This window comes from Heyndrickxia sp. FW510-T9, assembly GCF_058781025.1.
The window spans coordinates 57,672-107,554 of record NZ_JBYSWK010000012.1 but is presented as its reverse complement, the minus strand read 5'-3'; the positions used below and the strand labels follow the sequence as shown (position 1 = coordinate 107,554).

Below are 49,883 nucleotides of genomic sequence, written 5' to 3'. Positions count from 1 at the left end.
CAACTTCAGCGATGGATCGGTGGCCTTCCCAACTATATCAAGGTGTATTTGTCGATTCCAATCTGCGAAGTTTGAGTTAGTCATTACCTTTTCTTCATTCTTTTCCAGCTTGCGGCTCCAACCCGTCAATAAGACGGCTAATAGCACCATTATTGCTCCAATCCATGTTGTATGAATCAAACCTAGAGAATTTGTAATAATACCGCCTAAATAGGATCCTATTGCAATTCCGGCATTAAAGGCAGCAATATTTAAGGCAGATGCGACATCTACTGAACTAGGTACAAATCGTTCCGCAAGCATCACAACATACACCTGCAGACCAGGTACATTCATGAAGGCCATTAATCCCATAAAGAAAATGGTCATTAAACCAACAATTTTAAAGGGTGCTGTGAACATTAGGATAAATAAAACAATTGCTTGGATAATAAACATATAAAATAAAGACTGTATTGGTTTTCGGTTTGATAGTTTTCCGCCAATAAAATTACCAATTGCAATGGCAACACCGTATACAAGCAGAATAATAGCGACGGTATTCGTTTTAAATCCCGTAATGTCATGCAGTAGCGGAGATAAATAAGTGAAAACAACAAATGTACCTCCATACCCAAGAGCTGTGATAATAAATACCATCAGTATCCGGCCATTTCTAATAAGATTTAGCTGACTGCGAAAAGTTGTACGTGCAGGTTTTTTTAAATCAGAAGGAACCAGGAAACTGTTCGCAATGAAGGCGATTATGCCAACAATCACAATCAATATAAATGCGAATCTCCACCCAAATTGCTGACCAATAAAGGTACCAAATGGTACACCTGTTACGGTTGCCACTGTAAGTCCGGAAAACATGATGGATATCGCACTGGCTCTTCGATTTTCGGGTACGATATCAGCTGCAATGGTAGAGCCAATGGACATAAAAACCCCATGTGAGAATGCTGAGATCACACGAGCTGCTAGTAGTATCCCAATACTAGTAGCACTGGCAGCTATACTGTTACCTAGGATAAAAATAATCATTATCCAAAGCAAAAGGGACTTTCGTGACATTGCTGATGTCAAAGATGTTAATATCGGCGCCCCAAAAGTTACTCCTAAAGCATATAAGGAAACCGTTAATCCCGCTGTCGTAACAGAGATTTTCATATCTTGCGCAATCAACGGCAATAAACCAACACTAATAAATTCGGTTGTTCCGATTGCAAATGCACTTACAGCTAATGCTAATAAGGCAAAAGTACTTCGTTTTTTATTTGCTGTCATTTGTCTCCTCCTTAAAAAATGTATATATAGTATGGTGTAATTGAAAAAATAAAATGAGTGAACTTTCCCGTCAACAAATGCTATTATGTGATATATAAATTGTATTGAAAAGTACGTACTTTAAAGTGCTATAGGTACCTAAGAGTTCTATAGGCACTTTCTAGTTCCTATAGAATTGGAGGAACAATCATGCCAAAGAAGAAGTACAACATCGGAGTGGAAGCAACACTGGAAGTAATCGGAGGAAAATGGAAGTGTGTTATTTTATGTCATTTAACGCATGGGAAAAAACGGACTAGTGAATTAAAAAGGCTTATGCCGCAAATTACCCAAAAGATGCTTACACAGCAATTAAGAGAATTGGAAGCAGATGGAGTCATTAAACGAATTATCTATAATCAAGTTCCGCCAAAAGTAGAATATGAATTGAGTGAGTATGGATGGAGTTTAAAAAATATTTTAGATTCTTTATGTGCATGGGGGGAATTTCATCTAGATAAAGTATACGGAGACAAATTTGAGGTATTAGAAGAGAGTATTTTAAATGAAAAATAAGGGTACTTTTGAATACCCTTATTTTTAGTATTTTTTAAACATCCCAACAGATCTTGGCTGAGTATAATCAAACCCAAACTTTTTATATAGTTGATCTGCAGGCAAATCTGCAATCAAACTTACATATGAATTTGCAGGTGCATTTTCATCCAAGTAATTTGTCAGTTTAGACATAATAGTTTTTCCAAGTCCTTTTCCTTGATAGGCGGGGTCAACTGCAATGTCTACAATATGATAGAAGCAGCCTCCATCTCCAATGATTCTTCCCATCCCGATTAGTTTTTCACCGAATCGAAGGGTAACAGCAAAAACTGAATTTTTCAGACCTGTTTTAGAAGCGTTGAGATCTTTAGAGCTTAATCCTGCTTTGACCCTCAGTTCATTATATTCTTCAGGTGCAGGTGCTTCATAAAATATTCTATAATCAAACATGCTCAGTTCCCCTTTCTTTATTTGTATATTAACGCATAAAAAAATTTCCGGCTATTTTAGCCGGAACAAGGATTAGGGTATTTAAATAAGGGGGTTACTTGATAATGGAGGGGACCATAATCAAGTAGGAAAATTACTAGCTTGTCCTATTAACAATTACATCATAATCTTTCAAACCTAAAAATTGATGAAAAATAAATGAGAATTAGATGAGAAACAAAATTGTCACAATTACATTAAAGAAAGCACCAAAATGGTGCGATAGTTAGAATATTCCAGGTCCAGAAGGCGGTGGCGGAGGATTATTCCGATGGTCAAAAGGATTTTTTTCAATATCTTTATTTGTCTGTTTTGTTGTATTGGAAGAAACACGAAAGAAAATGATTGGAAGGATAATGACGATTGCCAGGACAATATAAATCCACATATTAGTCACCACCTTTAAAGAGTGTATATTATCATTAGATGCAATTATTAAATAAAGATGACAAAAAAAGGATAGTATGATATTAGTTTTCGAAAGAATCTGGTAGTAATTTTTAACCCTTCCGAAATCGGGGTGCGCATCTAACAACGGTAACGATCATTGGTTGAATGTGCCCAAAGAGAGAAAAAGAACGGGAAAACGGTAACGATCAGCGAGTAAATGTGCCAAAAAACAAGGATGAAACTGAAAAATGGTAACAATAGTTGAAGAATCGTGTCCGAAAACCAGATTAAAGTGGAGAAATGGTAACAATAGTCGAAGAATCGTGCCTGAAAACCAGGTTAAAGTGGAGAAACGGTAACAATAGTCGAAGAATCGTGCCCGAAAACCAGGCAAAAGTGGAAAAGCGGTAACGAAACACACAAATCTATCCCCGTTACCCCTTCTCAAATCAAAGTAAGTTATCAAATCCTTCTACATAACTCTTTTAGTATAAGTAACAGTATTGATTCCACTCGCACCATTTTTCTTAAATTGGTCAACATGTGTCATCCAATAAATTCCGGTGAGTAAACCACCTAGTATAAATACAATGCAAATAAGAAAAAATATGATTTGCTTTTTTTTATTCCGCATAATGGTCTCCTTTTCGAACAAATGCAATCTGTTAATAATATATGACATAATAGTGGATGGAAGCAACAACAACGATTTAGGAACAAAAGGAGATAGGTGCAATGTATTCTATTCAACAACGAATCGAAGATAGTTTAAAAATATACGAATTAAGGGATGGAGATTCGTATATAAAAGTAGTTCCTGAACGTGGTGGAATAATCACAGAGTTCGGGGTCAGTGGCACTGAGATTCTTTATTTAAACAGGGAAACTCTCGTAGATAGAGAAGCAAACATTAGGGGAGGGATACCGATCTTATTCCCGATAAGTGGACAATTGCAAAATGGCGAGTATGAATTACATGGCAGGCTTTATGAAATGAAAAATCACGGATTTGCTAGAAATTTGCCGTGGAAAATTGTGAAAACCAACACTGAAGGAGAATTATCCATTACTTTAAGCTTAAAAAGTAATGAGGAAACGAGAAAATCTTATCCATTTGATTTTGAGGTCATTTATAAATATATCTTAGAAGAGAATATACTTATCATAGAACAAGAGTATAAAAATCTTTCCAGTGTAGACATGCCATTTTATGCAGGCTTTCATCCATATTTCAAAACGTCTCAAAAAACGTTAACATTAAGCTCTGATGCAAAAAAATATTTGGACTACAACGATAATCAAGAAAAAGCTTTCACAGGAACAATTGATTTATCGGATAAAAAAGAATCCTTGATGCTTTTGGACGCTACGAAAAATGAAATAGAATTTAAACTTAAGGAAGCAAATAAGAGGATTTCATTAGAATATGGTGATGAATTTAAATATGTAGTTTGTTGGACTGAACAAGGAAAGGAATTTGTCTGTATCGAGCCTTGGATGGCAAAAACTTCTGAGTTTAATCAAAAAGAAGAATTAGTTTATATTAAACCGCAAGAGTCCCTATCTACCTTTATTAAAATTATAGTTGAGTAAAAAGACAAGGTTCGCACCTTGTCTTTTTATCATTTCAATGGAAAAAAATATACGGGATAATGGTCTAGCTTTTCGAAGCCTAATTTTTCCGCAATGGCAATTGAATCCTTCCGAAAAACTTCCGTTGTCCAGTGAGGGTTACCTCCTAAAGCTAAGCATTCTTCGATGAACGATGTTGCCATTAATGTTGCAAGTCCCTTGCCACGATGCTCCGTACTATACGTATTAATGCCAATCTCATATTCATTCCCACCGACAAATACTGAAATACATGTTCCTATCACTTCTTCGTCTTTTAGAACACAATAGCCAATTCCGTTTTCCAAAAATGAATCCAACGTTTTCCAAAACTTAAGAATCTCGTTTTGGATAATGTGAGACAAATCTTTTTGTAAAATAGTCTCATCTATTTTTGCAATTTCATATCCAAAAGGTGCTACTTTCTTCATTTGAAGCAACTCAAAACGATCCTTATGAAACTTAAAAGGAACACGCTCTCCTTGCTGCACTGTAATTTTGCGAAAAATATTTCGTAAAGCTGCTTCCCAGCTGAAATGTGGAATTAGCTCCAAATTGAAATACTCTTCACCAATCTGCAGCGCTTTTGGGGTAATTTCATCAATAATATATTTTTCCAAGGAATCAAGAAAGGAAGAATTTTGACTGTCGCCCGCTAAGTAAAACATCTCATTAATAGCCCACACTAATACAGTGGTTGGTTTTTCGAGATTATTCACAAAAATTCTCCCACGGTTTGTTCCACTAATTACACCGTTAATGACTGGGTGGAGTTCAAGTTTTTTAAATAAGCTATTCATCTTATTAAAATCTTGAAACGGTAATTCATAAATCATCTATTATCCCTCTCATTTCTGTATTTTTATCTCACTTGCAACAAAATACAGAAATGCAGTTAAATGATGTAGCAATGAATCAGCTCCTTAAAAATGATAAATAATAAAAATTATAACAAATAATATAATATATAAATAGTTTTGAAAGTTTACTTTAATTATCGAACTCTATCATTTATTGTTAAAAATTGTTGATATGAGTAATAAAATAGTGATATTGTAATGAATATAAAGAAACTAATATTGGCAAACCTTTCGAAAGATTGGGACGCAAAGCTACGGGTCTTAGGTTCATAAGAATGATGATCGCCGGGTTGCACAACTTTAATAACCTACTATTCAATATTGGTTATATTATTATAAGGAATAGCCTTTCTATAGTAAGTAAGCAGCTATTTGGCTCCCTTCACCGAAAAGTCATCACCCGTTCCCCTAGCTTCTCGTCACACCTTTCCTAATCATTAAGCTGAAGCTCTAATGACAAAAATTACCATTTTAAACTTCAAAGTTCATATGACTTTGGTGCCTACAATTATTTTTTTCTTGCCATGGAAAATTGTATATAGAAAGAAGGATTTATAAGAAAATGTTAATCGAAGTAAATCATAAGTCAGATAGATATAGCTATAATCAAATAAAACAACAATTAAATTCGTATATTTTTCCAGCAAATTCCTTGACGTTTTTGGCGAATCAAAAAAAGGAGATTGAATTACCAGGAGATCAAATCGTTGATTATATTCTTTGCAATATTCCAAGAAGACAAATTCTTGAACTTTTAGAGATGCTGCAAATTATTAAAAGCCGTAATTCAGATACCACTAATTACCTTCAATATATATTACATGGGATTAACGAAAATAAAGAGTGGATTAGACGTAAATAGAAAAAACCCCGCGAATGCAGGGGTATTTTCTTTATTCATATCCATTTGAAACAACATCTATCCTTCCTGTCTCTGGATCGATAACTAGTCCATGAACAGGAACTCCTTCAGCCAATAAAGGATGATTCTTTATCATATTCACACTATGTAGGACACTATCTTGTACATTTTCAAAGCCCTGAAGCCATTGATGTAAATCAATTCCTGAATATTCAAGTGTTTTAAATGTGTCCTCTGATATTCCTCTTTGTTTCATACTACCAATCACATGCTCACCATCTAAGCCACTCATTCCGCAGCCATAATGACCAATAACCATAATCTCATCCGCCTGCAGCTCATATACTGCGATAAGCAGACTACGCATAATACTTCCAAACGGATGGGTAAGAATCGCTCCTGCGTTTTTTACCACTTTCACATCTCCGTTTTTCGTATTTGTTGCCTTGTGTAACAGCTCCACTAATCTTGCATCCATACATGTTAGGATGACTAATCTTTTGTCAGGGAACTTTGTGGTTGTATATCCTTCATACATTTTGTTTTCAACAAATTCCTTATTGTACGATAGAATTTCATTTAATATTGTCATTAATACCACCTCATCATTAATGTAATATATATAAGAAAAAAAGAAAAGGAATCGGTCTCATATTCTCCAAGTATCTTGCCAATTATTCTTAATTGCTCTTTAGTTAAAATCATGCTAAAGTTAATTCTGAGTTAATTTATAGGAAATGAGGGAATTGAATTGGGTAGAGAATTCAATGAGCTTTTTAATGAATGGTCCCATTCTTATGACCAAACTGTTACTGGCAATGATCCCGAGTATGAAGAAGTTTTTATAGATTACGATAAAATCCTTTCCACAGTAGCCGAAAATTCTTTTGGAAATGTATTGGAGTTTGGAGTAGGTACTGGGAATTTAACTGCTATTTTAAATAATAAAGGACTGAATGTATTTGGAATTGAGCCATCTGAAGGGATGCGAGCTATTGCAAAACAAAAAATGAAAAACATCACTATTTTAGATGGAGATTTTCTTGAATTTCCGCAAATAGAAGCAGCTATAGATACCATAGTGAGCACATATGCTTTTCATCACTTAACAGATGAGGAAAAGGATTTAGCTATCCAAAAATATAGCAAAATATTAAAAGAGAACGGAAAGGTTGTTTTTGCGGATACGATTTTTCCAACAGAAGAAGCAAAACAAGAAAAAATAAACGACTCTTTGAAGAGGAATTTTCATAGACTTGCAGAAGATTTACAACGGGAATACTATACAACCATTCCTGTTTTACAGCATATATTTGATAAATACGGATTTGAGGTCTCTTTTACAAAATTAAATCCATTTGTTTGGTTAATCGATGCAAAAAAGAAGGGAGAAATAACTCATGACAACTGAAAAGAAAATGAATGTAGAAAGCTTTAATTTAGATCATACAAAGGTAAAAGCACCATTTGTACGTCTGGCTGGAGTGAAAGAAGGGGTGAACGGAGATGTTATTCACAAATATGACATCCGTTTTTGCCAGCCAAATAAAGAGCATATGGAAATGCCTGCATTGCATTCTTTAGAGCATATGATGGCAGAATTTAGCCGTAATCATACCGATAAAATTGTGGATATCAGCCCAATGGGTTGCCAAACTGGATTCTATTTATCGGTCATCAATCATGATGATTACGAAGCAGTTCTAGAAATACTTGAAAAAACATTGAATGATGTCCTTACAGCAACCGAAGTTCCTGCATGTAATGAAGTACAATGCGGATGGGCTACTAGCCATAGCTTAGAAGGTGCACAAGAGATTGCTAGAAAAATGTTATCTAAAAGAAATGAATGGACAGAAATCTTTGCATAGGGCTGTTTTCGTACCAGTTATTGGTTTTCGTCATTTGTTTTTTATCCCAAATTAGATTTAATTTCGGGGCATCTTTTCTTAAAAGAATTTCTGTTCTTAAGCCGAATGAAATGGTTAATAGGATTTTCATTTACAAAAGTAACATAATTTAAGAAAAGAGCCTTCCATAAAATGAGGTTTTTAAAATGAAATTCGCGCGAAATGTGCATGAATTAATAGGTAATACACCAATAGTAGAGATTACAAGTTTTTCTTTGCCCGAAGGAGTACGTTTATTTGCAAAACTTGAGTATTTTAATCCTGGTGGAAGTGTGAAGGACCGTTTAGGACAATATATGCTTAAAAGGGCGTTTGCTGAAGGAAAGCTGAAAAAAGGTGGAACAATCATAGAACCGACTGCTGGAAATACAGGAATAGGACTTGCGCTTGCTGCCATTCAATTTGGTGTTCAGGCAGTGTTTGTTGTTCCAGAGAAATTCAGCTTCGAAAAGCAAACATTAATGAGAGCACTCGGGGCAAAAGTGGTAAATACTCCTACTGAACTTGGCATGGGGGGCGCGATTGCTAAAGCGAAGGAATTATTAGAAACGATTCCTGATGCTTTTTATCCAGGACAGTTCCAAAACTTTGCTAATCCAGATACGTATTATGAAAGTCTCGGACCTGAAATTTATGAAGCATTTGAAGGGAACATCCATGTTTTTGTTGCTGGAGCAGGCTCTGGTGGAACTTTTATGGGAACCTCTCGATATTTAAAAGAAAAGCTTCCTAATGTGAAGACGGTCATTGTGGAGCCAGAAGGATCGATATTGAATGGTGGAGAGGCAGGTTCTCATCGAACAGAAGGCATTGGAATGGAATTTTTGCCTCCTTTTATGGATAAAAAATACTTTGATGCAATTCATACCATTCCGGACGATGTAGCATTTACGCGTTTGGCTGAATTAGCAAAACTAGAAGGGCTATTAGTTGGAAGTTCTTCAGGTGCAGCATTGGAAGCCGCCATACGTGAAGCAGAGAAGGCGAAGGCGGGAACAAATATAGTGACGATTTTTCCAGATAGTAGTGAGCGTTATATTAGCAGTAAAATCTATGAAGGTTGATTTCTTATAGATTGTATAAAATCCAAAAGCCGATTTTAACCTGTTGTTTTTCGTAAATGTTATAAAGCCTAATGTAGACTTATCTTCGGGGCATCTTTAAAAAGATTATTCATTCTTAACCCAAATAAGGATATTTATAAGATCTTCGTTTACAAAACAACAGAGTGTAAGAAAAGACCTATATGAAAGTGGGAATTAACATGAAGAAAAAAACGAAATTTATTCATGGTGGAATTAGTCGTGATCCTTATACAGGCGCTGTTTCCACACCTATATATCAAGTAAGTACCTATAAGCAAGACGGAGTAGGTAATTTTAAATATGAATATTCAAGAACTGGTAACCCAACTCGTGAATCATTAGAGAAATTAATTGCCGATATCGAAGGTGGGAGCAGAGGATTTGCCTTTGGTTCAGGGATGGCAGCTATTACCGCAGTGATGCAATTGTTTTCTGCAGGGGATCATATTATCGCTACGGATGATGTGTACGGTGGAACTTTTCGTGTTATGACTAAGGTTTTAAATCGATTTAATTTGGAAGTAACTTTTGTTGATACTAGCGATGTAGACGTTGTGAAAAATGCAGTAAAACCAAATACAAAAGCAATTTATGTAGAAACACCAACAAATCCTCTTTTAAAAATTACTGATATCAAAGCGATAAGTGAAATTGCCAAAGAAAATAATCTTAAGCTGATTGTGGACAATACCTTTAGCACTCCGTATTGGCAAAATCCACTTGAACTTGGAGCAGATATTGTTCTTCACAGTGCAACGAAGTATATTGGTGGTCATAGCGATGTTGTAGCGGGCCTTGTAGTTGTGAATGATGACAAGTTAGGGGAAGATGTTCATTTTATTCAAAACTCCACTGGAGGTATTCTCGGACCTCAAGATAGCTGGTTGTTGATTCGTGGAATCAAAACATTAGGCGTTCGTATGGAAGAGATTGAAGAAAATACGAAGAAGGTAGTAAACTTTTTGTTGGAACATAAAAATGTGCAAAAAGTTTATTATCCTGGCCTAGCGGACCATCCGGGCTACGACATCCACAGCAAACAAGCGGAAGGGTTTGGCGGTATGATCTCCTTCACAGTTGCCTCAGAAGCTAAAGCGTTGGATGTGCTGAAAAAGGTAAAATACTTTACACTTGCAGAAAGCTTAGGGGCAGTGGAAAGCTTAATTTCTATTCCAGCTTTAATGACACATGCGTCCATACCGAAAGAGCGCCGTCATGAATTAGGAATAGAAGATGGACTTATCCGTATTTCTGTTGGGATAGAAGATATAGAGGATCTTCTTGAAGATTTAGAAAACGCTCTAGCGTGATTTACCAGTTGACGAATTATAAAGAATTTAATATTCTATTAATGTTCAATTAAATACCCGTACATGACGGGAGAGGTTCATAGCACAAAACCCTCTATAAAAAACTATGGATACATGACAATTACAGCCATGTCCATAATGGGCATGGCTTTTCTTTTATCCACTTTTATATGATTGCTATGAGTCTATCCTCTCTAAAATGTCACGGCACATCTTGAGGAGGCTTTTTTTATGTCAGGAAGAACAAATGAAGAAGGGTTAAAGGATTTAACCTTATTAGGGAATCAAGGTACCAAATACACATTTGAGTACGCACCCGAAATATTAGAATCTGTCGATAATTTACATTCGAATCGGGATTATTTTGTGAAGTTTAACTGTCCGGAGTTTACTAGCCTGTGTCAATAGGGGCACACTTCAGTGGCGACACTGTCGATTAAACCTCGTGAATTCAGGGAAGGAATTTGAATGATTATGTAGAATTATATAATATATAAGAACGAACGTTCTATATCTGGGAGGTATATTATGTATTCTTCATATCCTTGGAGAGATAAAAACTGGTTTACTGAACAATTTATCTATAATGGAAAAAGTATAAATGAAATGGCGAAAGAGTTTAAAGTAGATTGGACAAGTCTAGAAAGATGGAGATCAATTCATGGGCTACCCAAACATTCACAAAAGGGATTGATTATTGAACATTTTGGAAAAGAGTGTTCGGAGAAAATTGATCAAAGAAAACGAAATCGGTATTCCATTGCAAATAAGGCAAAAGCAGATAAACTTTTTACAAATAAGAATCTTGAAGAAATACACGGTGAAGAAAAAGCAAGGCTCATTAAGGTAAAACGATCGAAGTCACTAAAGAATATTCGGAGGTCAGAAGAATTTAAAGAAAACCTATCCCACCAACGGAAAGGAACTGGAAATTCGAATTGGAAAGGTGGCTTTCAAAGCCAAACTGTTTATAAAGAGATTAACAGACAAATAGTTGCAAGATATGTACTTAATATGTGGAATCGGTTCATTATAAATGAACGAGGTTATACTTGTGAAAAATGTGGTCTAGTGACCTTAAAATGCAATGGACATCACCTACTTTCATTCTCAAGAATATTCGGTACGATATGCCAGCATTTAGATGAGAAACGAAGATTAAATACAATGGAAGTAATTATGGAACTTCATCGATTTCATAAACTTCACTTTGATAAACTTTACCAATGTCTTTGCCCTACCTGCCATACAGATATACATCGCCAAGAAAACTTTGAAGAAAGAATCAATCAAGAGAAGAAATTAATGCATCTACTCCAAGAATATAATTCTAATCCTGAGCCAAGCCTCAATATTGAGGAAGGTGCAGAGACTATCGAAACCACACAAATACGAAGCGAGTAAAAGTAGTATTTGTGGAAGGTAGTAGAGTACATCATTTTTTTGATGGAAGCGCGAGGATTCTTAATTTAATATCGTAGTTAATTAAGAATATGATATAGTCCATCTGCTCATATGAGTAGTGCCAATAACCGGCCAGCCAGACTTTGCAACTATGTACATCAGCTACATCCCAGACAAAAAGATTGTCGAGAGTAAATCACTGAAGCTTTACCTATTCAGCTTTAGAAATCATGGAGATTTCCATGAGGATTGTGTGAACATCATAATGAACGATCTGATTAAGCTTTTAGATCCACGCTATATTGAAGTGTGGGGGAAATTTACGCCTCGTGGCGGTATTTCCATTGATCCATATTGTAATTATGGAAGAACGGGAACGAAGTATGAGGAAATGGCCACTTTTCGCTTAATGAATCATGATTTATACCCAGAGAAAGTGGATAATCGTTAATATGTTGTAATATTTAAATGGATTATCTGTTGGTTTATTAATTCTTGCAAATATTGTAGCGGTGAAGCTGTTCAGTAATTGCTTCTAGACAGTTTTACCTGCAGCAGCAGTTGTCTCTTTTTTACGTATCCGATTGTCGATGAGCTTTTTAAGAAATAATTGCAGGGGACTGGGATCTATGTCCCTTGTAAGTATGGATTATTAAAGTCTCTTTTTTTTACAATCTTCCTTTAACTCCTCCGTAGTCTCCACTATTTATAAATAGCTCTGAAGAAATATAGGATAATGTTACTAATGAAAGTAAAATAATTGTAGAAAATTGTCTTTTTTTTGTTGATTTATAAATTATTCATGGTAATATTTACTCGTTGACAAAATTGATTTCGAGTATATAAAAGGGTAAAACCGTTGAAAAATGGTGACACAAAGCTAAAGGGGCTAAAATGTTCTCCATACATCATGCCAGCCAGTTGCCGTCTAACTTTATGCATGTCTGTATTTAGTTTGTCTAGGCAATGGCTGTTCCTAAGAGGGAACGCTTTTTTATTTTCGCAAAAAAGGTATTTTACTATTTGTATAAAGGAGATTGAGTATGACTACAAAAAGAAAACTAAATGTTTCAATGAGTACAAAATTTTCCCTCCTTTTAGTTACAATTCTTTGTATTTTAGGATTGCTAACGGTTGGGCTTGCTTATTACATCATAAAACAAAGTAATTTAAAGGATATGAGTAATTCACTTCATGATTCATCCCTTATTTTAGCCCAGTCGATGGATAAAAATATGGTGAAATCTATTCTTCAACAACCTAATGAAAATAACCCTGATGTTGTACTTGCTACAAAAGAAATGGATAAGATTAACGACCAATCGTCTATTATTACGAATGTAAATTTAATATCTAAGGTTGGGGATAAATATTATGCCCCAGGTCTTTCTACCAGTCTACTTAAGGCAGGTGTTAAATATAATCAAGAGCTTCAATCACTGGGATTATCACCTCAATATTTAGCAGCTATTGATAAAGCTTTTAGTACAAAAAATGTTACAGCCACAGATATATATGGAGATAAATACGGACTTTACAAAACAGGTTTAGCCCCAATTATTGATAATAACGGGACAGTCCTTGCACTAGTAGCCATTGATTATGACGTATCAAAGGTAACTGGAAAAGCATGGTCTGAGGTATTAATTGTTTTGTACGTAACCATCGCCATTCTTCTTATTTCCGGTATTGGAATGTATTTTATTGTAAAGAGGAAGTTTGCACCTATTCAACAGCTTTCAAGTTTATCGAAGAAAGTAGCAAAAGGCGAATTACAAGTCGAACCTATGCCTGTAAAGTCTAAAGATGAAATGGGCGAACTAATTCAAAATTATAACTTGATGATAGAAAATCTAAAGAACATTATTTTGAGTGTAAAGAAGGTTTCAGGTCAAGTAGTGAATTCCTCACAAGTGCTTTCCTCTAATATGGAGGAACTTTCAAATTCAAATAATCAAATTGTTAGTTCAATCCAGGAGATTGCTAGTGGAAGCGATACTCAAGCAGATCGTGCCACTCAAAGTACAAAAATTATTGAAGAAATGAGTATCGCTATCCAGCGTGTAGCAGAGTCTGCATCAGTAATTTCTGAAACTTCTTTAAAAACAACACAAGAGGCGGAAAAAGGCAACAGCGTAACAAGGGAAACAGTGAGTCAAATGGAATTAATTAGTCAAACCGTTAATAAATCGGCTAAGTTAGTCAAGCTACTAGGTGACCGTTCAGATGAAATTGGGAAAATTGTTGAGATTATTACCGGAATATCTGCACAAACGAATTTATTAGCGTTAAATGCAGCCATTGAAGCGGCTAGAGCTGGAGAACATGGTAAAGGGTTCTCTGTGGTGGCTGACGAAGTTAGAAAGCTTGCTGAGCAATCAGAGGAGTCTGCTCGTCAAATAGCTGGAATTATTACCCAAATACAAGGAGAAACTCTTGAGTCTGTCAATATTATGGATAAAGCCGTTAAGGAAGTCGAAAATGGACTAGGAAATGTAAATCAAATGGATAAGGCATTTGGAGAAATCGTGGAATCTATTCATCAGGTAACGGATCAAATTCAAGAGGTTTCCGCAACATTTGAGGAGGTTTCTGCCGGTACAGAGGAAGTCACGCAATCCGTGCAACAAATGGAAGATATCTCTAGTAGGTCAAGAGATAATACAAAAGCTGTTGCAGAGGAATCGATTTCTCAATTGGAAACAATTGAAGAAATTTCGAAAGAAGCACAAGCGTTGAAAGAACTATCAGATGAATTGCAGTCTACTGTTGGAAACTTTCATCTAAATGATAATCACAATTCATAAACCATCGTACAACATAGATAGAAATGGAGATGAAGGTATATGAAAAACGGAAATGAAATAAGAAATAAAACTTCTTTAGATGAGAAATATTGGTTGATGCGACTTGCTGAATATACATCAGCTCTAGACTTGCCAATTGATTTTTCAAGAACATCCTCCTATCAGTTTAATGGAGATGTAACGGAAGCAAGAGTAAATGAAGAGCTTGCAGGTAAAGTAAAGGAATTTTCGCAGATACAAGGTATAAGCATCCCTTCTATTTATCTGTCCGCTTATATGATTTGGCTGTACTTAAACTCAAATGAAGAAGATATTTTGATTGGGAATGCCGTTACTATTGAAAAAGACCAGCTTCCTATATTATTACCGTTTCGACTATCGTTTGCATCACTGAATTCTGTAATGGAGCTGTTAAAGGCTGTAGATAAGCAATTGGCAATGGATATTGAACAACACTCAGTATTGCCTGATGTAACAGAGATTTTAAAAGAAAGAGATATTAGTAGACCAAAAGTTTATCCAGCAATTTTTCAGATGAATGCCGAATTTAGAAGTAATTCAGCTGCTGGTGAAAGGTTTACGTACGAAACAGATTTAAAATGGAACGTTTTTCAGAAGGATCAAGAATTTATGCTGAAAATTGAGTACAATACTCATGTATTCTATGCTTCTTCAATTCAACGCTTTATCGAACAATATATGAATATATTAAACTTTTTCGTTCAGCAAGATTTATCAGGGGAATTCCGTTCCATGAACATTTTGTCGGAAGTCGAAAAAGATATTTATAACCGTTTAAATAACACGAGCTCACCATATGAAAAAAATATGGCGATACCGCAAATGTTCTATCATTCTGTTGAAAAATATCCTAATCTTATTGCGGTATCTTCATCAGAGGGGTATTTAACATATGCAGAGCTTAATGAGAAATCGAATCAAGTGGCGCATATGCTAATTGCAAATGGACTCAAAAAAGGAGCGTTTGCAGCCATTTTGATGGAAAGAAGCATGGAGACCGTCATAAGTATATTAGGAATCTTAAAAGCGGGCGGAGTTTATGTTCCCATTGACCCAACTTATCCGAAAGAGCGCTGCAAATATTTGCTTGCAGATGCGGAAGCGTCCTTTATACTAACAAAGCGGAACTATTCAGAGCTTCTTAATGAACTAATAGCGGATGATGAAATAGATCGAAACGTCTTTTTTGTTGATCACTCAATGGATCGGTATTCTAAGGAAAACATATACTTGGATATTAAACCAAATGATTTGGCATATGTGATTTATACTTCGGGGTCAACCGGAAAACCAAAAGGAACACTGCTTGCACATGAAGGGGTTATTAATTTAGTTGCCTCTTTACGAGAAGTATATGAATGTACTGAGGATGATGTAATAACTCAATTTTTCTCCTATAGCTTTGATCCTTCTGTGGGAGAGACATTTATGTCCTTGTTCTCAGGTGCCAGGCTCCATTTGCTTTCTGAAATGGAACGTATATCTATCGAGGAATTTGCAAATGCGGTAGAAAGAATAAAGGCTACAAATATTATTGTGCCAACTGCTTTCTTTAATCAGCTTGCTTTGCATTTAACCGAAGAAAACATTCACCAATGGAAGACAGTGAAACGAATTTCGATGGGTGGAGAGGCTTTAACAGGTTCTATGGTCAGGAAATGGCAAGAAAAGTTTGGAACAGATATAGAAGTAATCAACTTATATGGACCTACCGAATGTACCGTCATTGCAACTATAAATAAGCTTATTGAAAACGTACCTGAAGAACAAAAAAATATACCAATTGGGAAACCATTAAATAATTATGAAGCTTATGTGTTAAATCGGGGAGGACAGCTTTCTCCTTTAAATGTACCAGGGGAACTTTGTATTGGTGGAGTTGGACTTGCAAAAGGGTATTGGAAAAGAGCGGATAAAACAATGGAAGCTTTTGTTCCGCATCCTTTTTCTAGTAAGAAGGAAGACCGTTTATATAGAACTGGGGACATTGTTCGATTACTGCCTAATGGTTTCATAGAGTTTGTCGGACGAAAAGACACACAAGTGAAGGTAAGAGGATTTCGTATTGAAATCGGGGAAATAGAGGATGTATTTGCTCGAAAATCAAATATCCAAGAGGTGGCTGTTATTCCGAAAAGTTTAGCGGATGGCAACAAATCCCTCATTGCTTATTATTCTGGAAAGAATGGCATGAAGGTTGACCAAAAGGATATTCGAGTTTTTCTTGAGGAGCGTATTCCAACTTATATGATTCCGGATCATTTCATTCAATTGGACGAAATGCCCCTTTCTCCTACAGGAAAAATTGATCGAAAACAATTGGAATCTTTGGAAGAAAACTTTGTCAATGACGAATATGTTGAACCGAAAACGGAGAATCAGCGAATTCTTGCAGCCGCTTGGGAAAAAGTGCTTGAACGCAATCAAGTAGGGATACATGATGACTTTTTTCACATTGGCGGCCACTCACTTAAAATTCTTCAAATTATCGTACATATAAAGAAGCATTTTCCTTTTATAAAAATACAAGATTTTTATCAATACCGTACGATAGCGGAAATGGATGCTTATATTTCAAAAACCAAAGTGCCGCTGAGAAATAAGGGAGATAAAGCTGGAGTTTGGAAAGTAAAAGACCTAGTAGAACCATCCGATATGCCGATCTTGGCTTCCAATATTAGCTCATCTCCACCAAGAGGTGTCCTGCTAACAGGTTCAACGGGATATTTAGGTAGCCATCTATTATATGAACTTTTACACCGGACAGATGCCCATATTTATTGTCTTATTCGACAAAATTCGGATACAGCATTAATGGATAGATTAAAAGATACCATGCATTTCTATTTCGGCAGTGACATTCTTGAAAAGATGGACGAACGTATAACCCCACTGTCAGGAGATTTATCGAAAAAGAACTTGGATCTTTCGCAAGAAGATGTTCATTTAATTTTACAAGAATGTGATTCCTTTATTCATTGCGGTGCTGACGTTAGACATTTTGGGGATTCCACTCATTTTGATCAGGTGAATGTTAGTGGTACTCGTACGCTTCTTGAGCTGGCAAAACTAAAAGAAGGAGTCCATTTTCACCATATCTCAACAATGGGAATACCGGAGGAATTGGCGTTTACCGGGAAATGGAATGAAAATGCGGCTAAAGGCGATTTTGATTATGATGTAGAGTTGGAGAATGTATATACTCAAAGCAAGCTGCTAGCAGAAAATCTTGTTAAGAAAGTTATCAAAGAGGGACTTTCTGCAACAATTTATCGTGCTGGTAACTTATCTTGTCATTCTAAATCCGGGATGTTTCAGCAAAATATGGATTCAAATGCCTTTTACAGAATGATAAAAGCAATGCTTTATCTTGGTAAGGCTCCAAAGGCAAATTGGTACGTCGATATTACACCAATTGATTATGCTAGTCAGGCTATCGTTGGAATGGCATGTTATTCGAATGTTAATGGGAAGACACTTCACATTTGTAATCCTACTCAAATAACGTATTCATCCCTTATTCAGTCCTTTCAAAATATCGGATATGATATTGAAGTTATGGAGTTAGAAGAATATGAAGATTGGTTAGTTAATGGAAAACATTCGGAAGAAATTCAAGAATATTTAACTTTGGCAATTGCACAGCTTGAAGGTGAAGGAGCTAAGGACTCCGATTTTAGATTCAATTGCCAAAAGACAACTAAGCTGCTTGAAGATACAAATATTAGATGTGCAGATCCGGATAAAGAACTTTTAAAAGCATTAATTCATTACGGGATAAAAATGAATTATTTCCCAGAACCACAAACATTTGTGACAAGCTCTAAATAAACTGTGAAAAAAATCTTTCCTTAATTGGAGAGATTTTTTCATTGAAAGGAATAATATGCAAGCAAAAAATCAAACAGGTTCAACTAACATAATGAATCCAGAAATTAAAATCTATGCCATAAGACTTGGAAGTACGCCAACTGAATTAAAAATGAATCTATATTTACAACAAATACCGATGGAAGAACAACAGCGGATTGGCATGATGCGCAGTTTGAGGGACCGCTACCGTGCAATAATAAGTGTAAAATTATTAAGTTGGGGAGTTCGTACCTATATTTTAGGAGACAAGCCTCTGAAAGTGTACCGTAATAAAATGGGAAGGCCATTTTTGGATTACTCCTTCAAATGGGATGGAGATTTTAACCTTTCCCATTCAGGGGATTGGGTCGTACTTGCAATAGTGAATACAGGGAAGGTAGGAGTCGATGTAGAGCAAATACGTAAAGTAGATAAATCTATTCTCCTTGAATGTTTAACGGAAACAGAAAGAAGAATTTTGTATCAAAAACCTGAAGAAGATTGGGAAAAGATGTTCTATGAGATATGGACAATGAAAGAGGCGCTATTTAAAACTGGGATTGATCCCATTCTTTCATTAGAAACGGTAGATATCAGCAAATACATGACTGCCGATGAAAATGGCTGGCTAAAGTTTAAAATGTATTATTTAGACCAAAATCATCCAGTATCGGTATGCTGGGAATATGATAGTTTCCCATCTAAAATTAGTATTATTGACAAAGGTAAAATTATGAATACATTGTAGCATTTATTAAAGTACACAAATGATAATGCTTTTGACAAAATAAAAGAAAGTGGAATAAACTCCTCCTTTTAGGAATACCCATTTAATGATGTATTCTATTGAATTGCTGGGAGGTACCTCATATGTAATACTATCAAGGCTACCCATACTATCCTTATCCTCCTGCAATGAGACAGCAGCAACCTGTAGGTGGTGAGGATCTTAAATATAAACAAACAGGAATCTATCCACAAAGGCAAATTCTATCAATTAGGAAAATCATATCGAAAAAATACACCTTTTTTTATATAGACTGCCGGTTATTAGGCAGTATTTTTTTGCGAAGTAAACGGATGTCCATTTCAAGTAAGCACAATGGGAAAAATTTTTAAATTAAAGTGAAACCAAAGTTCCAGATGCTCCGTAAATGTAGGTAGGAAATATAGAAAGGAGAAAGACGACATATAAAGATTATTTAAAAGTTCAATCTGAAGGAATGATGAGAATGACGATATTCGGAACACAAATTGAAACCATTTACTTAATCTTATTAATTGTATCTGGTGTCTTGACCATTCTTTATATTTTTTTCGGTGACGTGCTGCATGGAGTTGGGGAAGGGTTAAGCTTTTTTCATCCAACCTTAGTACTATCATTCATCACGTTTTTCTCAGCAAGCGGATATATTTTCGAGCTTGCAACAAACATGTCGAGTGGCCTTATTATAGCCATTTCGGCTATTATCGCTCTCGCTTTAGATTCACTATTAAATATGTTTGTACTCATTCCACTTTCTTCAGCAGAGGAATCGCTTGCTTACACTGAGGAATCATTAAAAGGGAGAATTGGAAAAACGATCATTTCCATTCCAGAGGATGGATTTGGCGAAGTAGTGATTGAAAGCAACAGTGGTACAATTGCCAAACCTGCTGCTAGTGTTAATAATGATCCAATAGAAGAAGGTAAGCAGGTACTGGTGATTGAAGTAAAGAATAGTGTACTATATGTAGTTTCATATGAAAATAATCAATTACATTATGAAGAATAAGAGACAGGGGGAGAAGGTATGTTTGAATCTGGTATGATCGGAATTTGGATCGTTGTTGCCATTGTAGTATTTTTATTAATCGCTTTAATTGGAGTATTTATTTCTAAGTATCGCACTGCAAGTCCAGATGAGGCTCTAATCGTTACAGGAAGCTATCTTGGCGGAAGAAATGTCCATGTGGATGAAGGTGGAAATAAAGTCAAAATTATTCGCGGAGGCGGTACATTCGTATTACCAGTTTTCCAACAATCCAAGCCATTAAGCTTATTGTCCAGTAAGTTAGATGTTACCACACCTGAAGTGTATACAGAGCAAGGTGTGCCGGTTATGGCTGATGGAACAGCAATTATTAAAATTGGCGGATCCATTGGAGAAATTGCCACTGCAGCAGAACAATTTTTAGGAAAAACAAAACAGGACCGTGAAAACGAAGCGAAGGAAGTACTGGAGGGGCATCTTCGATCTATTCTTGGCTCGATGACAGTAGAAGAAATCTATAAAAACAGGGATAAATTTTCTCAAGAGGTTCAGCGAGTAGCTTCCCAGGATTTAGCTAAGATGGGGTTAGTAATTGTATCCTTTACAATTAAAGAAGTAAGAGATAAAAACGGATACTTAGATTCTCTTGGAAAGCCGAGAATTGCCCAAGTGAAGAGGGATGCGGATATTGCAACTGCTGAGGCAGAAAAAGAAACGAGAATTAAGCGTGCAGAAGCCTCTAAGGATGCACAGAGAGCGGAATTAGAAAGATCAACAGAAATTGCGGAAGCAGAAAAAGAAAATCAAATGAAAATTGCAGATTTTCGCCGTGAACAAGATATCGCCAAAGCGCGTGCTGACCAAGCGTATGATTTGGAAACAGCACGTTCCAAACAGGAAGTTACAGAACAAGAAATGCAAATTAAAATCATTGAGCGTCAAAAGCAGATCGAACTAGAAGAGAAAGAAATCCTGCGCCGTGAGCGTCAATATGACTCAGAAGTAAAGAAAAAGGCAGATGCAGACCGTTATGCTGTAGAACAGGCAGCCGTAGCCGATAAGGCAAAACAAATGGCAGAAGCGGATGCGAATAAATATCGCATTGAATCAATGGCAAAAGCAGAAGCGGAGAAAGTGCGGATTGACGGTTTGGCACATGCGGAAGCACAAAGAGCACAAGGGGAATCTGAAGCAGATATTATCCGTTTAAAAGGTCTTGCCGAAGCAGAAGCGAAGAGAAAAATTGCGGAAGCTTTCGAACAATTTGGCCAGGCAGCTGTTATGGATATGATTTTAAAAATGCTTCCTGAATATGCAAAACAAGTTGCAAGCCCGCTTAGTAATATTGACAAGATTACTGTTGTGGATACTGGCGGTGGCACCGGTGAAGGCGGAGCCAATAAAGTAACAGGTTATGCAACTAGCTTAATGGCCAGCCTCCAAGAGTCGCTTAAAGCATCATCAGGCATCGATGTAAAAGGGCTTTTAGAAAACCTATCAGGAAAATACAATGTTCGCGGCAGTATTGAGAATCTAACAGATACAATCTCGGATGCGAATAAAGCAAAAACGGAAGAATAATAAGTAAAAAGGGAGCGCTAATTAAATGTCGCTCCCTTTTATTATGCTTTTGCGCAAATATTTCTTCTTAAATCTAAAAAACAAGTGGTCATAGCCTTGGATAATGTAAAGGAAGGCATATGGTATTGGAACTTAGCAGATAATAAGTATTATTCCTTAGGAATCTACTATTATTAGCATTGTGGAATAACCGAATTGAATCCTCAACATCTAAACAGCCCGAAAGCGGTTGTTAATAGCCCGAAATAATAATGAAACGGACCGAAATTCGGGATGAATGGCCCGAAAATGCCATGGAACAGCCCGAAACAGGACTAAATACCTAGGGTGAGGATTCGAATAAACTAAAAAAGAGCATCATTGCTCTTTTTCTAGTAATCCATTATTTCGCCATAGGTTGCAAGCGATTTATGAATTTTAATGATTTTCCAGTTCCAATTACAACAGATTCTAATGGATTTGGTGCTAAGTGAACTGGGACAATAATGCTTTTCGCTAACCAGTCTTGCATGCCGTTAAGGAGCGCTCCACCACCAGTTAAAATTACACCGCGATCTACAATATCTCCACTCAATTCAGCTGGGCAATTTTCTAGTGTTGCACGAATGGATTCTAATATTTTTAAGAGAGACTCTTGCATTGCATTTTGAATTTCTGTTGATTGTAATGTAACTGTTTTGGGTAATCCAGATACTAAATCACGACCACGAACTTCCATGGAGATTTCATCGTGATCTACTAGAGCATAGCCAATTTCTATTTTTACTTGTTCGGCAGTACGTTCTCCGATTAAGAGATTATAAGATTTTCTGACATGCCCGATGATATCCTCATCCATTCTGTCGCCGCCTACTCTTATTGTGTTACTTGTTACTACTCCGCCATACGAAATGATAGCAACCTCCGTAGTTCCACCACCAATATCTACAATAACATTTGCTACAGGTTCGTCCACAGGTAAGTCTGCTCCGATAGCTGCTGCAACAGGCTCTTCAATTAAATGAACGTTTTTAGCACCGCTATTTTTCACTGCATCCTGGATCGCTCTTCTTTCCACAGATGTAGCACCAGAAGGAGTACACACAATCACATTTGGTTTTCTCACAGCTATTCCAAGTTGTTTACTAATTTTTTTCATAATAAACTTTAGCATCTCAGTCGTAATGTCGAAATCAGCAATTACGCCATCTTTTAACGGACGGATAGCTACAATTTTTTCTGGTGTCTTTCCGATCATATTTTTCGCCTCTTGGCCAACCGCCATTATTTTATTTGTTTCAGTATTAAGGGCAACGACGGATGGCTCATTCAAAATGACCCCTTTATTTTTACTAAAAACAAGTGTGTTAGCAGTCCCTAAATCAATTCCAATATCAGCATTTGCAAACATGAATTTTCACCTTTCCCTTTTATTATAAATAGTACTTTCCAAATAAAGTCATTGTAGAACAGTGACGAAAGTCTTTGATTTTTTTGTCATTACATATGGCTCTTTTCTTAAACTATGTTGTTTTTGTAAATGGTAATTTTATACCTTCCTTATTCGACTTAAGTATAGTTAGCCTTTTTAAGAAAAGATGCCCCGTTCAAATATTAAATTAGGATTAATACAACTTACGAAAAGTAACAAGCTATACGAAAACAGCCTTACATATAAATCTTCCATTAAGTATAGATGATTTATGAGGGTAATAAGGAATACAATTTATACCATAAGGTGATTGTTACAAATGTAAAGAAAAGAAGATAGTGGGGCTAATGCTACTGCTGAAAAGAATTAAACGAAATACCAGTATACTGGTCAAGCCTTTTCTTGTCATCAAATCTTAAATGTTTTGTAAAAATGTAATAGGGTATACATGATAGCTGTATACCCTATAGTAATATATATTAAGTTCTACTATATTTTAATCCATTTTTTTAAGACTAGTTTCAGCACTGAAAAATTCCACGCCTAATTAGTTCTTTTAATAATTCCGATAAACATACTGATCTTTTGGTACTGGGATCTGGTTTACTTTATCCACTTTTAAAACAGGTATTGTTTTCTTAAACGGTTGGAAGTACTCTGAAGTTAACGTTCCCGTTACTTGCAACCAATCGTCATTATGGTAATGAACATTTTTTGGAAACTCAACAAGCATACCGAATACACCAGAGTCAGCAACACAGTGAATAATACCGAACCGGAAAATAAACACTTGGTTTGCCGCAAGATTTTTTTCATTATAGGCAAAACCCCGGAATTGTACTGTTTTTCCCATGAAATCCCCAGGGAATCGGTAAATCGTCTCCATACCTTGTAGCCAATCTTCATCACTTAAGGTAATTTGATTACCTAGTTTACTAAACTTTTTCTTTGAATTTCCCATTAATTCATCATAGCCGTCTTGCCCATAATAAACACTTGAATCAGGCTGTAGAAATTCATGAATGGCAGAAGTATCTTTGTCATTGTACACATTAAAGTTATATCCCTTGGCTTTAACTATACTTGAATCAAGCGTAGCCACCGGTAAACATAGTACGGAGAAAATCGGGAATATGAGAATAGGCAGCATCACATAATCTTTCCATGTTTTTTGGTGGTGATGATGATCACATCCATGTTCACAAGTCACTTCGGTTTCTTTATCCCCTTTTATATAAAAATACAGCTGAACAATTGTTAGGAAAAAGAGCACAAAGATAGTGATGAAAGAGATATATGAATATTTCATATTAATGTATTTACTAATAGACCCGGTCGCATGCAAATGTAAAAAGAGAAACGAGAAACCAAGTAAAATAAAAAATCGTATCATGTCTCATATTTTCCTTTCTATAAAGTACTCAATATGAAAATTTTGCAATTATCATCGACCCTAAGAATACGAATAAACCTACATAGATAAACAAATAGAAAATAAATTTCGTCTTAAATGCCTGAAACATCATTAGTGTGTTTTTTATATCAAACATTGCTCCAAAGACAAGAAAGGCAACAATGGAGCTTATAGAAAACGTACTCTGGAATGATGAAGCTACAAAGGCGTCTGCCTCTGAACAAATTGATAATACATAACTAAGTCCCATCATGACAAGATGTGAGGAAAATGGTCCGTGTCCGATGGATGTTAAAGTGGACGTTTTCACATAAGTTTGCATAGCAGCTGCGATAAGAGCACCGATGATTAGAAATTTCCCAACAGAGAAGAATTCATCAATCGTATGTTGAATGGTTCCCTTAATCTTCCCTTTAAAACCATTTCCATGATGATGATGGTGATGAACCTTCGATTCTCTCAGTTGTGATGTCTTAAATTGATAGGAAATAATAAATCCTACGATCAATGAAACAACAAAGGAAAGACCACCACGATAAAGTACCATTCTCCAGCTATTTCCAAAAGCGATATAAGTAGAGAACAACACAATAGGATTAATAATCGGTCCCGTTAACATGAAGCTAATGGCTGCATGAAGTGGCACCCCTTTGGACATTAACCTCCTTGATATTGGAACAATTCCACATTCACAGGCTGGAAATAGAGCACCCATTACCGTTGCAACCAGTACCGCCAAAAACCGATTCTTTGGCAAGATTTTTGATATCATTTCTTCTGTCACAAACATTTGAATGATCCCTGAAACAAGGACTCCTAATAACACAAATGGTAAAGATTCTATAAGAATACTAATAAATATTGTATTCATTTGTAAAAAGGATTGACTCGTCATTAATTCGTCTCCTTTTCTAGTAAATTGCTAACCTGTATTATAACTCACTGGCTTATCCTTTGCCAAACGAAATACCTAAAATATGGAGATGGAAGTTATTTGTAAAGACTAAATAAAATACTCCACAATAAATGGATGTGGAGTATTTAGGAACTATTTTAAAAAGATAAAGTATATGTTTTTTACAATATATCTTATTTGACAAGGAAGGTTAGATTCTGTCTAGCTGCAGCGCCTATCGGCTAGCGGATTTCTACGTCTTCTCCCTACGATAAGTCAACATCGACTCGTCCCTCGCCGTGTTTCCTTTATCTCAGTCGAAGACTACGAAATCCGTACGCCGATGAGCAAGCCGCTTACGCTTTTCTTTTTAATTCCCTTTTTGAAAAAAACGAGCTAAATCTTCGCTTTCCTTCTTTCTTTCTTTACGATGTTCTGCTCTTTTGATGGCCGTTTCATTCAACCATATTTCTTCTTCTGTTTCTGGAATAACAGTTGGGATTTGCGTTGGTTTTCCATTTTCATCTAAAGCAACAAAAGTTAAAAATGACAGTGCTGCAATAGACTTTTCTCTTGTCAAAAGATTTTCAGCTGTGATTTTTAGAAAAATTTCCATGGAACTTCTTCCTGTCCGAGAAACCATAGCTTCGATCGTGACGGCATCTCCTATACGAATAGGCTTGATAAAATCCACTGAATCCGTAGAGGCAGTAACAACTGGTCCCCTTGCTAATTTTGTAGCCGAAATGGCTGCTGTTTCATCAATGTATGCCATTAATTTTCCGCCAAATAATGTCCCATGATGATTCGTATCCGGTGGAAATACCTGTCTTGTCTGAACGGTTAAGGTTTCACGCATAAAGATTGTTTGGTTTTCGTTCATAATTGTCACTCCATTAGTTTATTTCATTATAGTATGTTACAAAGGTAGATAATTATAATATGAGTACTCTTTCTTATACTAACACATTAATAAAATAACTTGTTAAAATATGGAACATTTTTAATTGACAAAATACTCAGCTTACACGTATTCTTTTAAATAGGAAATATATTTTTCAAAAAAGGTGAGTACCTATGAGAATAAACTTCAATATAAAAATCGGAGTAATGAAAGGCTTGATCACAAACTGATAATTTGTGACCAGGCCTTTTTCTTTAGTGTGCTACTGTACCAAAAGATGCTCTTTTCTTAAACTTTGTTGTTTTTGTAACTGAGAATTTTAAACCTTTTTATTCTACTTAAGTATGGAAAGACGTTTAAAGAAAAGATGCTCCAAAATTAAGCTAATTTAAGATTTAGAAACATTTACGGAAAGCAACGATCTATGGGAAACAGCCCAAAACAAAAGGAGATGGAAATATGGAGCTTACAGGTAATTCGTTAACGCTTAAATCGGTTTATGAGGTTTTATATAAAAAAGAATTTGTACTTGCCTCTCCAGAAAGTATGGAAAGAGTACAAAAGAGTCACGAGGCTGTAAAAAAAATAGTCGAAGAAAAAAGGGTGGTATACGGGATCACGACTGGTTTCGGGAAATTCAGTGATGTATATATTGATTCCGAGAATGTGGAGGAATTGCAATTAAATTTAATTCATTCCCATGCATGTGGTGTTGGCGATCCATTTCCTGAGGTAGTCTCCCGTGCAATGCTGTTACTACGTGCAAATGCATTAATAAAAGGCTTTTCCGGAGTACGCCCAGTCGTTATTCATCGGCTTTTAGATTTATTAAATGCTCACATTCATCCAGTTATTCCTCAGCAAGGCTCATTAGGAGCAAGTGGAGATTTAGCACCGCTTTCTCATTTAGCCCTTGCTTTAATGGGGGAAGGAGAAGTCTATTACAAGGGACAACGGACAGACACATGGGTTGCTTTAGAAAAAGAAGGCATTCTTCCAATTACCTTACAAGCGAAAGAAGGCTTAGCTTTAATTAATGGTACGCAAGCGATGACGGCAATGGGTGTCGTGGCGTTTTTAGAGGCAGAAAAATTAGCAAGACAAAGCGAACTCATTGCATCCATGACAATGGAAGCACTACAAGGTATTATTGATGCTTTCGATGAGGATGTTCATCTTGTTCGCGGCTATTATCAACAAGTGGAAGTGGCAAGGAGAATTCGCGAATATTTATCAGACAGCAAGCTTACAACAAGACAAGGTGAGCTTAGAGTTCAAGATGCCTATTCCTTACGCTGTATTCCGCAAGTACATGGTGCCTCTTGGCAAGCATTAGATTATGTAAGGGAAAAGCTAGAAATAGAAATGAATGCAGCAACAGATAATCCGCTTATTTTTAATGATGGAGAAAAAATTATTTCAGGTGGAAACTTTCATGGTCAACCGATTGCCCTAGCAATGGATTTCATGAAGATCGCAGTTGCAGAATTGGCTAATATATCGGAAAGACGAATTGAACGATTAGTTAATCCGCAACTAAATGATTTACCTGGATTTTTGAGTCCTGAACCTGGCTTGCAATCAGGAGCTATGATCATGCAATATGCTGCCGCAGCCTTAGTATCAGAAAATAAAACACTTGCACATCCTGCCAGTGTGGACTCGATTCCATCGTCAGCAAATCAAGAGGATCATGTCAGTATGGGAACGATCGCCTCAAGACATGCGTATCAAATTTTGCAAAACTCAAGAAGGGTATTAGCTATTGAGATGATTTGTGCCATGCAAGGTGCTGAATACCGAGGAGTGGAAAAAATGGCACACTCAACAAAAGATTTTTATGATAAAGGACGTCAAATTGTCCCTAGTATCATAAAGGATCGTATATTCTCAAAAGATATTGAAGCAATGTCAGCATGGATGAAGGAATCAGATGAAACGATATTGGTCGATACGAAACAAGGTTCCAAAGTTCAATAATATAAAAACAGGTGCTGTTATGTGGCACCTGTTTTTAGTTATAAGAAGTTAGCGTAATCCCTTTTTTTGTTTAATCTCGCGAATATTGGCTGTAATCTCGTGAATCTATTCAGTAATCTCGCGAAACTTGCGATTATTCTCGCGAATTTAGGGTTAAATCGCCCGAATTAGTACTTTGGAACTATTTTACCTCTTTAAGTTTGCAGTGTTACCTGCGTTAAATCTTTAATGACGGGAATCACTATCGTCATCCTCATCCTCGACATATGGATCATGCTCAGATCTTGGCAAATCTCCAAATGTCGTCATGATATTTTCCTCTTCTAATACATCATTGTATTTCTCATATTGATCATTACGGTATATATATCGGTAATTTCCCTCGATATCTGTCCCGACGAAATTTTCGAAGTCTTCCACATATCCTACATTTTCATCTGAGTCAATGTACATTTCATCATAATGTTCAGGAGGATTTACAAAATCTGAAGGTGATTCTGATGTTCCCCATTTCGCAACGTCCTGCCAACTATCTTCTGCATCGTACGCCTCGGACTCGTCCAATTTTTCATCGAAATTAAATTTCCCCCATGGAGGCATAAGCACGCCCTCTTCAATGGGACGATTAGTGGATATCGTACGATCTGGCGTATGATCGATGCAGTATAGTGTCTGTGGAATAGCTTCCAAACGTTCAAGCGGAATTTCCTTCCCACACTCAATACATTTGCCGTAGGAGCCTTTTTGAATCGCATCTAGTGCTCGCTCTATGTTTTTTAATTCATATTCACTATGTTCATTTAAGGCAATATCTTTTTCACGCTCATAGAGCTCTGTTCCTTCATCACCAGGGTGATTATCATAGCTGGACAATTCACCGACTGCATCGTGTGGATGTCCAGCTTCTAAACCGTAATGATCATTTTGCTTAAACTGTTCTTCAAGTTCATCTTTTGCCTGTTGGAGCACAGATTGGAAGTGAGATAACTGTTCTGAAGTAAGAATAACAATCACTTCTTTCATATAAATTCTTCATCTGTCTGTATTATTTAACAAAACAAAAGAAAACATGACTGTAAAAAAGTTCATATTAGAAAAGCGCAAGAGCCTTGTACATCCGCTGTCGATAGGCGCTGTTGCTAGACAGAGAATTAAATATACTTTTTAAATTAAAAAAAGGAAAGCAATTATATTTGCTTTCCTTTTTGCGTTTCAAATTTGCGAAATACTACGGAATAAATCCCAGCACTCAATATAGCTAATAATGCTAACACAATAAAAGTGCTATAATAACCTATCCAAGATGCTAGTGGGATGGAGATTGGAGCAATGGTCCGACCAAAAGTATAACGCAAACTTGCAGCAGCAAAATATTGGCCACGCATATCTTCTGGCGCTAATTTTGAGATAAAGCTTTGCTGAATTCCGGCAACCATTAGTTCAGCAAATGAAAAAATCGCCATCGATAGGATAAAGCCCCAAACAAATGGAAATTGACCAAAGAAATAAATCGAAATTGCATATGCTACACTTGATAATATGAATACATGTTTTTCTTTATATTTCGTCATCCATCTTGTAACAAATACGGTCAACAGAGCAACAAGTAATCCATTTTCCGAAAGGATGAGACCAAATGTCTGCTCACCAGTCATAGAAAGGTGAAAGTTTCCTAAGTCAAAAAGTGTCGCATGTTTTACCTGTTCTTTAATAAAAACAGGGAAGAGAAGATCCAATTGCATAAAGGTTTGGGCAATAAGGATACCAGCAATGATAAATAGGAAAAAAATGCGATCCCTCATGATGATGTTATACGATTTAAGCTGTAATATAATGACCTCAAACCACTTTTTCCCTTTATCAGCATTGTGGTCATTTTCATAAATTGGTGAAGTTTCACGTGTATATTTTAATAAAAGCATTCCTAAAAATATACAAACAGCGCCTGCAATAACTAGCAACTGAAAACGGTAATAAGTAAAAAAGATACCACCTAATATCGGACCGATTACGACTGAAATATTAATGGAAGTGTAGAAAATGGCAAATACATCACTGCGGTCTTTTTCCTTTACGACATCGGCAACCATCGCTTGGCTTGCAGGGTAGTAAAAAGATCCGAAAACACTAGCAATGGAAAAACAAAGAAAGCCGAGCATTGCGGAATGAAACCAAGGAGAATTAGAAAATCCAAAAACGAGAAAGGCTATTCCCTGACCAATTGCCGAAATTACCATCATCCTTTTTCTTCCAAAACGATCTGCGTAATAGCCGCCAAGCAAATTTGCTATAACGGAAAATACCTGTGAAATAATTAGAAGCATTCCGGCAGTATTTTTTCCAAATGATTCTGTAAAATAAATCGTCAAAAACGGAAAGAACATCCAAAAGGTTAAATTCATCAAGGATTCCCCGATTAGACGTATTTTTAAGTTTTGATCCCAATCACGTATTCTCATAGTTGTTACCTCAAATCTTTACTATCAATCCTAATATCATATATGAAAAATTTTTGGAAAACAATAGAATGGAGGAAAAATTGGTTATTGTCGGAATAATTGGAGTTGCACAAAAAAACTCCTACTGTTTTTTCAGCAGGAGTTTTTATCATAGTATCAAAATGCCCAATCACCATTACGGAAAATTGGTTCCGTAGTACCATCTTCTTTGATTCCATCAATATTCATTTGACCAGAGCCAACCATGAAATCGACATGAGTGATGCTTTGATTTAAACCATGCTTTGCAAGCTCGTCTTTAGACATTTTCTTACCGCCCTCAATACAGAAAGCATAGGCACTACCTATAGCAAAATGGTTTGATGCGTTTTCATCAAATAATGTATTGAAGAAAAGGATATTGGACTGAGAGATTGGTGAGTTATGCGGAACTAAGGCTGCTTCACCAAGATAATGTGATCCTTCATCTGTTTCCACTAACTGCTTTAAGATTTCTTCGCCTTCTTTTGCCTTTACATCGACAATGCGGCCTTTCTCAAAGGTAATCGTGAATTCATCAATAATATTTCCACCATAACTTAAAGGCTTCGTGCTGGAAACGTGCCCGTCCACTGCATCTCTTTGTGGTACTGTAAAGACTTCTTCAGTAGGCATATTTGCCATAAACCCATTGTTTTGTTCATTGGTACTTCCTGCTCCTATCCAAAGATGCCCTTCAGGAAGACCAACTGTTAGGTCCGTGCCAGGTGCAGTATAGTGAAGCGTTTTATATCGCTTTTCATTTAAGTATTCCACTTTTTTATGTAATGTTTCATCATGCTCTTTCCATGCTTGTACAGGATCTTGTAAATCTGTGCGAGTCGCTTTAAAGATAGCATCCCAAAGCTTTTCAACACTTTCCTCTGCTGTAGGAGCTTCTGGAAATACTTTCTCAGCCCAAGCTTTTGAAGGGGCAGCTATAATACTCCAGCTAATTTTGTCTGATTGAATGAACTGGCGATATTTTTCAAGCGCTTGTCCAGCCGCTTTTTGGAAGTTTGCAATACGATTTGGATCTACACCTTTTAATAGGTCTGGACTAGCAGAAACAATAGACAAAAACGCTGCACCGTTTTCTGCCAATTCGATTGTCTCTTGTGCACGCCATTTTGGAAATTCTGTAAATGTTTCATCCGGTGCTAGATCATATCTTAAACGGGAAACAGTATCATCATTCCAATTTACAACAACATCCTTAGAACCTGCTTCGTATGCTTTTTTTACAACAAGACGGACCAATTCCGCAGCTTCAATGGAAGCATTGACTACTAGTGTTTGTCCCTTTTGAACATTTACCCCAACGTTAACCGCTAATTTTGCGTATTTCTCAAGATTTTCTTGAAAGTTATTCATATATGTATTCTCCTTTTCCTTCTTTTCAGAATGTTCTATTCTATTTTAGCAATCCGGGGTTATGATAACAAGTAAGTTAAATTTGTTATCTTTTCAATCCTGTGCTGATGGAGTATATAAAAGATAGACTTTAAATGAAATGCTGTTTTCGCAAAGATTGTTGCTTTCGTATAAGTATATAATCTTTGAAATGGATAGGATTCGCGCTCTTTTCTACATTCCGTTTTTCATTAGTTAGCAGAAAATTACCGTAAAAATCCAACTGCCGATTTTTACTCATATATAAATAGCAACAAAGTTTAAGAAAAGAGCCAAATGAAAAGAAGGCACTATTTTGTGCCTTCCTCAAAAAGCTGACGATAAATAAGCGGGTTTTGAACGATATCTGCTAATGTATAATCGTCTAGAACCTGAAAATATGCGGAGAGAGCCTTATGGAGCATATGCTTGAGACCGCAAATTGGTGTTAAAATACATCCGCCACCATCAAAACACTCCACAATCTTAAAGTCCTCTTCCGTTTTGCGAATGATAGAACCAATATTAATTTCATTCGGTGGGAGAGCTAGCTTAATTCCTCCATTTCTGCCTCTAATCGTCACAATCATTCCCATCTTTCCAAGATCATGGGTGACTTTCATTAAGTGATTTTTGGAAATTCCATACACTTCCGCAATCTCCTTAATATTAGAGAGCTTAGAAGACTCCTGTGCTGCTAAATATATTAAAACACGTAAAGAATAGTCTGTGTAACTCGTTAATCTCATATATATCACCTATCAATTAAGGCTGTTTTTGTATAAATTATAGCTTTTCGTAATTGTTTAAAATCCAAAAATTAGTCTTCGTTTCGGGGCATCTTTTTTTTAAAAGGGTTACTTATTTTTAATCCGAATGAAGAAGTTCATACTATTTTTCTTTTACAAAAGCGACAAAGTTTAAGAAAAGAGCCTTATCTAATGTAAATATTATAACTTTTTGTCTAATCACTGTCCAAAGTGTGACAACTTGTTTAAAGATGTATTTTAAATATTGCTTTTGGTTTTAAAACGAGTTAATTTAAGTGTGTAAATTAAATATGTATTTTAAATATATCTTTTGAGGAGAGATCAACATGTTATCACAAAAAACAATTGATATCGTAAAGTCTACTGTACCTGTATTAGAAACACATGGATCAACGATTACTTCTACTTTTTATAAAATGATGTTTGCTGAACATCCAGAGCTATTAAATATTTTCAATCATGTGAACCAAGCCCAAGGTCGCCAACAAACAGCATTAGCTAACACCGTTTTAGCTGCGGCAAAATATATTGATAGGTTAGATGCAATTGTTCCAGTAGTGAATCAAATTGCTCACAAACACCGTGGACTAGGCATTAAACCAGAACATTATCCAATCGTCGGGGAATTTTTATTAAAAGCAATTAAAGAAGTCTTAGGCGATGCTGCTACAGATGAAATCATAAATGCATGGGCTGAAAGCTATGGAGCAATCGCACAAGTGTTTATTGATATTGAAAATGGTATGTATGAAAAAGCAGAAGTACAAGAAAATCGTTGGATTGATTTTAAAGAATTTGAAGTAGTGAAAAAGATAAAAGAAAGTAATGTCATCACTTCCTTTTATTTGAAACCAAAGGATGTGAATGGGGTTCCAACATTTATCCCTGGACAATACATTACTGTAAAGGTGAAAATCCCAACTGAAAACTATATTTTAAACCGTCAGTACAGTTTATCATGTGCACCAGGTCATGATTATTACCGCATATCTGTTAAAAGGGAAGTGGACTATAATCCGAATGGAATAGTATCTAATTATCTACATGATTGTATTAATGAAGGTGATACACTAGAAATCAGTGCACCTGCTGGGGTTTTTACATTAAATGAAAATGAAGATGCACCAATTGCCTTAATCAGTGGTGGTGTCGGTTCGACACCGATGATGAGTATGTTAGAAACACTTGCAAATAATGGGTCTAAACGAGAAGTGTCATTTATTCATGCAGCACGAAATGAAGAGTATCATGCATTTAAAGATGCAGTAGTGGAAATTGTTAACAAATTAGAAAAAGGGCATGTTTATTTTGGCTATGATAAACCTTTAAATAAAGAAGGAAATCATCAATTTGAGGGTTATATTACGAAACTATACTTACAAAATATTATAGATATAAATACCGTTTGCTATGTTTGCGGTCCTGTACCATTCTTAAAAAATATCGTAAAAATCCTCCAAGAAATCGGTCTAAAGGAAGAAAATATTCGTTATGAATTTTTTGGACCTGCAATGGATTTAGATGCAGAGCCTATTGCGGCAAAATAATACAAACAAAAGCTTGAACATCCAAAATGGATGTTCAAGCTTTTGTACTCTAATTCTCTTTATATGGAGGGTTGTAAGTTACATATGTTCCTGCGATGAAATCATGAATTGATCGTTTATCTTCACGAATTCCAATCATAAAGGCACTGACAATTACACCAATCCCAAGTGTTAAGGGATACACAAGTAAGACAACAAGATTTCTTAACAACATCGTACCAATTGTAGGCACACTACCATCTTTTTTTACAATACGAATTTTCAATGCTCTTTTCCCTAATGTATAACCAAACCATACAATCGGCAAAATAGTTTCGTAAATAATCTGGATAATATTTGTAATAACAACGCGAGTATCATTATTATGTATACCTATGAAGAGCAAGCCTATAATCATAACTACAAATGTATCTAAAATAAGTGCAATAAAACGACTCCCGAAGCCAGCAGGATTTTCAATCAATTTCATTCCCCCAAAAAATTGATATATGTAATTTTTTCTCTATTATATTATAAAAATATTAGGAAATGTATAAAAATAATATCCCCATTTAGAATGGGGATAAGCTTAAATAATGTTTACTCTTCTTCAACTCGATTTTTAAAAGCTTCCCGGATTACGATGAATTCCTCGTCTCCAATTCTTTCCTTTTGATGTTTTTCGGCGATGCTATTTTGTGGAATGTCACCGGGGTGACTTTTTTGTTTGTGATTAAAGGATTTGCCGCGAGCCATAATACTCCTCCTTCTAAAGTTCATTCTTTGTTAGGCTACCCTTTCTATATTTGATTATCCCAAATAAAAAAGAATATATTGAAAAGGTAAGAAAGAATAAGTTTTTGGTTATTTTATTATTCAATGAGTATAGTCTGTGTCTAGCTACAGGTGAAATTTGCACTACAATTTCAATAGCGCCTATCGGCTAGCGGATTTCTACGTCTCCTCCCTACGATAAGTCAACATCAAGTGAAATTTGAAGTGCCAATTTCAATAGCTCGTGAACTACCTCAGCACGGTTTCCTTTATCTCAGTCGAAGACTACGAAGGTGAAATTTAAAGTGCCAATTTCACTCATCCATACGCCGATGAGCAAGGCGCTTACGCTTTCCTTTTAAAATGTTGGAATATTGTCAATTATTCTTTTATACGGAATGATTCAAAAACGTTATTTTTCTATATAATAATGGTATAACATGTCGGAAAGGGGTAAGCTTATGGATTTTTTTAGAATAATAGAGCATCGAATTAAAGAAGGTCAAAAAAATGGTGATTTCGAAAACCTTCCCGGAATTGGAAAGCCTCTACCCGAAGACGAATTTGCAAATCTTCCAGAAGATATAAGAATGGCCTATCGTATTTTGAAAAATGCCGGATACACACAAGAAGAATCTGCATTAAAAAAAGAAATGATGTCCATCCAAGATTTAATCCGACAATGTGGAAACGAACAAGATCAAACAGAATTAAAAAATGAACTGAATGAAAAATTACTTAAATATAACAGTATAATATCTAAACGAGGTGTTAAAACAAATTCCTCCCTTTTTAAAAACTATGAAAGAAAAATTGAAAAGAAACTATTGTAATTTACTAAAAAAACAGGAATTCGGTGAAACTCCTGTTTTTTTATGTGTAAAAAAGATTGTTGCGCATTCTGTTTGGACAAGTCAAAGATGTGCCGAATTTATATAATTGATGAAAAATAAATGATTTTGTCGAACTTTCAGCTAAAAGCTCTTAAAGAAATTCCATTGTTAGCCGATATAAAAAGAAGACTTACATTCATAAATAATAGGGTGAAAATTATGGACAAAACATCAGTTATCGGAATTATTCTAGGTTTTTTGGCTGTAGGAGTCGGAATGGTTTTTAAAGGGGTAAATCCTTCCGTGATTATTAATCCCGCAGCATTATTAATTATTATTGCTGGTACTATTGCAGCAGTAACGATTGCTTTTCCCTTAAACGAAATTAAAAAGGTACCCAAGCTTTTCAAAATTTTATTTTCAGAGCAAAAACTTTTAGATGGAAAAAGTATTATAACCTTGTTTTCGGATTTGGCACAATTAGCGCGAAAGGAAGGATTATTAGCTCTAGAAACCAAACTAATGGAAGTAGAAGATCCATTTTTGAAAAATGGGCTGAGCCTTGCTGTCGATGGACAAAGTGCTGAATATATTCGTGATGTGTTAAGTGAAGAAATTGATGCAATGGAAGAGAGACATCAAGCTGGTGCTGCGATTTTCTCGCAAGCAGGGACATACGCACCTACACTAGGTGTTTTAGGAGCCGTACTCGGTCTTATCGCTGCTCTCGGTAATATGGACAATACGGATGAATTAGGGCGAGCTATTTCAGCAGCATTCGTGGCAACATTGCTAGGTATTTTCACCGGTTATGTATTATGGCATCCTTTCGCAAATAAATTAAAACAAAAATCAAAGCAAGAAGTAAAAGTAAAAGAAATGATGCTGGAAGGGATTCTATCAATTCTTGAAGGCGAAGCACCGAGAGTCATTGAACAAAAGCTTGCTTCTTATTTACCATCAGATGAACGCAAGAAGATTCTTAGTGAAAGCATTGAGATGGTCAATGAGTAGGCGAAGAAAGAAGGGACATGAAGAACATCATACTGATGAATCATGGCTCATTCCATATGCAGATATATTAACATTATTGCTCGCGCTATTCATCGTTCTATTTGCAATTAGTTCTGTAGACGCCCAGAAGTTGCAAAAGCTTTCGAAAGTCTTTAATGGGATATTTGTAAGTGGTGCTGGGGTACTTAACTATACAAAGCCAGCACCTGTTGATAGCATTGATACAACCACTAATGGATCTAAGCAAATTGTGGATGTAACACATGCTAAAAAGTCAGATGAGAATTTAAAGAAATTACAGGATCAGGATAAAGAAGAATTAAAAGAACTTCAGGCAAAGGTAAATGCTTATATAAATGAAAATAAACTTCAAGGTATGTTTGCAACTTCTTTAACAGATGAAGGATTATTATTAACGATTAGAGATAATGTTCTATTTGACTCAGGACTTGCAGATATTCGTAAAAAGGATGTTAAAACAGCGAAAGAACTTTCCAATTTACTTGTTATGGATCCACCGCGCTCTATTATAATAAGTGGACATACAGATAATGTTCCAATTCATAATGCTAATTTTCAGTCCAACTGGGAATTAAGTGTGATGAGAGCTATGAATTTCATGAAAATAATCTTAGAGAATCACAAATTAGACCCGAGATATTTTAGTATAAAAGGTTATGGTGAATTTAAGCCAATAGCAAGTAATAGTACGGCAGAAGGCAGAGCTAAAAATAGACGTGTTGAAGTATTAATCATGCCAAGGGTAAAAATGACGAAAGAGTAGTGGAGGCTTTTTGTACAGAGGGTACAGAAAGCTTTTTCTTTTATTGTTTTCTAGTAATCGACATGTATTGATTTCTCGGGAAATAAATAGAATTTTGTCATTTGATATGAAATATTTTGTCATTAGTCTGCATTCACGATATGATGGTAATGAGAATTCACATTATAATGGGAATGACATACATATAGATAGGTAAGACAGTTTTCGCAATAATAGTTGTTTCTCGTTATCGGTTAAAAATCCTAAGTAAGCTTGGTTTCGGGGCAATTTTTCTTACCAAGTTTATTCAATTTTAATCTAAATAACGTTTACAAAAGCAACAAAATTTTAAAAAAGAAACATAGGTAAAGAAGTGAAAGGAAGATCCATATGATTACTTTAAAATCACAGCGTGAGATAGACATGATGAAAAAAGCAGGAGAATTATTAGCGAGAATACATAAAGAAATCGCTAAAATGATTAAACCTGGAATATCAACTTGGGAAATTAATGAATTTGTCGACCAATTTCTAGCGGAGAATGGCGCAACGCCTGAGCAAAAGGGGTATAAAGGTTATGAATATGCGACATGTGCTAGTATAAATGATGAAATTTGCCACGGGTTTCCGAGGAAACAGTCTCTACAAGAAGGAGATATTGTCACGATTGATATGGTCGTTAACTTAAATGGAGCCTTAGCAGATTCAGCATGGAGCTATCCAGTTGGGAATATTAGCCCCAAATCAAAAAAGTTATTGGAAGTTACGAAGGAATCATTATATAAAGGAATGGAACAAGTGAAAGTTGGAAATCGCATTGGGGATATCGGCCATGCCATCCAAACATATGTAGAAGCGCAAGGGTTTTCCGTAGTCCGCAATTTTATTGGTCATGGAATCGGGCCAACTATTCATGAAAAGCCTGAAGTTCCGCATTTCGGCCTTCCAGGAAAAGGACCACGTATAAAGGAAGGAATGGTATTTACAATTGAACCAATGGTCAATATTGGCGGCTTTGAAACGAAGATGGATAACAACGGCTGGACTGCACGCACGAGAGACGGTTCGCTTTCCGCTCAATACGAGCATACAATCGCAGTAACGAATAATGGAATCGTGGTAATTACGGATCAGGAAGATTGTTAATATATATATAAAACGGCATCTAAGAATAAAATAAGATGCCGTTTTTTTATATCTTATTTACGCAAGCTTCCTAATTCCTCTACAATTGCCTGCATTTCATTTGGACTAAATGTATTTTTTTTCATCACCATTTGATAAATATCGTGTAAATCATCATACATTTCTTCATTATAGTTTGTAGCTTTTATTGCATCTGCATTGACCATTTTTAATTTAGCAGTTATTTGTGTAATCATATACTCAATATTTTCATGCGTTTTTTCAGTTAAATTCATATTAAACATCCTTTCCTTTTAAAGGCTATTACTATATTTTCACGAATTAAGAAAGGTGTCAAATAGAAATTAGTTGGTTAGATGTTTTTTATCTCTTTAACTAGGGAAAATAACGAATAAGCATTGTGAATATATGAGGTGAAAAGAATGGGGAAGGATTATATTTCTTTTATTAAGAAACTGATAAAAAGAATTGATGCGAACGATTTAAATGGAGTGGCTGCACAGTTAGCGTATTTTTTCCTTTTATCTCTGTTTCCGCTTTTATTGTTTATGGTGTCATTACTTTCATACCTTCCGCTAACAACAGAAGATTTAATTAACATTATCCGTGATTTCGCTCCTCAGCAAACACTTGCCATGATTGAGACAAATCTTCAAGAAATTTTGAACAATCGAAGTGGAGGGTTGCTATCGTTTGGAATTATTGCGACACTTTGGTCTGCATCTTTAGGAATGAATGCCATCATTAGAGCCATGAATCGGGCATATGAGGTAGAAGAAACACGACCATTTTACATAACAAGAGGCCTATCCATCATCCTTACGATTGCAATAATCCTCGTAATATTAATTGCATTAATTGTACCAATATTCGGTGAAATATTTGGGGTTTATATTTTTTCTTATTTCGGTGTATCTGACCAATTTGCAAATATATGGAATGGGATAAGATGGCTAATAAGTATTATCATTTTATTCATTGTATTTATGTGTCTATATTATATAACTCCTAATAAGAAAATAAGGTGTTTAACCGTTATACCCGGTGCTGTTATTGCGGCAATAGGATGGGCGCTTGTATCTTTTGCTTTCTCCTACTATGTCTCCAATTTCGGACATTACTCAGCAACATATGGAAGTTTGGGGGGTATCATTGTTTTAATTCTCTGGTTTTATTTAACAGGTTTTATTTTAATGATTGGCGGAGAGATAAATGCGATATTAACTCATAGGAAAAAAAGCTGTTAGGAATGGCTCATTTCAAAAATGTAGTTGTTTTTATAATTGTAGATCTTATGAATTTTTCCATTCAGAATTAAAATAGGTAATCCAATTAAAAGATGCTAAAAAGGTAATTAAACTTAAAAACAGTCTAGCCAAAAGATACCACGAAAGCTTTTCAAGGAATTGCTGAAACTAATGGTGCAAGACCATTTCCAACTGAAAAGAGGAGATACGAATGGGTAAAACCAAACAAAATAAAAACCAAAAGCCTAAGGGGAAAACATCCGGTTCTGCTAACGGACAAAACGGTTACCATTAAATTTGTTGTTTTTGTATACGGACAATAAAGGTAACAACCTTAGTTTTGGTGAAAATGAATAAAAAGATGCCACGAAACAGCTTAGGATTATAATAATGATGAAAACAGCATTAAATAGAAGAGGAAGGTGGTAACACGTCCACCTTCCTCTTCTATTTTTCCCTAACACTTACAAGTGACTTTTGTCCGAAGGTTAGGATGATAATAAAAACAATAAACAATATAGTACTTATAATATGAAAAAAGCTTATGTTTTGGAAAAATTGAATAAAAAGTCCGCCGATAAAAGGTCCTCCCAAACTTCCTATACTATAAAAAATTCCGCACATTAAATTTCCTGTTGGTAATAAGGTTTTTGGCATTAGGTCGGCCATATAAGAGATCCCAAGTGAAAAAGTAGAACCAACTAGCATACCTGCGATTAACAAACAGATAAGGAGTCCGGTAGTGGAGCTCTGCACGAAACTTGCCGTCGTAAAACAAACACTTCCAAAAAAGAGAATGAAAATTAAAATGTTTCGGCGTCCGTATTTGTCACTCATCATACCAAGTGGAAGCTGAAAGATAATCGCTCCAACTGCAAATGCTGCTAATAGCAAGGAAACACTCTTCACATCAATGCCGTTTCTTAATGCATAAACCGGGAAGCTACCATTCAAGGACGACTCTAGAAAACCGTACCCTAGTGGTGGAAGAAATGCGACCCAGCCAATCTTTAGTGCAGATGAAAAACGTTTAATCGTTTTGAAAAACGAATTAACACCGATCTCTTGATCAGGAAATTCATTTTTTAAAGTGAAAATAAATAACCATCCAATTAAGCATAGGAGAGAAGAAATGATAAACGGCAAGGATTGATTTATTTTAACAAGTGGTGTCATTAAAGGACCTACTGCAAAACCAATTCCAAAAAATAATCCGTATAAAGAAATGTTTCTTCCTAGCTTTTTTGGTGAAGAAAATGATGTAATCCATGTCTGGGTGGCGAAATGCAAGGCATGATCCCCAACTCCGATGAGTAGACGTAAGAAAAACCAAAACCAAAATGTTTTCCATAAAGGAAAAGAAATTAATGAAACGACGACTGCAAAGCCACCAAATAAAATAATGGGTTTGTAGCCAAATTTTCTTAACGGCTGCTCCATGAATGGTGAAGCGATAAGTGTGCCAATATAAAGGGCAGTTGCATTAATTCCATTTAAGGAGGATGGTAAGCCACCCTGTTCAAATATCACAGAAATTAAAGGAAGTAGCATTCCTTGTGAAAATCCCGAAATTGCAACAATACTAACTAATATCCAAAATCTAAAATTATTTTTCCCCATATGTATTCCCTCGGTGATCTATGTTTACTTTACCTAACATGATACATAAAATGTCCTGTTAATGAAATGTAATTAAACAAAATTCTACTATTTCAATTAATAGCCAATTTTTTTCTGAAGATTGAACATATCATTGTAGTATGTAGACATGACATAGGAGAATATCTTTCCTGATTTTTCATTCGTACACGGGTTAACATAATAGTAACAATGCTGTTTATTAGGAGGAAATTATGAACAAAGTCTTCGCGTTAATGGTTTTCATAGGTGTACCTATTTCAGTAATTGGAGCCATCTTTCATTGGCCAAGTGTCATTATGTTTATTATATATTGTTTGACTATCATTGCCTTGGCAAGCTTCATGGGAAGAGCTACAGAAAGCTTAGCAATTGTAGCCGGCCCGAGAATCGGTGGATTATTGAACGCAACGTTCGGCAATGCTGTTGAATTGATTATATCTATTTTTTCAATACAAGCAGGGTTAAACGAAGTAGTACTAGCTTCCTTAACCGGCTCGGTATTAGGGAATTTGCTGTTAGTAGCAGGAATGTCCTTCTTGGTTGGAGGAATTAAATATAAACGTCAAAATTTTAATGTATACGATGCACGTCATAATTCTGGTTTATTGATATTTGCAGTCCTTATTGCTTTTGTCATTCCAGAAGTATTTTCCATGAATCTTAACTTAACGAATACAATCCATTTAAGTGTTGGCGTTGCGATAATATTAATTTTGCTTTATTTGGCGGCACTGTTCTTTAAATTAGTGACACATAGAGGAATCTATCAGGACCCTCAAGTTAGTAAGGAGGAAAAAGAAGAGGAGCCGGAATGGAAAAAAGGAAAAGCCATTACTGTATTATTTGTTGCAACCGTTGCAGTAGCATATATCTCAGAAAATCTCGTACATACTTTTGAGTCTGTAGCTAAAAGCTTCGGCTGGAGCGAGTTATTTATTGGGATTGTGATTGTGGCCATTGTTGGAAATGCTGCTGAACATGCCTCAGCCATTTTAATGGCTTATAAAAATAAGATGGATGTTGCGGTGGAAATTGCTTTTGGTTCCACATTGCAAATAGCTATGTTTGTTGCACCTGCGCTTGTCATTCTATCGTTATTTTTCCAAAACCCAATGCCACTCGTATTTACTATGCCAGAACTTGTCGCCATGGCAACCTCTGTACTACTGTCGATTATTTTAGCAAATGACGGTGAAACGAATTGGTTTGAAGGTGCAACCTTAATGGCAGCATATATTATTATGGGAATTGGATTTTATTTATTATAGGGAATGAGACCACTTAAGTTTCGAGGAGCTAAGTGGTTTTTTATGCTCCCTATTCATTTTTCATGGATAAGAAATAACTAGAGTGGAAAGATTAAAAACAAATGAAAACTCATCTTACGAAGGGAGTCTCTCAAAATGAAATGGCAAAGGTTTGTACTTGTGTTTTTATTAATATTTTTATCTGCTGCGCCAAATGTCTTTGCAAATAAAGGAATCCCTCCATCAAAAGGGATGCCAAAGATTAAGATTCCTTCTTCTGTACTAGATATAACGAAGGAAAATACGTACCCAAATCCAACGCAAGACCTACCATATTTACAGCCAAGTGAGTTTACAAAAAAGGTTTTACAAACATCGAAAGTAAAAATTGAGAATCCAAATTTAATCAGAATTTTAAATGAATCGTCAGTTAATAATTCACCACTATCCATTGGCTTAAGAGCCACTATCTATTTAGGAGAATGGCCATTAAATTATGAATCAATGGAAACATCACCAAATTGGCAATATCAAAAAATAAACACTAATTATTTTGATAACCGCGGTGGAAGAAGTAATTACCAAATTCATTATGTCCAAGAAGCTCAAAGAATTGTTAGAGGCGGACTCACCGCAAAAGTAGCAAAAGCGGATGATGTAAAGAAAATGATGCTGTTGAAAGCAATGAATACAACCCATCTTCCTCTTGCCTTTGAAACGATAATAGGTGGTGGAACCAAGAAAGACCGTGTCTATAATATTCCTCCGAAGAGACTCGGATACCTTTATGCCTATGCACCAGCTATTAATGAAAAAGGGAAGGTAACATATGGCGAAGTGTATTTAGTCTTAAAAGGGAAACAGAAAAAAATCATGATCAAGAACGTAACATCCCAGGGGATTGGAGCCTGGATTCCGGTGCAAGATCATGTATCCTTTGGATTTCTTGCATCTGACCACCCAAGATAAGATTCAAAGACCAATTCGTTGGTCTTTTTCTTAGTGGAAGGATAGTACTAAAGTTACAATTCGTGCAGTTCATGGTAATTTTCGTGCGGTTGAACTCATATTTCGTGCAGTTGCGGGAAAAAATTGTGCAGTTCACATCATGTTTTGTGCAGCTCATCGAAAAATCGCTAAAATGTAACAATTTTTCCTTAATAATTGCACATTTATTAATCTCTGCTATCATGATTAAGTAGGTTTCTTTGAGTGCGAATCGTTTTTTGTTTAAAATTATATAAAGTTTAACATTGGAGTATTGACTGAAAGGAGAAACATCATGGGAAATGCCGTTCATGATAAAGAATCACAAGTCGAATATTTGAAGCATCGTTTAAATATGTTTCTTGAAGTAATCGATTCCATGGATCCAGAGGAAACAGAGCTGGAAGATATCGATCGCTTGATCCAAATGATAGATGACTTAGAGCTTAAGTGCGAACAATTTAAAAAGTAATGATTGAGGTCAACCTGAAATGGTTTGACCTTTTTTCATACCATAAATCTCTTCTTTAATAAATCCCTTGATAAGAGTATAATGGGAGGCGGAAATATACATATATAAGAACTAAGCTGCAAGGGAGAGAAGAAAATGAACGTAGAAAAGTTTCAAGAGAGTATGTACCAATTAATTGTGGAAACGTCTACAAACTTGCCAAAGGACGTTCGCAGAGCTGTAAAAAAAGCAAAGGAAAGTGAAAATGCCGGCACTCGTGCAGCATTAAGCTTAGGAACAATTACAAATAACATTCAAATGGCGGATGAAAATGTTTCGCCCATTTGTCAAGATACTGGTCTTCCAACATTTAAAATCAAAACGCCTGTTGGAGTAAATCAATTAAAAATAAAAGAGGCAATCTACAACGCAATTGCCCAAGCAACAAATGACTCTAAACTTCGCCCAAACTCAGTTGATTCGTTAACAGGAAAAAATAGCGGAGATAATCTTGGCGGTGGAACACCTGTTATTAAATTTGACCAATGGGAAAAGGATTACATTGATGTTCGTCTTATTTTAAAAGGCGGCGGCTGTGAGAACAAAAATATCCAATATAGCCTCCCCTGCGAATTAGAAGGCTTAGGCCGTGCAGGACGAGACTTGGATGGAATCCGTAAATGTATCCTTCACTCCGTGTACCAAGCTCAAGGTCAAGGCTGTAGTGCTGGATTTATTGGAGTCGGAATCGGTGGGGACCGTTCATCTGGGTACGACCTCGCGAAGGAACAATTATTCCGTTCTGTGGAAGATGTAAATCCACATGAAGATCTAAGAAAATTAGAAGATTACATTATGGAAAACGCTAATGAACTTGGTATCGGTACAATGGGATTCGGTGGTGAAACTACCCTTTTAGGCTGTAAAATTGGAGTTATGAATCGTATTCCTGCAAGCTTTTTCGTATCTGTTGCTTATAACTGCTGGGCATTCCGTCGTCTTGGAGTAACAGTGGATCCTGAAACAGGTGACATTAAAGACTGGCTGTATCAAGAAGGCGAAAAAATTGAATTTGCTAATATTGCAGATAAAGAAACAGCTGCATCATCTGAAGAACAAACAAAAGTAGTAACTCTTAAAGCTCCAATTACAGAAGAACAAATTCGTGAATTAAAAGTAGGGGATGTTGTTCGTATTGATGGACGTATGTATACTGGTCGTGACGCCATTCATAAATATTTAATGGACAACGACGCACCAGTGGATCTTAATGGTCAAGTTATTTACCATTGCGGACCTGTTATGGCTAAAGACGAAGAAGGAAACTGGACAGTAAAAGCTGCTGGCCCAACAACATCCATTCGTGAGGAGCCATATCAAGGCGATATCATGAAGAAATTTGGTATCCGTGCTGTTATCGGTAAAGGTGGTATGGGACCGAAAACCCTTGCTGCTCTTAAAGAACATGGTGGAGTATATTTGAACGCAATTGGTGGTGCTGCACAATATTATGCAGACTGCATAAAAAAAGTCGATGGTGTTGATTTAACAGAATTCGGTATTCCAGAAGCAATGTGGCACTTAAATGTAGAAGGCTTCACTGCAGTTGTTACAATGGATTCTCGTGGTAACAGTTTACATGCGGATGTAGATAAATCCTCATTAGAAAAATTAGCCGGGTTTAAAGAGCCAGTTTTTAAATAAATTGTAAAGAAACGCTTGGGGGAAATATACCTCCAAGCGTTTTATTAATATCCACTAGGCTTATAATTCAGCTTTCTTAAAAGGGTTTCCGTTTCTCCTTCGAACAGAAATAAATGGGTTCTATTGTTTTCATCCATCACTAAATAAAATGGACGTTCTTTTGGAGGAAAAACAAGAATGACTTGATTTACTTTCCCTTGCAGCCATTGATTACGAAGCTCAATAGCCGGTTCAAGCGGAATTTTCACCATAAAACCTTTGCTTGGAATTGGGCTTACCTTCGGATAAACACCTGTTGTTCTCTCTATTAATCGTTTCACATCATCTTGAATATCAACAGACACAGGGACTTCTTTTACCACCCTTTCCTTGCTAATATCAAAAATTTCTATTTGGTTGTTCGTTTGAGCTGAGGTATTTGTTGTTAATAAAAAAAGTAACATAAAACTAAAAAGCAGTTTTTTTATCATAGAAATCACCTCATTTTTAATGATTCCCAATACAATAGAATGTATTTTGCAACAAATCCCCCAATAACGGTAGATTATATAACTTTATCCACAATTTTTCTTCTATCCACAATGAATTTTTTTGAATAATAGAAAGTTTTCCACTTTTTATTCGAAATCATCCACAAATTCTGAATAACTTTATTTTCTATCCACAGTTTTGGCAAAAGCTCTTTTCTTAAACTTTGTAGTATTACCATACGAAATTCTAAGTTACAACGTTAAATGTGTTAAAAATGAATAAGCTTGGTAAGAAAAGATGCCCTGAAACCAAAACCGCTTAGGATTTATAACAAATGACGAAAAGCTACAATTATTGCGAAAACTGTGTTGGCAATTATTAACCGGAATATTCTTTTTCAAAAGTAAAAAAATATAGGAAAAGAGAGGTGCAAACATGAAAAAGTGGTTTATGTTTCCCATAGCAATTTCATTATTATTAGTGATCACCTATCCTACATATGCCATTTCAAACCGAGCGGTCCATTGGGGCTTTACAAAAGGGAAAAACGAACAGCAAGCCGATGCAGGAAAAGAATACGACGAACTATTAAAGAAACATCATGCATTATATAAAGGAAATCCACACGACAAAATTTTGTATTTAACCTTCGACAATGGCTATGAAAACGGGTATACCGAGGATATTTTAGATGTCTTAAAAAAGGAAAAGGTACCTGCCACTTTCTTTGTAACTGGCCATTATTTAAAGTCACAACCTAAACTAGTGAAAAGAATGGTTAAAGAGGGACATATTATTGGCAACCATTCCTGGAGTCACCCTGATATGACGCAAATATCGGATGAAAAAATAAGAGAAGAATTACGAAAGGTCCAGGAAGAAACGGCGCTCATTACGAAGCAAAAGGAAATGCATTATTTACGCCCACCAAGAGGAATATTAAGTGAACGCACAATGGAAATTGCTAATCAAGAAGGTTATACACATGTGTTATGGTCGCTAGCTTTTTTAGATTGGAGAATAAATCAACAAAAAGGCTGGCAGTATTCTTATGATAATATCTTGGCGCAGGTTCATCCTGGTGCAATTATGCTTTTACATACCGTTTCTAGGGATAATGCAGAAGCATTAGAAAAGGTCATTAAGGATTTAAAGGATCGTGGCTATCGTTTTGAAAGCTTGGACTATTATATGATGAAGGAAAAAGTGAAGAGTCCATTAATCGATTAAACAAAATATGGTTGATAGCAACAAATGCGTTTCTACTTTTTTAGTGGGAACGTATTTTTTTACTAGTGAACAGTTTTGGAATAAAAGTGCCAGTGATAATTTTAATATTCATTTTCCACATACATATTTTATGTATACAAATGTATACATAATATATTATAATTTTTTGTATACAAATGTATACGGAAGGTTGTGAATATTTATGAAAAAGGAAAAGTTTAAGGATCATAGAGATAGTCATCATTGTGGTGATGGCCAGAAACGGAAAGAACATCATCATGGTGCGAAGACGTTTCGGAGAGGAAGAGCAGTTGCATTTTTAGAGATGATGAATGTAAAGCGTGCTACATTGAAGCAGCAATTACAAACAAAAGAGCTTCAATCCATTAATCCCATTCTTGTCGGTGAGTTAAAAGCATTAGAAATGATCATCAACGAATTTGTTCAATTATTTGAGCTTTATGAAATGGAAGGAACGGAAACCGATAGTGAAAAAACGGATGGAGAAGAAAATGTTTCGACTGCAAAAGAGGATCTAGAGAACAAACAGAATAAAGTCGACTAATTAACTTTTGGTAGAAGTCATTTTTTTATGAATAATCTAATGAAAAACTTGCCGGAATTGGTGAGTTTTTTACTTGAACGGTTAGGAGAATTTTCTAACCAAAGGAGAAAAAATTATGTGGCAATTGAAAAAATATATAAAACCTTATTGGAAGTCCTTTATGCTTGCACCTTTGTTTATGATGTTTGAAGTCTTTTTTGATTTGCTCCAACCGAAATTTGCTGCTCATCTTGTCAATTTCGGAGTAGTAAAACGGGATTTCCATGTCATTCAGCATACAGGGACAATAATGGTGTTAACAACTTTCCTTGGATTGTTGGCAGGAGTCGGATGTAATATTTTTGCAAGCAGAGTCTCTCAGAATTTTGGTGCAGATATAAGAGAGGCTTTATTCACAAAAGTACAAACCTTCTCTTTTGAGAATCTTGATACATTTAAGACAGGATCCTTAATTACGCGAATGACCAATGATGTTGTTCAAGTTCAGAGTCTAGTTAGAATGGCTATGCAAACATTTTTTCGTACACCGGGTTTACTGATTGGAAGCATTGTAATGGCATTATTGATGAATCTGAGGTTGGGACTTATTTTGTTATTTACAACAGTTGTTTTACTCTTGGTTCTAGTTTTCCTTATAAAATATTCTTTTCCTTTGTTTTCCAAAGTTCAAACAAAACTTGATGTAGTAAACAATAGGTTGCAAGAAAATTTGGCGGGAATTCGAGTAGTAAAGGCTTTTGTAAGATCCGATTTTGAAACAAAGCGATTTCAATTGGATAATCGTGATTACTCACAAACATCTATAAAGGCAGCCCGAGTGATTGCGTTGAATTATCCAATCCTAACATTATTAATGAATACTTGCCTTGTCATCATTCTGTTGTATGGAGGAAATTTAGTATGGAAAACGTCCATTCAAGTAGGGGATTTAGTCGCGTTTATAAACTATGTGGCACAAGCGCTGTCTTCCTTACTGATGGTGAGCACAATGCTTGTAAATATCTCGCAAGCTAGCGTATCCGCAAAACGCATTCAAGAGGTTTTAACAACAAAACCTGATATTGAAGACAGTGTGGGAGTGAAAGAATCTTCTATTCTAGCTAAGCATATCAAGTTTCATAATGTCGGATTTTCCTATAAAGATTTATCAACTGATGATTTAGTGCTGCGAGATGTGAACTTTGAAGCTTATCATGGAGAAACTGTCGCCATAATTGGATCTACAGGATCCGGAAAATCAACACTTGTCCAGTTGATACCAAGACTATATGATGTTACGTCTGGATCCATTGAGGTTGA

The 49,883-nt window shown here is 35.8% G+C and carries 46 protein-coding genes, 2 pseudogenes and 3 riboswitches (1 of these 51 only partly in view); of the genes and pseudogenes, 29 read left to right on the top strand and 19 right to left on the bottom strand.

The annotated features are described in order from the left end of the window. Positions 1 to 1,353 (bottom strand): MFS transporter (locus tag AC3WJF_RS08815; protein WP_492451269.1); only part of this gene is annotated, 1,353 nt, incomplete at its 3' end. A 105-nt stretch (positions 1,354 to 1,458) separates the two neighbouring features. Between AC3WJF_RS08815 and AC3WJF_RS08810 the strand changes: the two genes are divergently transcribed. Continuing rightward, a complete protein-coding gene (locus AC3WJF_RS08810; RefSeq protein WP_492451262.1) occupies positions 1,459 to 1,824 on the top strand; it encodes a winged helix-turn-helix transcriptional regulator in 366 nt (121 codons plus the stop codon). A gap of 24 nt (positions 1,825 to 1,848) precedes the next feature. Here AC3WJF_RS08810 and AC3WJF_RS08805 read toward each other — a convergent pair whose 3' ends face one another. The 3 genes from AC3WJF_RS08805 to AC3WJF_RS08795 form a co-directional block, all read right to left on the bottom strand. Then, positions 1,849 to 2,256 carry a GNAT family N-acetyltransferase gene (locus tag AC3WJF_RS08805; RefSeq protein ID WP_492451261.1) on the bottom strand — a complete coding sequence of 136 codons (408 nt, stop codon included), beginning with the start codon at positions 2,254 to 2,256 and terminating at the stop codon, positions 1,849 to 1,851. Positions 2,257 to 2,521: 265 nt separating this feature from the next. Beyond that, positions 2,522 to 2,683, bottom strand: coding sequence for a hypothetical protein (locus AC3WJF_RS08800; protein WP_492451259.1), 162 nt, complete (start codon positions 2,681 to 2,683; stop codon positions 2,522 to 2,524). Between the two features lie 474 nt (positions 2,684 to 3,157). Next, a complete protein-coding gene (locus tag AC3WJF_RS08795; protein WP_492451258.1) occupies positions 3,158 to 3,319 on the bottom strand; it encodes a hypothetical protein in 162 nt (53 codons plus the stop codon). A 101-nt stretch (positions 3,320 to 3,420) separates the two neighbouring features. On the opposite strand from AC3WJF_RS08795, the gene AC3WJF_RS08790 reads away from it, so the two are divergent. After that, entirely contained in the window at positions 3,421 to 4,278 is an 858-nt protein-coding gene (locus AC3WJF_RS08790; RefSeq protein ID WP_492451256.1) for an aldose epimerase family protein, read from the top strand. A gap of 29 nt (positions 4,279 to 4,307) precedes the next feature. Here AC3WJF_RS08790 and AC3WJF_RS08785 read toward each other — a convergent pair whose 3' ends face one another. Beyond that, positions 4,308 to 5,132 (bottom strand): GNAT family N-acetyltransferase, encoded by an 825-nt coding sequence (locus AC3WJF_RS08785; RefSeq protein WP_492451254.1) that lies wholly within the window; start codon positions 5,130 to 5,132, stop codon positions 4,308 to 4,310. A gap of 235 nt (positions 5,133 to 5,367) precedes the next feature. After that, a riboswitch (cyclic di-GMP riboswitch) is annotated at positions 5,368 to 5,454 on the top strand. Between the two features lie 264 nt (positions 5,455 to 5,718). On the opposite strand from AC3WJF_RS08785, the gene AC3WJF_RS08780 reads away from it, so the two are divergent. After that, a complete protein-coding gene (locus AC3WJF_RS08780) occupies positions 5,719 to 6,018 on the top strand; it encodes a hypothetical protein (protein ID WP_492451253.1) in 300 nt (99 codons plus the stop codon). Positions 6,019 to 6,049: 31 nt separating this feature from the next. Here the strand turns inward: AC3WJF_RS08780 and AC3WJF_RS08775 are convergent, their stop codons facing one another. Beyond that, positions 6,050 to 6,610, bottom strand: a complete 561-nt coding sequence (locus AC3WJF_RS08775) for a beta-class carbonic anhydrase (protein WP_492451251.1) — start codon at positions 6,608 to 6,610, stop codon at positions 6,050 to 6,052. A gap of 159 nt (positions 6,611 to 6,769) precedes the next feature. Between AC3WJF_RS08775 and AC3WJF_RS08770 the strand changes: the two genes are divergently transcribed. The 12 genes and pseudogenes from AC3WJF_RS08770 (at position 6,770) to floT (ending at position 21,742) form a co-directional block, all read left to right on the top strand. Continuing rightward, positions 6,770 to 7,429 carry a class I SAM-dependent DNA methyltransferase gene (locus AC3WJF_RS08770; protein WP_492451250.1) on the top strand — a complete coding sequence of 220 codons (660 nt, stop codon included), beginning with the start codon at positions 6,770 to 6,772 and terminating at the stop codon, positions 7,427 to 7,429. Then, positions 7,419 to 7,889, top strand: a complete 471-nt coding sequence (locus AC3WJF_RS08765; protein WP_492451248.1) for an S-ribosylhomocysteine lyase — start codon at positions 7,419 to 7,421, stop codon at positions 7,887 to 7,889. The genes AC3WJF_RS08770 and AC3WJF_RS08765 overlap by 11 nt, the downstream gene beginning before the upstream one ends. A gap of 185 nt (positions 7,890 to 8,074) precedes the next feature. Then, positions 8,075 to 8,992, top strand: a complete 918-nt coding sequence (locus AC3WJF_RS08760) for a PLP-dependent cysteine synthase family protein (protein WP_492451246.1) — start codon at positions 8,075 to 8,077, stop codon at positions 8,990 to 8,992. A 200-nt stretch (positions 8,993 to 9,192) separates the two neighbouring features. Then, entirely contained in the window at positions 9,193 to 10,323 is a 1,131-nt protein-coding gene (locus AC3WJF_RS08755; RefSeq protein ID WP_492451245.1) for a bifunctional cystathionine gamma-lyase/homocysteine desulfhydrase, read from the top strand. Positions 10,324 to 10,389: 66 nt separating this feature from the next. Further along, positions 10,390 to 10,437: riboswitch (PreQ1 riboswitch) on the top strand. 117 nt (positions 10,438 to 10,554) lie between these two features. Then, positions 10,555 to 10,725 (top strand): annotated as a pseudogene (locus tag AC3WJF_RS08750) (preQ(1) synthase); the annotation flags it as partial. Between the two features lie 126 nt (positions 10,726 to 10,851). Further along, complete coding sequence (locus AC3WJF_RS08745) at positions 10,852 to 11,727, top strand: hypothetical protein (RefSeq protein WP_492451243.1); 876 nt, start codon at positions 10,852 to 10,854, stop codon at positions 11,725 to 11,727. 121 nt (positions 11,728 to 11,848) lie between these two features. Further along, a pseudogene (queF, locus tag AC3WJF_RS08740) lies at positions 11,849 to 12,178 on the top strand (preQ(1) synthase); the annotation flags it as partial. 388 nt (positions 12,179 to 12,566) lie between these two features. Continuing rightward, a riboswitch (cyclic di-GMP riboswitch) is annotated at positions 12,567 to 12,656 on the top strand. Positions 12,657 to 12,770: 114 nt separating this feature from the next. Then, on the top strand, positions 12,771 to 14,534 hold the full coding sequence (locus AC3WJF_RS08735; protein WP_492451242.1) for a methyl-accepting chemotaxis protein: 1,764 nt from the start codon (positions 12,771 to 12,773) through the stop codon (positions 14,532 to 14,534). A gap of 39 nt (positions 14,535 to 14,573) precedes the next feature. Continuing rightward, positions 14,574 to 18,386 (top strand): non-ribosomal peptide synthetase family protein, encoded by a 3,813-nt coding sequence (locus tag AC3WJF_RS08730; RefSeq protein WP_492451240.1) that lies wholly within the window; start codon positions 14,574 to 14,576, stop codon positions 18,384 to 18,386. A 55-nt stretch (positions 18,387 to 18,441) separates the two neighbouring features. After that, entirely contained in the window at positions 18,442 to 19,155 is a 714-nt protein-coding gene (locus AC3WJF_RS08725; protein WP_492451238.1) for a 4'-phosphopantetheinyl transferase family protein, read from the top strand. A gap of 484 nt (positions 19,156 to 19,639) precedes the next feature. Further along, on the top strand, positions 19,640 to 20,182 hold the full coding sequence (locus AC3WJF_RS08720) for an NfeD family membrane protein (RefSeq protein ID WP_492451236.1): 543 nt from the start codon (positions 19,640 to 19,642) through the stop codon (positions 20,180 to 20,182). Positions 20,183 to 20,215: 33 nt separating this feature from the next. Further along, positions 20,216 to 21,742, top strand: a complete 1,527-nt coding sequence (floT, locus tag AC3WJF_RS08715; protein WP_492451267.1) for a flotillin lipid rafts scaffold protein FloT — start codon at positions 20,216 to 20,218, stop codon at positions 21,740 to 21,742. Between the two features lie 382 nt (positions 21,743 to 22,124). On the opposite strand, the gene mreBH is transcribed toward floT, so the two are convergent. From mreBH to AC3WJF_RS08695, 4 genes are all read right to left on the bottom strand, one after another. Further along, the gene (gene mreBH / locus AC3WJF_RS08710; RefSeq protein WP_492451234.1) at positions 22,125 to 23,132 is read right to left on the bottom strand and encodes a rod-share determining protein MreBH; all 1,008 of its coding nucleotides are present in this window, start codon (positions 23,130 to 23,132) and stop codon (positions 22,125 to 22,127) included. 577 nt (positions 23,133 to 23,709) lie between these two features. Then, a complete protein-coding gene (locus AC3WJF_RS08705; RefSeq protein WP_492451232.1) occupies positions 23,710 to 24,546 on the bottom strand; it encodes a TIGR03943 family putative permease subunit in 837 nt (278 codons plus the stop codon). 28 nt (positions 24,547 to 24,574) lie between these two features. Further along, positions 24,575 to 25,462 carry a permease gene (locus AC3WJF_RS08700; protein ID WP_492451230.1) on the bottom strand — a complete coding sequence of 296 codons (888 nt, stop codon included), beginning with the start codon at positions 25,460 to 25,462 and terminating at the stop codon, positions 24,575 to 24,577. A gap of 370 nt (positions 25,463 to 25,832) precedes the next feature. Then, entirely contained in the window at positions 25,833 to 26,345 is a 513-nt protein-coding gene (locus AC3WJF_RS08695) for an acyl-CoA thioesterase (RefSeq protein ID WP_492451229.1), read from the bottom strand. Between the two features lie 480 nt (positions 26,346 to 26,825). On the opposite strand from AC3WJF_RS08695, the gene hutH reads away from it, so the two are divergent. After that, the gene (hutH, locus tag AC3WJF_RS08690) at positions 26,826 to 28,346 is read left to right on the top strand and encodes a histidine ammonia-lyase (RefSeq protein ID WP_492451227.1); all 1,521 of its coding nucleotides are present in this window, start codon (positions 26,826 to 26,828) and stop codon (positions 28,344 to 28,346) included. Positions 28,347 to 28,571: 225 nt separating this feature from the next. Here the strand turns inward: hutH and AC3WJF_RS08685 are convergent, their stop codons facing one another. The 4 genes from AC3WJF_RS08685 to AC3WJF_RS08670 all read right to left on the bottom strand — a co-directional run bounded on the left by AC3WJF_RS08685 (position 28,572) and on the right by AC3WJF_RS08670 (position 32,964). Beyond that, positions 28,572 to 29,351: a TraR/DksA C4-type zinc finger protein gene (locus AC3WJF_RS08685; protein WP_492451265.1), complete on the bottom strand. Its 780-nt coding sequence runs from the start codon at positions 29,349 to 29,351 to the stop codon at positions 28,572 to 28,574. 182 nt (positions 29,352 to 29,533) lie between these two features. Continuing rightward, on the bottom strand, positions 29,534 to 30,805 hold the full coding sequence (locus AC3WJF_RS08680; RefSeq protein WP_492451225.1) for an MDR family MFS transporter: 1,272 nt from the start codon (positions 30,803 to 30,805) through the stop codon (positions 29,534 to 29,536). Between the two features lie 156 nt (positions 30,806 to 30,961). Then, positions 30,962 to 32,197 carry an aminopeptidase gene (locus tag AC3WJF_RS08675; protein ID WP_492451223.1) on the bottom strand — a complete coding sequence of 412 codons (1,236 nt, stop codon included), beginning with the start codon at positions 32,195 to 32,197 and terminating at the stop codon, positions 30,962 to 30,964. A 329-nt stretch (positions 32,198 to 32,526) separates the two neighbouring features. Continuing rightward, complete coding sequence (locus tag AC3WJF_RS08670) at positions 32,527 to 32,964, bottom strand: Rrf2 family transcriptional regulator (RefSeq protein WP_492451221.1); 438 nt, start codon at positions 32,962 to 32,964, stop codon at positions 32,527 to 32,529. Between the two features lie 347 nt (positions 32,965 to 33,311). Between AC3WJF_RS08670 and hmpA the strand changes: the two genes are divergently transcribed. Further along, on the top strand, positions 33,312 to 34,532 hold the full coding sequence (gene hmpA, locus AC3WJF_RS08665) for an NO-inducible flavohemoprotein (protein ID WP_492451220.1): 1,221 nt from the start codon (positions 33,312 to 33,314) through the stop codon (positions 34,530 to 34,532). 49 nt (positions 34,533 to 34,581) lie between these two features. Here hmpA and AC3WJF_RS08660 read toward each other — a convergent pair whose 3' ends face one another. Together AC3WJF_RS08660 and AC3WJF_RS08655 are read right to left on the bottom strand one after the other, a co-directional pair. Continuing rightward, positions 34,582 to 35,001, bottom strand: coding sequence for an RDD family protein (locus AC3WJF_RS08660; RefSeq protein WP_492451218.1), 420 nt, complete (start codon positions 34,999 to 35,001; stop codon positions 34,582 to 34,584). 110 nt (positions 35,002 to 35,111) lie between these two features. Beyond that, positions 35,112 to 35,267: a hypothetical protein gene (locus AC3WJF_RS08655; protein ID WP_492451216.1), complete on the bottom strand. Its 156-nt coding sequence runs from the start codon at positions 35,265 to 35,267 to the stop codon at positions 35,112 to 35,114. 479 nt (positions 35,268 to 35,746) lie between these two features. Between AC3WJF_RS08655 and AC3WJF_RS08650 the strand changes: the two genes are divergently transcribed. The 4 genes from AC3WJF_RS08650 (at position 35,747) to map (ending at position 39,041) form a co-directional block, all read left to right on the top strand. Then, positions 35,747 to 36,118, top strand: a complete 372-nt coding sequence (locus AC3WJF_RS08650) for a DnaJ family domain-containing protein (protein ID WP_492451214.1) — start codon at positions 35,747 to 35,749, stop codon at positions 36,116 to 36,118. Positions 36,119 to 36,337: 219 nt separating this feature from the next. Next, positions 36,338 to 37,132, top strand: a complete 795-nt coding sequence (motA, locus tag AC3WJF_RS08645) for a flagellar motor stator protein MotA (protein ID WP_492451212.1) — start codon at positions 36,338 to 36,340, stop codon at positions 37,130 to 37,132. Then, complete coding sequence (motB, locus tag AC3WJF_RS08640; protein WP_492451210.1) at positions 37,125 to 37,916, top strand: flagellar motor protein MotB; 792 nt, start codon at positions 37,125 to 37,127, stop codon at positions 37,914 to 37,916. Before motA ends, motB begins: the two co-directional genes overlap by 8 nt. A 369-nt stretch (positions 37,917 to 38,285) precedes the next feature. Then, positions 38,286 to 39,041, top strand: coding sequence for a type I methionyl aminopeptidase (gene map / locus AC3WJF_RS08635; RefSeq protein WP_492451209.1), 756 nt, complete (start codon positions 38,286 to 38,288; stop codon positions 39,039 to 39,041). Positions 39,042 to 39,094: 53 nt separating this feature from the next. On the opposite strand, the gene AC3WJF_RS08630 is transcribed toward map, so the two are convergent. Further along, positions 39,095 to 39,316: a DUF1128 domain-containing protein gene (locus AC3WJF_RS08630; RefSeq protein WP_492451208.1), complete on the bottom strand. Its 222-nt coding sequence runs from the start codon at positions 39,314 to 39,316 to the stop codon at positions 39,095 to 39,097. Positions 39,317 to 39,463: 147 nt separating this feature from the next. On the opposite strand from AC3WJF_RS08630, the gene AC3WJF_RS08625 reads away from it, so the two are divergent. Further along, positions 39,464 to 40,288 (top strand): YihY/virulence factor BrkB family protein, encoded by an 825-nt coding sequence (locus AC3WJF_RS08625; RefSeq protein WP_492451206.1) that lies wholly within the window; start codon positions 39,464 to 39,466, stop codon positions 40,286 to 40,288. Positions 40,289 to 40,735: 447 nt separating this feature from the next. On the opposite strand, the gene AC3WJF_RS08620 is transcribed toward AC3WJF_RS08625, so the two are convergent. Further along, positions 40,736 to 41,908: an MFS transporter gene (locus AC3WJF_RS08620; RefSeq protein WP_492451204.1), complete on the bottom strand. Its 1,173-nt coding sequence runs from the start codon at positions 41,906 to 41,908 to the stop codon at positions 40,736 to 40,738. A gap of 233 nt (positions 41,909 to 42,141) precedes the next feature. Between AC3WJF_RS08620 and cax the strand changes: the two genes are divergently transcribed. The 4 genes from cax (at position 42,142) to AC3WJF_RS08600 (ending at position 46,318) form a co-directional block, all read left to right on the top strand. Further along, a complete protein-coding gene (gene cax / locus AC3WJF_RS08615; protein WP_492451203.1) occupies positions 42,142 to 43,197 on the top strand; it encodes a calcium/proton exchanger in 1,056 nt (351 codons plus the stop codon). Positions 43,198 to 43,332: 135 nt separating this feature from the next. Further along, complete coding sequence (locus tag AC3WJF_RS08610) at positions 43,333 to 44,145, top strand: YfkD family protein (RefSeq protein ID WP_492451201.1); 813 nt, start codon at positions 43,333 to 43,335, stop codon at positions 44,143 to 44,145. Positions 44,146 to 44,458: 313 nt separating this feature from the next. Then, positions 44,459 to 44,635, top strand: a complete 177-nt coding sequence (locus tag AC3WJF_RS08605; RefSeq protein WP_492451199.1) for an SE1561 family protein — start codon at positions 44,459 to 44,461, stop codon at positions 44,633 to 44,635. A gap of 135 nt (positions 44,636 to 44,770) precedes the next feature. After that, positions 44,771 to 46,318: a fumarate hydratase gene (locus tag AC3WJF_RS08600; RefSeq protein WP_492451197.1), complete on the top strand. Its 1,548-nt coding sequence runs from the start codon at positions 44,771 to 44,773 to the stop codon at positions 46,316 to 46,318. Positions 46,319 to 46,362: 44 nt separating this feature from the next. On the opposite strand, the gene AC3WJF_RS08595 is transcribed toward AC3WJF_RS08600, so the two are convergent. Beyond that, entirely contained in the window at positions 46,363 to 46,788 is a 426-nt protein-coding gene (locus tag AC3WJF_RS08595; RefSeq protein ID WP_492451195.1) for a hypothetical protein, read from the bottom strand. A gap of 436 nt (positions 46,789 to 47,224) precedes the next feature. Here AC3WJF_RS08595 and pdaA point away from each other — a divergent pair, with 436 nt between their 5' ends. The 3 genes from pdaA to AC3WJF_RS08580 all read left to right on the top strand — a co-directional run. Next, positions 47,225 to 48,019, top strand: coding sequence for a delta-lactam-biosynthetic de-N-acetylase (gene pdaA, locus AC3WJF_RS08590; protein WP_492451193.1), 795 nt, complete (start codon positions 47,225 to 47,227; stop codon positions 48,017 to 48,019). Between the two features lie 202 nt (positions 48,020 to 48,221). After that, entirely contained in the window at positions 48,222 to 48,584 is a 363-nt protein-coding gene (locus AC3WJF_RS08585) for a hypothetical protein (protein ID WP_492451191.1), read from the top strand. 115 nt (positions 48,585 to 48,699) lie between these two features. Further along, on the top strand, positions 48,700 to 49,883 hold the 5' portion of the coding sequence (locus tag AC3WJF_RS08580; protein ID WP_492451189.1) for an ABC transporter ATP-binding protein. 562 nt of this gene lie beyond the right edge of the window; 1,184 of the gene's 1,746 nt are visible here — the first part of the coding sequence; its start codon is at positions 48,700 to 48,702; the stop codon falls past the right edge of the window.

Excerpts from the sequence above, each read along its gene's own strand:
- AC3WJF_RS08810 (WP_492451262.1), top strand. The coding sequence starts at position 1,459 with ATGCCAAAGAAGAAGTACAACATCGGAGTGGAAGCAACACTGGAAGTA.
- AC3WJF_RS08805 (WP_492451261.1), bottom strand. The coding sequence starts at position 2,256 with ATGTTTGATTATAGAATATTTTATGAAGCACCTGCACCTGAAGAATAT.
- AC3WJF_RS08800 (WP_492451259.1), bottom strand. The coding sequence starts at position 2,683 with ATGTGGATTTATATTGTCCTGGCAATCGTCATTATCCTTCCAATCATT.
- AC3WJF_RS08795 (WP_492451258.1), bottom strand. The coding sequence starts at position 3,319 with ATGCGGAATAAAAAAAAGCAAATCATATTTTTTCTTATTTGCATTGTA.
- AC3WJF_RS08790 (WP_492451256.1), top strand. The coding sequence starts at position 3,421 with ATGTATTCTATTCAACAACGAATCGAAGATAGTTTAAAAATATACGAA.
- AC3WJF_RS08785 (WP_492451254.1), bottom strand. The coding sequence starts at position 5,132 with ATGATTTATGAATTACCGTTTCAAGATTTTAATAAGATGAATAGCTTA.
- AC3WJF_RS08780 (WP_492451253.1), top strand. The coding sequence starts at position 5,719 with ATGTTAATCGAAGTAAATCATAAGTCAGATAGATATAGCTATAATCAA.
- AC3WJF_RS08775 (WP_492451251.1), bottom strand. The coding sequence starts at position 6,610 with ATGACAATATTAAATGAAATTCTATCGTACAATAAGGAATTTGTTGAA.
- AC3WJF_RS08765 (WP_492451248.1), top strand. The coding sequence starts at position 7,419 with ATGACAACTGAAAAGAAAATGAATGTAGAAAGCTTTAATTTAGATCAT.
- AC3WJF_RS08760 (WP_492451246.1), top strand. The coding sequence starts at position 8,075 with ATGAAATTCGCGCGAAATGTGCATGAATTAATAGGTAATACACCAATA.
- AC3WJF_RS08755 (WP_492451245.1), top strand. The coding sequence starts at position 9,193 with ATGAAGAAAAAAACGAAATTTATTCATGGTGGAATTAGTCGTGATCCT.
- AC3WJF_RS08745 (WP_492451243.1), top strand. The coding sequence starts at position 10,852 with ATGTATTCTTCATATCCTTGGAGAGATAAAAACTGGTTTACTGAACAA.
- AC3WJF_RS08735 (WP_492451242.1), top strand. The coding sequence starts at position 12,771 with ATGACTACAAAAAGAAAACTAAATGTTTCAATGAGTACAAAATTTTCC.
- AC3WJF_RS08730 (WP_492451240.1), top strand. The coding sequence starts at position 14,574 with ATGAAAAACGGAAATGAAATAAGAAATAAAACTTCTTTAGATGAGAAA.
- AC3WJF_RS08725 (WP_492451238.1), top strand. The coding sequence starts at position 18,442 with ATGCAAGCAAAAAATCAAACAGGTTCAACTAACATAATGAATCCAGAA.
- AC3WJF_RS08720 (WP_492451236.1), top strand. The coding sequence starts at position 19,640 with ATGACGATATTCGGAACACAAATTGAAACCATTTACTTAATCTTATTA.
- floT (WP_492451267.1), top strand. The coding sequence starts at position 20,216 with ATGATCGGAATTTGGATCGTTGTTGCCATTGTAGTATTTTTATTAATC.
- mreBH (WP_492451234.1), bottom strand. The coding sequence starts at position 23,132 with ATGTTTGCAAATGCTGATATTGGAATTGATTTAGGGACTGCTAACACA.
- AC3WJF_RS08705 (WP_492451232.1), bottom strand. The coding sequence starts at position 24,546 with ATGATACGATTTTTTATTTTACTTGGTTTCTCGTTTCTCTTTTTACAT.
- AC3WJF_RS08700 (WP_492451230.1), bottom strand. The coding sequence starts at position 25,462 with ATGACGAGTCAATCCTTTTTACAAATGAATACAATATTTATTAGTATT.
- AC3WJF_RS08695 (WP_492451229.1), bottom strand. The coding sequence starts at position 26,345 with ATGAACGAAAACCAAACAATCTTTATGCGTGAAACCTTAACCGTTCAG.
- hutH (WP_492451227.1), top strand. The coding sequence starts at position 26,826 with ATGGAGCTTACAGGTAATTCGTTAACGCTTAAATCGGTTTATGAGGTT.
- AC3WJF_RS08680 (WP_492451225.1), bottom strand. The coding sequence starts at position 30,805 with ATGAGAATACGTGATTGGGATCAAAACTTAAAAATACGTCTAATCGGG.
- AC3WJF_RS08675 (WP_492451223.1), bottom strand. The coding sequence starts at position 32,197 with ATGAATAACTTTCAAGAAAATCTTGAGAAATACGCAAAATTAGCGGTT.
- AC3WJF_RS08670 (WP_492451221.1), bottom strand. The coding sequence starts at position 32,964 with ATGAGATTAACGAGTTACACAGACTATTCTTTACGTGTTTTAATATAT.
- hmpA (WP_492451220.1), top strand. The coding sequence starts at position 33,312 with ATGTTATCACAAAAAACAATTGATATCGTAAAGTCTACTGTACCTGTA.
- AC3WJF_RS08660 (WP_492451218.1), bottom strand. The coding sequence starts at position 35,001 with ATGAAATTGATTGAAAATCCTGCTGGCTTCGGGAGTCGTTTTATTGCA.
- AC3WJF_RS08655 (WP_492451216.1), bottom strand. The coding sequence starts at position 35,267 with ATGGCTCGCGGCAAATCCTTTAATCACAAACAAAAAAGTCACCCCGGT.
- AC3WJF_RS08650 (WP_492451214.1), top strand. The coding sequence starts at position 35,747 with ATGGATTTTTTTAGAATAATAGAGCATCGAATTAAAGAAGGTCAAAAA.
- motA (WP_492451212.1), top strand. The coding sequence starts at position 36,338 with ATGGACAAAACATCAGTTATCGGAATTATTCTAGGTTTTTTGGCTGTA.
- motB (WP_492451210.1), top strand. The coding sequence starts at position 37,125 with ATGAGTAGGCGAAGAAAGAAGGGACATGAAGAACATCATACTGATGAA.
- map (WP_492451209.1), top strand. The coding sequence starts at position 38,286 with ATGATTACTTTAAAATCACAGCGTGAGATAGACATGATGAAAAAAGCA.
- AC3WJF_RS08630 (WP_492451208.1), bottom strand. The coding sequence starts at position 39,316 with ATGAATTTAACTGAAAAAACGCATGAAAATATTGAGTATATGATTACA.
- AC3WJF_RS08625 (WP_492451206.1), top strand. The coding sequence starts at position 39,464 with ATGGGGAAGGATTATATTTCTTTTATTAAGAAACTGATAAAAAGAATT.
- AC3WJF_RS08620 (WP_492451204.1), bottom strand. The coding sequence starts at position 41,908 with ATGGGGAAAAATAATTTTAGATTTTGGATATTAGTTAGTATTGTTGCA.
- cax (WP_492451203.1), top strand. The coding sequence starts at position 42,142 with ATGAACAAAGTCTTCGCGTTAATGGTTTTCATAGGTGTACCTATTTCA.
- AC3WJF_RS08610 (WP_492451201.1), top strand. The coding sequence starts at position 43,333 with ATGAAATGGCAAAGGTTTGTACTTGTGTTTTTATTAATATTTTTATCT.
- AC3WJF_RS08605 (WP_492451199.1), top strand. The coding sequence starts at position 44,459 with ATGGGAAATGCCGTTCATGATAAAGAATCACAAGTCGAATATTTGAAG.
- AC3WJF_RS08600 (WP_492451197.1), top strand. The coding sequence starts at position 44,771 with ATGAACGTAGAAAAGTTTCAAGAGAGTATGTACCAATTAATTGTGGAA.
- AC3WJF_RS08595 (WP_492451195.1), bottom strand. The coding sequence starts at position 46,788 with ATGATAAAAAAACTGCTTTTTAGTTTTATGTTACTTTTTTTATTAACA.
- pdaA (WP_492451193.1), top strand. The coding sequence starts at position 47,225 with ATGAAAAAGTGGTTTATGTTTCCCATAGCAATTTCATTATTATTAGTG.
- AC3WJF_RS08585 (WP_492451191.1), top strand. The coding sequence starts at position 48,222 with ATGAAAAAGGAAAAGTTTAAGGATCATAGAGATAGTCATCATTGTGGT.